We start from the raw sequence: 57671 nt of genomic DNA, 5'->3' as shown, positions 1-57671 counted from the left end.
TACGGCTCCGGGTGGCCGTAGGCGATGCGTTTGGCTCCCCACTCCGTGCTGGCATCGCCGTTGGCGAACTCGATCAGGTCCAGGGTGTCCTGGATGTAACTGTCCAGGGTTGCCTGGTCCGGTGCCCGCTTGGTGTCGCTGCAGCCGGTCACGCCGACCGGAACCACCGGTACGGGAACGGCGCCCAGGTCCTCGGCCCACTGGAAGTACTCCATGTAGCCAAGGCCATAGGTCTGGTTGTAGCCCCAGAAGTTCCGGTTGGCAGGACGCTGCTCCACCGGGCCGATAGTCTCCTTCCACTGATAGGTACGCGACCGCGTGTAGTTCGGCGCCGAGTAGGTGTCGTAACTTCCGGTGTTGACGATGCAGCCGCCGGGGAACCGCAGGAACCCGGGTTTAAGATCATGGATCTTCTCAGCCAGGTCCTTACGCAGGCCGTTCTCCCGGCCGTTCCAGGTGTCCTTCGGGAACAGCGAGACCATGTCCAGGCGGACTGTTCCGGTGCCCTGCACCAGGGTGGTGAGACGTCCGGCGTCGGTAGAGGTTTTGGGGGACAGCGTCACCTGGTACTTGGCCCACTGATCGCCCTTGATCTTGATGGTGGCGATGTCCAGCCTGGTTCCTTCGGGTGTTTCCAGCGTCACGGCAAGCCTTGATCCAGACGGGTTGGAGGTACGCGCCCACACGGAGTAGTTGTACTTTTTGTGCGCTTCGAGCTTCTGCCCGGTGTTCCAGCCGCTGTTGCGCACGCCGACTCCGGCACCGCTTCCTGCGCCGGCCGCGGTGGCATCAACCTGGAGGTAGTTCCGGTTGTTCTCGTTCAGCCGGTTGCTGTCATCGATTACCGTGACCGTTCCGTCGCTGCCTCGCTTCAGGGTTTCCCATGCGGTCATGGGGGTGAACGCTGCGTTGTCGCCGGAGTTGAATTCAAACGAACGGTTCTGAACCAGCTCGGCGTAGATGCCGCCGTCCGCGCCCTGGTTGATGTCTTCGTAGAAGGCGCCGTACATGGTGGAGTCGATCGCCGGCCCGGACGCGGCGGTGTCGATGGTGATGGTCCGGTCGGCACCAGGCTCGGCCTTGGCACCGGCAACCGGTGACAGGGACAACAGCGCTGCGGCGAGGGACCCTGCAAGCAGCATGCTGCATGTCCGTCTGACGGGGAGTGTTGGTTGTGAGGGCATAGAAGGAACGCCTTTCTCCATTGAACGGTTCGCGGGCCGGAGTCGAAGGTTTTGTGAACGCTAACAAAAGGTCGGCCGGACTTGAGTATTGGCCATCTTTCAAGTTCTGTAAAGGGCTGCGACAACAGAAGTGAATTGGAAAGCGATTCCTGAAAATATGTGAGCGAGGTTACTTGACGCGCCAATTGTTAGCGTTCACACTGAGCTGCAGAGAGCAACAGCTCACTAACAGCAATGGCGGTGTTTATAGTCTCCCGCCTGCCTGTAAATCAAGCTTCCGGGAGGATGTTGTGTTGAAAAAATCCCTGATCGCGGTGGCCGCCGCGTCACTGCTCGCCCTTACTGCCTGCGGCGGGAACGCCGGCGGCGACGCTACGGCCGGCGGCCCGGGCGGCGACAAGATCACCATGGGCTTCGCCCAGGTGGGCGCCGAAAGCGGCTGGCGTACCGCCAACACGAAGTCGATCCAGGACTCCGCCAAGGCTGCCGGCGTCGATCTTAAGTTCTCCGATGCCCAACAGAAACAGGAGAACCAGATCAAGGCAATCCGCTCGTACATCCAGCAGAAGGTGGACGTCATCGCCTTCTCCCCCGTTGTGGAGTCCGGCTGGGACACGGTGCTGAAGGAAGCCAAGAACGCCAATATCCCGGTCATCCTGACGGACCGTGCAGTCGACTCTCCCGACAAGACGCTGTACAAGACCTTCCTGGGATCTGACTTTGTTGAAGAAGGCAAGAAGGCCGGCCAGTGGCTGGTGGAGGACTCCAAGTCAGCCACTGACACCGTGAACATCGTTGAAATCCAGGGCACCACCGGCTCCGCCCCTGCCAACGACCGCAAGGAAGGGTTCGCCGACGCCATCGCAGCCGACCCGAAGCTGAAGATCATCGCCTCCCAGAGCGGTGACTTCACCCGCAGTGGCGGCAAGCAGGTTATGGAGGCTTTCCTCAAGAACAACGCCGACATCGACGTCGTCTTCGCCCACAACGACGACGAGGGCCTGGGTGCCATTGAGGCAATCGAAGCCGCCGGAAAGGTCCCGGGCAAGGACATCAAAATCATCACGATCGACGCCGTGAAGGACGGCATGACCGCACTGAGCAACGGCAAGATCAATTACATCGTCGAGTGCAGCCCCATGCTGGGTGACCAGCTGATGGATCTGGCCAAGAAGGTCCTGGCCGGCGAGAGCGTTCCCGAACGCGTCGTCACCGAGGAGACCACCTTCACGCAGGAGCAGGCCAAGCAGGTTCTTGCCAGCCGCCCGTACTAACGCTACGGCCCCTGAACGTCCGCGCGGCGGTGGATTACCACCGCCGCGCGGGAGCCAGCCGCAAGGCAGACCCAGCACAGAAAAGACACAAGGATGAACGAGATCGTTCCGGTGGTCGAAATGACCGGCATAGCTATTGGATTCCCCGGAGTTAAGGCCCTCGACGGCGTCGATTTCCGCCTCTTCCAGGGCGAAGTCCACGCCCTGATGGGCGAGAACGGTGCCGGCAAGTCAACCCTGATCAAAGCCCTGACCGGCGTCTACACCATCGATTCGGGCACCATCACGGTGCTCGGCGCAGCGAAACGATTCGCATCTCCCGCAGAGTCCCAGGCAGCCGGCATCAGCACCGTCTACCAGGAAGTCAATCTTTGCCCTAACCTCACCGTTGAAGAAAACGTCCTGCTCGGCCGTGAGCCGCGCCGCCGCGGGTCCATCGACTGGAAGCGCGTACGTACCCGGACCAGGGAAGTTCTGGCCGAGCTGCAGCTGGAGCACATTGACCCCGGCTCACTGCTGTCCACGCATTCCATCGCGGTCCAGCAGCTGATCGCCATCGCCCGCTCGGTGGAAATCAACGCCAAGGTCCTGATCCTGGACGAACCGACGTCGAGCCTGGACGCAGACGAGGTCAGCCAGCTCTTCCGGGTCATCAGGGATCTCCGCAACCGCGGCGTCGCCATCCTGTTCGTCTCGCACTTCCTGGAACAGGTCTACGAGATCTCCGACCGCATGACCGTGCTGCGCAACGGCAAACTCGTGGGCGAGTACCTGACCCGGGACCTTTCCCGGATGAACCTCATCTCCAAAATGATCGGCAAGGACCTCGAAGCCCTGGCGGAACTGGACCAGACGCCTACCCGGACGGTCGCGAACACCCGCGACGCCGGCACGCCGTTCCTCGAGGCCGTGGGCCTGGGGCGGAAAGGGTCCGTTTCCAATGTGGACCTGTCCATCCAGCCCGGCGAGGTGGTGGGCCTGGCCGGACTGCTCGGGGCCGGCCGCACCGAGATTGCCCGGCTCTTTTTCGGGGCTGACAAGGCCGACGCCGGTTCCATCAAAATCAAGGGGTCGGTCCAGAAAATCCGGTCGCCCCGCACTGCGATCGATAAGCGCATCGGGTTCTGTTCAGAGGACCGCAAAGAGGAAGGCCTGATCGGCGACCTCACCGTCCGCGACAACCTGGTGTTGGCAATGCAGGCTACCAAGGGCTGGGTCCGCCGGATTCCCCGCAGAGTCCAGGACGAGTTGGTGGACGAGTACATCAAGGCCCTGGACATCCGGCCCGCCAACCCCGACGCCCTCATCAGAAACCTCAGCGGCGGAAACCAGCAAAAAGTCCTCCTGGCCCGCTGGCTGGTAACCCGCCCCGAACTCCTGATCCTCGACGAGCCCACCCGAGGCATCGACATCGGAGCCAAAACCCAGATCCAGAAACTGGTCAGCCAACTGGCCGCTGACGGGATGTCCATCCTCTTCATCTCCTCGGAACTGGAGGAGGTCCTGCGCGTGAGCGACCGGATAGCCATCATCAAGGACAGGGCGATGCTCGCCGAAATCACTAACGACGGCGTCTCCGTAGAAGACGTCATGACGGTCATCGCCGGAGGTACCAAGTGAAAGACCTTTTGAAACACCGCATTGCGTGGCCGGTGATCGCCCTGGCCGCACTGCTGCTGCTTAACCAGGTGTTCCGCCCCGACTTCCTGAGCCTGCGCATGCAGGACGGCCACCTCTACGGCAGCCTGATCGACATCATGCGCAACGGCGCACCCACCATCCTCATTGCGCTTGGCATGACCCTGGTCATCGCGACCCGCGGCATCGACCTCTCAGTCGGAGCGGTCGTGGCGATCGCCGGCGCCGCATCATGCGCCTACATCGCAGCCTCCCCGGACCCCGGTTCCCCGGCGACGGCCGCCGTCGCCGTACTCATCGCCGTCTTCGCCGGGCTGGCCCTGGGCGCCTGGAACGGCTTCCTGGTATCAACCATCGGGGTGCAGCCGATCATCGCCACCCTGGTGCTCATGACTGCCGGCCGCGGCATCGCCCAGCTGATCACCGATGGCCAGATCGTCTCGGTCTCCAACGACCACTACAAAGCGATCGGTGCCGGCTACTTCCTCACCCTTCCCATCTCCATCCTGATCACTGCCGCCGTTTTTATCCTGGCCGCAGTCCTCACCCGGCGCACCGCTTTGGGAACGCTGATCGAAGCAGTGGGCATCAACCCGGTGGCGAGCCGCCTGGCCGGGTTGCGTTCACGGAACATCATCTGGATCGTCTACGTCTTCAGCGCCGTGTGCGCCGCCGTCGCCGGCCTGATGATCAGTTCCAACGTGACCGCTGCCGACGCCAACAACGCCGGGCTCTACATCGAAATGGACGCAATCCTCGCCGTGGTCATCGGCGGCACCTCGCTGGCCGGCGGGCGCTACACCCTGGTGGGAACCGTCGTCGGCGCCTTCATCATCCAGACTCTGACCACCACCGTCTACACCCTCGGTATTCCGCCCGAGGTGACCCTGGTGTTCAAGGCGCTGGTGGTCCTCACCGTGTGCCTGCTCCAGGCACCTAAAGCCCGGGACCTGCTCCGCAGCTTCAAGGCAGCGCCCAAGTCCGCCGCAAAGGAAAAGGTGGCCGTCTGATGTCCCTGTTATCTACGCTTACGCCCCCTTCCCTCAAGAAGCCGACGCCGGTCCGCACCCGGCTGCGCGGAGGTGCCCGCTACGCACCCACCCTGGCCACCGTGGGACTGTTCCTCGCGATGTTCGCCGTAGGTGCCGGGATGTACCCAAGCTTCCTCTCCGGCCAGGTCTTCCTCAACCTCTTCATCGACAACACGTTCCTGATTGTGCTCGCGGTAGGGATGACTTTTGTGATCCTGACCGGCGGAATCGATCTCTCAGTGGGTGCCGTCGTCGCGCTGTCCATGATGGTCAGCGCAACGCTCCTGCAGCAGGGCTGGAACGCCGGGGCCGTCATTGTCCTCGTCTTGGCCATTGGTGGCGGGCTGGGGCTCCTGATGGGCCTGATCATCCAGCACTTCGACATCCAGCCGTTTATCGTGACGCTGGCCGGCATGTTCCTGGCCCGCGGGCTCTGCTACGTCATCAGTCTTGACTCCATTCCGGTCACCGAGGGGTTCTTCACCGGCATGGCGCAGGCGCAGATACCGCTCCCAGGAGACCTCTTTGTCTCACCCGGAGTGCTCCTGGCCCTTGCAATCGTGGCCATCGCCTTCTACGTCTTGCACCACACGCGGTTCGGCCGGACGGTGTACGCAATCGGCGGCAACGAACACTCGGCCATGTTGATGGGCCTGGCGGTGACGCGTACCAAGGTCCTCGTCTACGCGATCAGCGGCCTCTGCTCCGCCATCGCGGGCATCCTGTTCTCGTTCTACAGCCTTTCCGGCTACAGCCTGGCGGCGCAGGGCATGGAACTGGACGCCATCGCTGCCGTAGTCATCGGCGGCACCCTGCTGACCGGCGGCACCGGCTACGTCCTGGGATCAGTCGTCGGCGTGCTGGTTCTCGGGATTGTCCAGACCTTCATTGCTTATGACGGCACCCTCAGCTCGTGGTGGACGAAGATCGTCATCGGCGGCCTGCTCCTGGTCTTCATCCTGTTGCAGCGGCTCTTCGCCAGGAAAGCCGGCTGACCGTACCGCCTTGTCCATACCGCTTTACCAGCTCCACTTCTCCCTTCGCATGCGCTCCTGCACGCCCGCCCTAACCCGCCCACGTCAAAGGACTATGCCAACATGAATGATCTCGTCTCCTGCCAGTTCACCCGCCGGTCTTTCCTGGGCTCCGGAGCCGCAGCGGCTGTTACCCTCGCTGTCATGGCTGCCGGAGGTGGAGCAGTTGCCGGGGCGCCCCCAGCCGCCGCTGCCACCACCGGGCCCCTTATTAATCCGGTGGTCCCGCAGCGGGCTGATCCCTGGCTGATGAAGCACACGGACGGCAAGTACTACTTCACCGGCTCCGTACCCGAGTACGACCGCCTGGTGGTGCGCTCCTCCCCCACGATTGCGGGACTGGGCAACGCACCGGAATCCGTCATCTGGACACGGCCTGCAACGGGAACCATGGGCGGGCACATCTGGGCTCCTGAACTGCATCACTTCGACGGCCAATGGCACATCTACTTCGCTGCCGGAGACAGTGGCGACGTATTCCGGGTGCGGATTTACGTTATCTCCACCGACGACGCCGATCCCACTACAGCGGTCTGGGGACCGCCGGTCCGGGTGTACACCCATGCAGACACCTTTGCCCTGGACGCCACCACGTTCGAGCACGAAGGCACGCGCTACCTGCTCTGGGCGCAGGGTGACACCGGCGTGAATTCCAGCCTGTTCATTGCATCCATGTCCTCCCCGTCGACGCTTTCCAGCACCCCGGTCCGCATTGCGGTTCCTGCCCTGGAGTGGGAGACGCGGGGTTACAAAGTCAACGAAGGCGCAGCGGTCATCAAACGGAACGGCCGGATTTTCGTGACCTTCTCCGCGAGCGCCACCGATGCCAACTACTGCATGGGTCTGCTGACAGCCGATGCCTCCGCTGATCTGTTGAGCGCGGCGTCCTGGACGAAGACCCCTACCCCTGTTTTCACCACCAACGAAGGGTCAAAACAGTACGGGCCCGGCCACAACTCCTTTACGGTGGACGAGGCCGGCAACGACGTGCTGGTCTACCACGCCAGGTCCTACCGGGCTATCACGGGCGATCCGCTGTACGATCCCAACCGCCACGCCCGGGTCCAGCGGCTGTACTGGAACGCTGACGGAACACCGGACTTCGGCGTCCCGGTAGGCGATGGTGAGCTCCCCGTACGCCTGGAGTCCGCCGCAGCTCCCGGGAGCTTCCTGGCCCACGACGGCATGACCATCACGGCAGCTTCCTCCCCCGCCGTAGGCGCATCCCAGTTCCGCATCGCACCGGGCTATGCAAAGAAGAACTCCGTGGTCATCGAGCCCGTTCTGACCAAAGGCCGCTATCTCAGGGAGCAGGGACCCACGGTGAATATCTCAGCCACGGAAGGATCTTCATCGGCCTTCCTCAAGCGGGGCGGCCTCTCTGATGCGGCCGGCGCATCCTTCGAGTCAGTCGACCAGCCAGGCTCCTACCTGGTGCTCCGCCACGGCATACTGGCGGTGGGGAAAGTAGCCAGGAACGAACGGCCGGCGGCCACGTTCTTCCTTCGTTCCTGACCGTCAGGGCACGATCCGGGCCAGTCGCCGATCACCGGGTCCTGACACTGTTCATTGCCCGTGCTCACCGTCGGTGCAGCGGCCTGCTTTTTCGTCCCGCCACAAGAAGGCAGCCGGGACATTCGGTGCTACTACCAGGCGGACCTCACCGCCACCCGTCCTGCCCCGGGCTCTGATGTCATCTTGCCGCCGTATGTCTGGTGGGTGACATGGACCAGGGAACTGAACCCTCAGACCCGTCCGCCTTTGTGGAGAGACCTGGGACCAGGGCGTGATGAATCCCGGCAGCGCCGGCCAGCAGGACACAAGAAAGCGGGCCGCCCAGTAAGATGGGCGGCCCGCTTCTTGGTTGCTGAAGGGAGGGATTAGCCCAGGCCGGGGATGGTGGGCAGCGCCGGCAGTCCGCCAATGATGGAACCAAGGAGTCCTACAAGGGTGCCAACGAGCGCGAGGAGTGATGACAGCATGGTGAGCCTTTCTTCGAACCGGACGTGCATTACAAAAAAGACTCTACAGAAGTTGCGGCAGAAATTGACAAGAATTTGACAAGCAAATTTACAGCAATGTCAAAGCTTCCCACCCCATTGCTCTTTCGGTACCCGGCCGTTATTCCCGCGTTTACCCTGCCAGCTACTGTGGACCTTCCTCCTCGTCGTCCCCGTCAACAGCTTCGCCCGCCTCTTCGGGTTCGAAGGTGTTGGGTTCGTCGCTGGCACCTATGCCGACGCCGTCCTGCTTTCCCGGGATGCTGCCGTCGTCATTCCTGGATCCGCTTCCGCCGTTGGCACTTTTCCGGGATTCGTCGTCCGGCAATGATTCCGGTGAATTGATACTCATGGCTCCTCCTTTATCCTTTAGACAATTTCACGCTAGCAGCGCGGGGCTTCGGCGCCAATGGTCCTCTCTGTCTGCGCCCTGAAAGGTGAACCCAGCGGGTGGTCCTAAGATGGCACCCATGGACCACCAGGCACTGGCAGAGATCGCCAACCGGCTCTATGCACTCCCCTTTGAGGAGTTCATAGCGGCCCGCACGGCGGCGGCGAAGGAGGCCGCAGGTGGGCCGTCAGGGAAAGAGCTGTCCGCAGACGTCCGGGGCCTGGCCAAACCTTCAGCCGCCGCATGGACCGTCAATATGCTGGTCCGCTCCCGTCAAGACGTTCTCGAAGAACTGGAAGAAGTCGGCGGCCGGATGCGGGAGGCGCAGGAAAAGTTCGACGCCGGGATGTTGCGCGAGCTGAGCCGGGAACGCAGGACGGCCCTCGCCTCCGCCGTCGATGCCGCCCGCGATGTTGCTGCAGAACTGGGCCGCCCCCTGAGCAACACCCTGGCCACCGAGGTGGAGGCCACACTCCGCGCACTGACTGCCGACCAAGGTGCCGCCGCGGCTGTCCGGACCGGGCGCCTGCTGCGGAGCCTGTCCGCCGACGGCGTGGAGCGGGTGTCGCTGGAGGATGCCGTTGCAGTGCCGGAAGCCCTGGCCGTTCCACCAGTGAAAGCACCAGCAGTCCGAACGAAAGCCAAAACACTTGAGCCTGCGTCCAAGGCACCGGACGCTGCCAAGGAGACCACCACTAAGTCCACGAAGCCCCGGCTTGTGGCCGTTCAGCCCAAGGCACGTCCGGCGTCGTCGTCGCTTCTGGAGAAGGCAAAGGCCAGGGCTGAAGAAGCCCGGCAGGAAGCGGACGACTCCGCCCGGGCAGCCGAAGAACGCGAGAATGATGCGGCCGCGCTCTCGGCTGAAACCGTCCGGCTGGCGGCGGAGGCAAAACGCCTGAGGGAGGAACTGACGGACGTGGAGGAACGTTTGGACCGCACGCGTAAGCAGGAAACGGCCGCCGCAGCAGAGTCCCGCCAGCTGCGCCGTGCGGCGGACAAGACCCTCCGCAGCGCGGACCTCGCCCACGAGCGGGTGCTGCGTTTAGGCAACACGCGGAGGTGATGACGCAAAATGTCAGACCCCGGTTGCACACTGGATTTATGAACAGCCAGAGCATTGCACCCCAAGGATTCCCCAATGAATCCCACGCTGAATTCCACGTCACGTACTTCGATGCCGACTGCGGCCGGGCCCGGATGGAAATCTTCGGGACAGCCGCCGAGGCTGAACGCTTCGCCAACCGCTGGTGCTCGGACGAAGACTCCTGGGCAGTGGTGGACGTCGTCGAGGTTGTTGAGGCCCGAATCGCCGCTTAGACAGCTGTTGAGGCGGGCGCCCAGACAGCCAGTCAAGAGGACCCTGCCATGCATGTGTTGATCATGTCCTTCGGGACCCGCGGCGATGTTCAGCCCTACGCGGCCCTCGCCGGTGCACTTGCCCGCGTGGGGCACGACGTCACCCTCGCCGTCCCTGCAGGGTTCGCAGACCTGGTGCCGCCCGGCGGCCCCGGAACCATCAGGCACCATCGCGCCGGTTCCACACTGCTGCGCATTGTCCAGGATGTGATGCCTGAGCTAAGTGGTCCCCGGGACGCGCTGCGAACCATGGGGGTCATGACCTCGGCGATGCGCGAGCTGAATGCTGAATGCTGGGCCGCCGCGCAGACGGCGCGCCCGGATGCTGTTGTCTATCACCCCAAGTGTCTTGCCGGGCCGCACATCGCGGAGGCACTGGATGTGCCCGGCGTGCTTTCCCTCCCGTTGCCGTACTTTACCCCCACACGTGCGCACCCTATGCCGTTATTTGGTGGTGCCTCCTTCGGGGCATTGGGAAACCGCGCGTCCTATGTCCTCCGCCGGATGGGTGGCGCTATGTATGGCGGCATGATCAACGACTTTCGACGCGAGGTGGGCCTGGGGCGCGTCAGCCGTCTCGCTGATCCGCTCAGGAATCCGGACGGTACTCCGGTCCATGTCCTTTACCCATACAGCAGGCACGTCCTGCCTGTCCCGGCCGACTACCCGCCGTCGGCCCACGTGACCGGCTACTGGTTCCTGGATCGCGGTGACAGCGACTGGGAGCCGCCCGCGCAGCTGGTTGACTTCCTCGCGGCGGGCGAGCCTCCCATCTATATCGGGTTCGGTTCCATGGGCTTCGGAAAGGGATCGGCCGAGCGCCGGGCAGCCGTCCTGGCTGCGTTGCGGGTGCACGGACTGCGCGGGATCGTTGCCACCGGGTGGGGTGGCATCGCGGCCGGCGAGGCCGGGACCGACGATGTCCTGGTCCTGAAGGACGCGTCCCACGAGTGGCTCTTCCCCCGTGTGGCGGCAGTGGTGCACCACGGCGGTGCGGGCTCGACTGCCGCCGGCTTACGGGCGGGTCGGCCCACGCTGGTCGTACCGTTCCTTGCGGACCAACCGTTTTGGGGCGCCCGGGTCCATGCACTCGGTGCCGGACCTGCTCCGCTTCCGGCCAGGCATCTTGGCACAGGCTTGGCCGATCGTCTCGGCGACCTCGTCCACACCGGCTCTTACGCCTCCCGCGCCGATGAGCTGGGCTGCGCCATCCGAACCGAAAACGGTCTCGCCGCCGGCGTGCAGGTTCTGGAGCAGATCACAGGTGCAGCCGCCGTCGCTGGATAGCCCAGAGGAAATGGCCGCAACCCTTTTCGGGTTGCGGCCATTTACGTGTGCCGATTTAGCCGAAGTCGGCAACTGCCGGATCCGCGCCGATGCGGCCCGAGCCGGCAGCGGTGCGGTCCAGGCCGTTGATAGCCTCAATGTCGGCGTCGTCCAGCTTCACGTCAAGCGCCTCGAAGTTCTCGCGGATACGCGATTCGGTGACGGACTTGGGGATGACCACGTTCCCGATCGCCAGGTGCCAGGCAATAACAGCCTGCGCCGGGGTGGCATTGTGCTTAGCGGCGATTCCAGTGATCACCTCGTCGTTGAGCAATTCACCGCCCTGGCCCAGCGGCGACCACGCCTCGGTCAGAATCCCCTTGGCGGACCCGAATGCGCGCAGCTCGGACTGGTTGAAGTACGGGTGCAGTTCGATCTGGTGGATGGCCGGCGTTACTCCGGTTTCATCGATGATGCGCTGCAGGCCCTCCACTGTGAAGTTGGAAACACCAATGGACTTCACCCGGACGCGCTTCTGGAGCTCAATCAGCGCCTTCCAGGTGTCCACGTACTTGTCCTGCTTGGGACGCATCCAGTGGATCAGGTACAGATCAAGGGTTTCCAGGCCCAGGAGGTCCATGGACTTCTCGAACGCAGCGAGCGTGGATTCGTAGCCCTGGTCCGCGTTCCACAGTTTGGTGGTGATGAACAGCTCCTCGGCCGGGAGGCCGGAGTTGGCAATCGCGCGCCCCACACCGCCCTCGTTGCCATAAATCCTGGCGGTGTCGATGTGCCGGTAGCCTGCTTCGAACGCCTGGCCTACCACCTTCTCCGCTACATCGTCCTCTACCTGCCAGACGCCGTAGCCCAGCTGGGGAATGGAGTTGCCGTCGTTGAATGTCAGGTTTGGTGGAATTGTCATATTTATATCGTGCCAAACAGTGTGCCGCCGCTGGAACCCCCACAGTCCTTATCCGCCATTTGCGTAACAGGGAATGAAATGGGACAGACGCGCCAACTTTCCAGGGTGCCCGGCAGCGTCACGGAGCCGGCGGCGCCTCGGCCAGCTGCCGTTCGGCGTCGGCAACTTGTTCGAAAACCGATTCCGCACGCCGCCATACCGATGCGGCTCCCACCGGCACAGGCCCTACGGCGAGGCGCAGCATGGCCGCAGCCTCGGCCGTGGTGGCCAGTGAGTTGCCCGCTCTGGAAAGGGCCCGGTGGACTCCGGCCAGCGCTCCGGGAACGTCCATACCGTCGCTGGGCGAGCGTCGCTGCGCCTCGACGCAAACAGCCCGCACCCGTTCGGAAAGGGCACCCAGTGCGTTGGCGATCTCCACCAGCTCGGCATACAGCTGGTCATCTTCCACGCCTTCAAGAACCTGGTGGTAGCGGTCCAGTCCGCGATGGAAGCGGTCGTGGGCGCGCCGCCACAGGCCCTTGCCCAGCTCCGAGTCGTCCTTGCGACCCTGCCGCGCGGCGGTGAAGAATCCCAAGCGGCGTCCTACAGGTACTGGCCGGGGCCGTGATCCGGATCAGCCGGCCGTCCCTGGTGGCGAGGCCCGGCAGCCGGTCCGGCAGCACGCTGCGGCTCACCGTTTTCACCGATCACGACGCCGGGAGCTATCACAGTGCCCGGCGGAAGCTGGCGCAGCTGCAACTGCGCCGCGGCCTGTTCGCGCGCTGCGTGCTGGGTGGCGATGGCTGCCTGGATTCCGTGGAAGAGTCCTTCCAGCCAGCCCACCAGCTGCGCCTGTGCAATGCGCAGCTCGGCATCCGATGGCGTGGCGTCCTCCGTGAACGGCAGGCTGATCCGGTCCAGCTCCTGAACGAGCTCTGGTGAAAGCCCGTCTTCAAGCTCCTTGATGGATCTCTCGTGGATCTCCGCCAGCCGGCCGCGCGCGGCATCGTCCAGCGGGGCGGCTTTCACTTCTTCAAGGAGTTGCCGAATCATGGTGCCGATCCGCATGACCTTCGCGGGCTCGTCCACCAGTTCGTGCAGCTTGTTGATGCGTTGCTCAGGCGGCTGGGCACCGGGACGCCCGTCAGCGCCGGGCACGGAAGCGCCCTGGTTCACCGGCACGCCGGCCCGCCCGGGCTCACCCGGGATCGCTCCAGACACCGCACCATGGGCACCCGGCATAGCATCGCCGTCGAGCGGGGTTCCCTCAACCGGACGTTCCTCACCGGGTCCATTGACATTCGAATCAGTGACATTCGGATCGCTCATGCGTTCATACTCTCATGAGCCACTCAGCAGCACCGATCCTGTGGATTGGCATCCTGGCGGTCCGTCTGGTCCCGCCAGAATTCGCGTTCATTCAGCGGTGCGTGCTGGTGGCCCAGCTCGCGGTGGTGTTGGAGGTATTTGTCGTAGGCGTCTGCGCCCAGCACGCCACGGAAGTACCTGGCTACCCCCTTGATGCCGGTAGCCAGCCCGGCGAGGCCGACCCTGCCGGCCGGCCCCGTCGAAGCGCTCATCAGTGGTGCCCTGCCTTCTCCACCCGCATCTCCAGCGGAAGCTTCTCCCATTCGACCAGCAGCTCCTTTTCCGCGGGAGTGGGGACGATTCCCGCCGGCGCGTAGACCCGTGAAGGAACTTCCGGATCCTCGTGGCTTTGCGGGGTCCTGCCGGCGGAGACGTCCCGGAACGCCTTGGCGGTGGCGAGGATTGCCGTGGCGATCACAACGATGCTCAGCACCACGAAGATGACAGACAACCAACCCTGGATGGCGGTGTTGCGGACTACAGCCTCCATAGCTGCCACGGACTTCGCCGAGCCGAATTCCGTCTTTCCCTCTGCCAGGGCCTTGCTGAAGGCTGCGTTGTTCGCGAAGTAGCCCACGGCGGGGGTGGACGAGAAGATCTTCTGGTAGCTCGCGGTGATGGTAACAACGGCTGCGAACGCCAGGGGCAGCGCCACGATCCACAGGTACTTGAACGTCCCGCGCTTGGCCACAATCGCCAGGCAGACGGACAAAGCGATGGCCGCCAGCAGCTGGTTGGCGATGCCGAACAGCGGGAACAGGGTGTTGATGCCGCCGAGTGGATCAGTGACGCCCATCAGGAGCACGGCGCCCCATGCCCCCACCATGATGGCCGTACACAGCCACGCTCCGGGCCGCCAGGAGTGCTCTTTGAACTTGGGGACGAAGTTGCCGATCGAGTCCTGCAGCATGAAGCGGGCAACACGGGTTCCTGCGTCGACGGCGGTGAGGATGAAGAGGGCCTCGAACATGATGGCGAAGTGGTACCAGAAAGCCATCATGGCGGTGCCGCCGATGAACTGCTGCATGATGTGGGCCAGGCCCACGGCCAGGGTGGGAGCTCCACCGGTGCGTGAAACGATGCTTTCCTCGCCCACATTCGCGGCTGTCTGGGACAGGAAGTCCGGCGTGATGTTGACGCCGGCCAGGCCCAGGCTGTTGACCCAAGTGGCGGCTGTTTCCACGGTCCCGCCGGTGAGGGCTGCCGGGGAGTTCATCGCAAAGTAGAGGCCTCGGTCGATCGAGATCGCCGCCACCAGTGCCATGATCGCCACGAACGACTCCATGAGCATGCCGCCGTATCCGATGTACCGGGTCTGCCGTTCCTTCTCCACGAGCTTTGGAGTGGTACCGGACGATATCAGGGCGTGGAACCCGGACAGGGCACCGCAGGCGATGGTGACGAACAGGAAGGGGAACAGGGCACCGGGGAACACCGGCCCGTTGTCCCTGCTGGCGAATTCGCTGAAGGCGGGGACGTTGATTTCCGGCCGGACCACAATGATGGCAAGCGCCAGCATCACAATGACGCCGATTTTCATGAAGGTGGAGAGGTAGTCGCGTGGAGCCAGCAGCAGCCAGACCGGCAGGATCGCGGCGATAAAGCCGTAGATAATCAGTCCCCAGGCGATGGTGACCTTGTCCAGGTGGAAGAACGCGGCACCCCATTCGGTCTCGGCCACCATGCCGCCGCCGATGATTGCGGCCATCAGGAGGACAAATCCGATGAGCGACACTTCCATGACCTTGCCGGGACGCAGGTAGCGCAGGTACACACCCATAAAGAGAGCAATGGGGATGGTCATGCCCACCGAGAATACGCCCCACGGGCTTTCGCCCAGGGCATTGACGACGACGAGCGCCAGGATCGCAACGATGATCACCATGATGAGCAGCGTGGCTATCAGGGCAGCGGTGCCGCCGATGACGCCGAGTTCCTCGCGGGCCATCTGGCCAAGAGAACGCCCGCCCCGGCGCATGGAGAAGAACATCACCAGGTAGTCCTGCACGGCACCGGCCAGGACGACGCCGATGATGATCCAGATTGTGCCGGGCAGGTAGCCCATCTGGGCCGCGATGACCGGGCCCACCAGCGGGCCGGCACCGGCGATGGCGGCGAAGTGGTGGCCGAACAGCACGTTGCGGTCCGTGCGGACGTAGTCCTTGCCGTCAGCCTTGTACTCGGCGGGAGTGGCCCGTCGGTCATTGGGCCGGAGCAGGTGCTTCTGGATGTACTTCGAGTAGAACCTGTAGGCAATCAGGTAGGTGCAGACCGAGGCGAAGACGAACCAGATGGCATTGACAGTTTCGCCACGGACGATTGCCAGCATTACCCAGGAGATGCCGCCAAGCAGCGCGATGCCCGCCCAGATCCCGATCTTGGCCGGCGTCCACTTGCGGTCCTCCGCCTCGAGGGCCTCCTCGTCCACCGCCGTAGCGGGCAGCACCGGCTCCTTGGTTCGTTGGGTCCCTGGGCCCGGGGTGTCCCCGTTGCCGCCAGATATTCCGGCCATGTCTCCTCCTTGAGAAATCACACTGAGAGATTCACATTATTTCTGAAGGCACCTTACCAACGCCGGAGCTCAACTGCCCACGGCGCGACGGGACATGGGCAACCGGGCACGGGTGAACAGCCAGGCCAGGGCGGCTGCGGCCAGCGGGACAACAACCACCAGCGCCGCCAGCTGCAACCAGGGCACTGCCGTATAGGGCTTCATTTCGGTTGAGTTCATGATGAGCAGCATCGGAACGACGCCGGCCACACAACCAAGGATGGTCCCCAAGGCGACGGTCAACAGAGCCTGGGACCCTGCGAGCGCCTTGCGGAGCCCCGGAGAGGCACCCACCCCGGCCATGGTCATATGGTCAGTCCGGGCGTCGGCCAAGGACAGTCCCGTGGTGATGCCTGCTGCGCTGAGGGTGATGAGGGCGGCGAGTCCCACGATGAACCAGACGAGCAGGCTCTGCTCCGCGCCCCCGCCCTGAATGTACAATCCGTTGGCATGGCCGTAAAGGGAGACCAGTTCGTTGGAGATCGCATCCTTCTCTTCATCGGTGGGGTAACTACTGAACTGCACCCGCAAACTGGAAGTCACCGGCTGGATGCCCAAACGCTCTGCCGTAGCGGGCGACACCACACCAAAGAGCTGAATATTCGCTACTGGTTCCACAACAATGGCGGGCAAGGGAGTGGAGGATTTGACCACCGTTTCCATGCCTTCAGCTGAACCCACCGGCCGCCGCATCTCCTCGGCCTGAATCACTGCTGAACCGTCGCGCACAAAGACAGGATTGGTGACAACGATCCCACCGGCGTCGAGTACTTTCATGGCTTCCTCAGGCGCATCGCGGCCGAATGTCGCCCGGATGTCATCCGCACCGCCCACCAGCAGCGCCATTGATCCATTCGTGGAATGGGGCCGCATGGGTCCCTGGCACCGCCAGTCGCCGGGATATCGGACCCGGTTACCCTCGGTAAAAGCGCACTCATTGCCCTCAGGAACGGCAAGGGAAAACATCAGGCAATTGCTGGACCCGGTGACCTCTTGCCCCGCATCCGCGGTGACCGGACCAGGGAAACAATCGCCAGGCGGGGCTGGATATGTCAGCGCCTGGGTCCAGGCAATGGAGTCCACCACCCGCGTCAGTGCGCTGGTGATCACCTCTGCGTTCCGGGCACCTTCGGTGGGCCCCGGGGCTGTGGTGGCATTATTAATGGCCAGGGACAGCTCCGTCTGGTTCTCCAGCACAAACGAACCGTAATTCTGCGCCGTTTGCGCCTGCCCGGTGGCAGCGGCGACCATGCCGGCGCTGGCGAGCGTAGCGGCCGCAAGAACCGCTGCGACCGCGGGCACAGTCCGGCCAAGGTTCCTCGCGGCATCCCGGCAGGCCATCCGGACAGCCAGCGGTAGGAGTCCGGACTTTCGGGCCATCAAAAATATTGCCGGACCTGTCAGCAGCAGCAGGCCCACAACGGCCAATACGGCGCCGCTGACCAATAGGACGGAAATAAGCGGCACCCGTCCGGCCAGCACATCGGGATGGTCCGTGCTGACGGCATGCAACGCGCCCGCCAGCAACAATCCGATACTGAGAACCAGGATTCCGGCACCAACCATGGCGCTCCGCCTTGGAAAGGACGACGGCGCCCTTCCGGACTTGAGCGCGCCCAGGGCCGCCTGTTGGGATATCTGCCGGGCAGGCGCATACGCCGAAAGCAAGCATGCGAGCAGTCCCATGCCCATGGCGCCAGCGGTGAGCAGGGAGTCGGGGTGGTAGCCGGGGAAACGCGCAGAGCCTATTGCGCGGGCAACGAAGACGACGCCGGCCGCCCCCGTCAGTCCGACGGCGGCCCCGCCTGCAACAGCCAGGCCGCCCAGCCATAGTCCGGCTGCCATCACCACAGCCCGTACCGTTGGTGCCTCGGCACCGGAAGCCCCCAGAAGCGCCAGCTCGCGGACCTGGCGCTTTGCCCCTACGGCGAACGCGGCTCCAGCCAGCAGCCCGACTTCCAGCAGTGCCAGCGCGCCGATGTAACCGGCCGTCAGATACGTGCTCCATGGCGCGGCAGGCACATAATCCGGCGTCGTTCCGTCGACGCTTCGTTGGTCCATGGGTGGCGGGTTGAGTGCCACGTGCCGGGAAAGGACCGCGACGCCGACGGTGTTGGCTGTCCGTATCTGGTCCCACGTAACCGGCCGCGGGCCCACAAGATAGTACTGCGTACCGCTGTGAGGGGGCACCACATCAGCAGAAACTTGTTCGGCGGGCTCTCGGTCCACCTGCCCGGGCAACAAGTACAGAACACTGTTCCGGTCTGAAAGCCCGGCGTCCCGTACGGTACCGACGGCGACGAAGGTTCCTGCCGACGTCGTCAGTTCATCATCCAACGTCAGGTCGAATCGTTGCAGCAGGCCAGGGGAAACCAGCGCCTCACCAGCGGCAACCGGCGCCCTGCCTTGCAACAGGGAGAACTTGCCGGCAAACGCCGGATTCAGCGCATCCACCTCATTGCCCATCACCGGAACGTCGATCTGCCCGTGTTCCACCCTGACGTCGAAGGCGCTCTCCGTCAGGATGCTGAATCCGGCGGGGAGGATGTCCCGGGGGTCAGCTCCTGCAAAATCGGAATCCCACTCGCCATTGTTCGAGGCGATCAGCGTTTCATTGACAGGGTCCTGAACGAATGTGGCGTTGCCGCTGGAGAACGCCTGGTACCGGGCCTGGGCCTGCCCCAGCTGATGTTCGACCCGTTCTGCGGGGGTCTCCATGGAACTCTGCACCAGCGTGACGGCGCCGGTCATTCCGGCCACCGGAAGCATGATGAGCAGCACGATCAGCAGTGAGCGGCCACGGTGCCGGCGAATGTCCCGCCGGGCAATCCGCATGGCCACGCTGAAGCTCCGACGCCGGCCGTGGGGAGTCGGTGTCAGGTCAAGGGGCACTAGAACCCGGCCTGCGCCAGGAGCATAGCCGGGTCATGCATCGCGGCTGCCTGGTCCACGATCCGGCCGTCCCGGATGAACACCACACGGTCGGCCCACGCCGCATGCCGGGCCTCGTGCGTGACCAGCATGACGGCGGCGCCGGCATCCGCCCGGGACCTCAGCACCTCCATCACGCCCTGGCCGGTGGTGGAATCGAGGGCACCGGTGGGTTCGTCGGCGAGGATCAAGCGGCGCTCGCCGATGATAGCCCTGGCGATGGCCACACGCTGCTGCTGGCCACCTGACATCTCGTCCATAAAACGGTTGGCCAGTTCCGGGATGCCCACCAGGTCCAGGGCCTCGCGGGCCTGCCGGTAAGCCTCGCGGCTGGGCGCTCCATCGAGTTCCAAGGGGAGCGCGACATTCTCAGCCGCGGTGAGTGTGGGAACCAGGTTGAAGTCCTGGAAGACGTAGCCAACGGCCCGGCGCCGGAGCCTGGCCAGCTCGTTCAACCCCAAGCCTGCCAGCGGGGTTGACTCCACAAAAATCCCGCCCGACGTCGGCCGGTCCAGTCCGCCGGATAGCGCCAGGAGGGAGGACTTACCGGAGCCGGAGGGCCCCATAACGGCGACGAACTCCCCGGCATCGATGGTGAGGTCAACGTCGCGAAGTGCTGCGACCGACGTCGCGCCTTCCCCGAAAGTCCTGCAGACCTTGGCCAGTTCCAGCACCTGCTGGCCGCGCTGGACGCTCACCGGCGCGCTTCCGCGTGACGAACCTCTTCCGATGTGACCCCGGTGGACTGGTTGCGTGGCGTCGGACTCTGGCTCCTGGCGGCCTGCGCCTGCTGGACCATGCGGGCTTCACAGAGATCCAGCCATCGGACCTCCGCTTCGGTCTGGAAAATCAGCGAATCCAGCACCAGCAGCCAGGCGGTGTCAGTCGACCGCTGGTTGGCGGCGGTATCCCGACGGGATTTGGTGTAGTCCTGCAGGGCCCGGATCGAGGCGACGCGCTGGGCCTGGATGATGGCCGCCACATCCACCCCCGGCAGCGTGACGGCGAGCGCCAGCTTGATGGCCAGTTCGTTGCGCGGCGGGTTGTTCCGTTCCACCGGGGCGTCGAACCAGCTCCGTACGGCCATGCTGCCCGCGGGAGTGATGCTGTAGATGACGTGGCCTTCGCCGTCGCCGCCGTCATTGCGCACCAACCCATCCCGCTCCAGTCGGTCCAACGTGGTGTAGACCTGCCCAATATTCAGCGGCCAGGTGGCGCCGGTACGAGACTCGAACTCGACCCGCAGCTGGTAGCCATAACGGGGCTGATCCTGCAGCAGGGCAAGCAGGCTGTGACGGATGGACATGAAACTCCTAGCGGGAGGCGGAACGCGGGTTGCAGGGACCCCCAATGATCCATACATACCGCGTATGGATCCATACGCTAGCGGGAAAGCGGGGGTTTGCGCAATACTCAGTATTTATTCGTGCGGGGCGGGTTACATCAACAGCAGGATCTTGCCCACGTGGTCTCCGCCGTCGAAATATTCATGGGCGGCCTGCACCTGATCCAGCGGAAAGGTCTTGTCCACCAGCGGACGGATGCGGCCATCGGCAACCAGGGGCCAGACCGATTCGCGAACCGCGTTCATGATGACGCCCTTTTCCTGCACCGGGCGGGGCCGCAAGGCTGTAGCAATCACGGCCGCCCGCTTCCGCAGCAACTGGCCCAGATCCAGTTCACCCTTGGCGCCGCCCTGCAGGCCGATCACCACCAGCCGCCCGTACTCCGCGAGCGCGTCCACGTTTTGGGCGAGGTACTTGGCACCCACGACGTCGAGGATCACGTCAGCGCCCTTGCCGCCGTTCTGTGCCCGCAGGCTCTCCGGGAAGTCCTCGTCCTTATAGTTGATGCCAATGTCCGCACCAAGGAACGCCTTCGCGGTGCTCACCTTTTCGTCACTCCCGGCAGTGGCAGCCACCTGTGCTCCCCACGCCTTGGCCAGCTGGATCGCCATGGTGCCGATGCCGCCGGTAGCGCCGTGGATCAACACGGTTTCGCCGGGCTGGAGCTGGGCCGTCATGATCAGGTTTGAGTAGACAGTAGCCGCAACCTCAGGCAACGATGCGGCAGTTACCAGGTCCACGCCGTCGGGAATTCGAAGCACCTGCTCCGCAGCAACGGCCACCTGCTGGGCGTAGCCGCCGCCCGCCAGTAGGGCCACCACCTTGTCCCCCATCGAGAACGGCTTGTTCACTTCCGGTCCAAAGCCGGCAATCCGCCCCGAAACCTCCAGGCCTGGAACTTCCGAAGCACCGGGCGGGGGCGGGTAGTGTCCGCGGCGCTGCTGTATGTCCGCACGGTTCAGTCCTGCAGCCACGACGTCGATCAGCACCTCGCCGGGGCCGGGCACCGGAGCCGGGACCTCGCGGACCTCAAGGACTTCCGGGCCTCCAGGACGTGAAATGTAAACAGCTTTCATGGACGACTCCCGTATTCCGAACTGGCGTACCAAACTAGTGTGCCCCGGCGTTTGGTCCGTCGCTTTTTTGTGACTGCCGAGTGCCTATGAAACACTACTAGGCGAGGAAGGTTGTCCGAGCGGCCGAAGGAGCTGGTCTTGAAAACCAGTGTGCGGTAACCCCGTACCAAGAGTTCGAATCTCTTACCTTCCGCGGAGCGCATACTTAGCGCAGCAGGGGCCGGTCCAGCTGATCGAAAGATTGGCGGGGCCGGCCCCTTTCGTATCCTGTGCCATTCGGGCTTTCAGTCCCGCCCCAAACAGCCCAAATCCTCCCTGACCTGCGGGACTATTGAAAGTGTCAGACCCCCCACATAGGTTTAGTCCTGTTCCACCGGACCATAGACAGCGGCACGCGCCGCCCCGAACAGGAGCTTCCTATGCCTACTCCCGACCTCAAGCCGGGCTCACCCTGCTGGATTGACCTCATGACCTCTGACACCGACAAGGCACGCGAGTTCTATGGCGGGCTGTTCGGCTGGGAGTTCCAGGAGGGAGACCAGGAAATGTACGGCGGCTACATTACGGCCACCAAGGGCGGCCAGAACGTAGCCGGCATCATGCAGAAGCAGGAAGACCAGTTCAGCCTGCCGGACATGTGGTCCACCTACCTTTTATCCGAGGACGCGGCTGCAACGTCCGCCACCGTTTCAGCCCACGGCGGCCAGGTCTATATGGAGCCGATGGAGGTTCCCGGGCAGGGCGTCATGGGATTCGTCGCTGACCCCAGCGGCGCGGCCATTGGCATCTGGGAGTCAACGGGCATGGCGGGCTACGGTGTTGCCGCCGAACCCGGAGCACCGGCCTGGCATGAACTCCACAGCAAGGACTACGACGCCGCCGTCAGGTTCTACCAGGATGTCTTCGCATGGGAAACGGACGTTTTGAGCGACTCCCCGGAGTTCCGGTACACAACCTTAGGCAAGGATGACACCGCCCAGGCCGGCGTCATTGACGCCTCCGGTTACCTTCCGGTGGAGATCCCGTCGCACTGGGCCGTCTACTTCGCGGTGGACAGCACCGACGCCAGCCTGGAGCGCGCCCTGATGATGGGCGCAACCCTGCTGGACGGACCGGAGAATACTCCGCACGGCCGCGTTGCCACGCTCAACGATCCCACCGGAGCCATGTTCAAAATCGTTGGGGAGAATACTCCCGAATAGCCCGCGGGCAGGGCCAACTCCCAAGGAAACCATCCTGTTTCCGCCGCGTAGTTAGTTCAATGACACACTTGCCGGCCTCTTTGGCAAAAGATACCGGCGGGTAGCTTTGTCGTGTTCGCGGTGGCAGACTCCTGCAGGGAAACGTTTTATCCAATGTATGTGCCGTCAACCCTGCGTTCATTCAAGGCTGCTGTGATGGCCCGGACATTACTTGACCAAAAGTAAACTCCGGGCTGCCTTTCGCCGCAATCCCCCGGACGCTTTTCCGTCACTTCCCCACCGGGACATCTCAATGAAAGTCGGAGCAAATGCGTTATTCACCTTTGAAACTGGCGCTGGGCACAGCACTGTCTGCGGGTCTCATCGCAGCGCCACTGGGCGCGGTGCCCGCGATGGCCTTGGAGCCTGCCGCAGGTTCCTCGCCGGTCGTCATCAACGAGGCCTACCTCAGCGGCGGCAGCGCCGGCGCGGCCTATAAGAACAAATTCGTGGAGCTGTACAACTCCTCGGACGCAGCCGTAGCGCTGGATGGCTGGTCCGTGCAGTACCGCTCCGCCACCGGTGTTGCGGCCCCCACCGGCGTCGTAGCCCTTAGCGGCAGCATCCCGGCCAAGGGCCACTACCTGGTTCAGGGTGGCAGCAACGGAGCCAACGGTGCAGCACTTCCGACGCCGGACCTCGTCGCCGGGGGTCTGAACCCCAGCGGTTCCGCGGGAACCCTGGTCCTGGCCAGGCAGGCCACGGCAGTCAGTTTGGCCACCGGGTCGGTCATTGAACCCGCGAACGTCGCCGACCTCCTGGGCTACGGCACGTCCAATACCTTCGAAACCCTGGCGGCCACCGCGCCCGCCGGGAATACCGATGTCAAAAGCCTGAACCGGGCCAACGGCGCGGACAGCAACAGCAACGCAGCTGATTTCACGCTGAACGCCATCATCTCCCCGACAGCCACCGGCGGGACTGTTACTCCAGATCCCGATCCAGATCCCGAACCGGACCCGGTACCAACCGCCAGGACGATTGCCGAGGTCCAGGGCACCGGGACGGCCAGTCCGCTGGTGGGTACCAACGTCACCACCCGTGGCAAGGTCACGGCAGCATTCCCCACCGGCGGATTCGCCGGTTACTACATCCAGACGCCCGGCAGCGGCGGGGACGAGGACCCGGCGTCCCGTACCGCCTCGGACGCCATCTTCGTCTACTCCCCCACCACTGCGGCTTCGGTCCAGATCGGTGACTACGTAGAGGTCACTGGTTCCGTCTCCGAGCACTTCGGCATGACCCAGGTGACCGTCACCAGCGCAGCAGGCCTGAGCAAGCTAAGCGTTGCTGCCCCCGAAGTGAAAGCCACCAACTTCACCCTGCCTGCCGCCGAGACCGTCCGCGAGACCCTCGAGGCGATGCTCCTCGCCCCCCAGGGCCCGGTGACTGTCACGGACAACTACTCCCTGAACCAGTACGGCGAAATCGGTCTGGCCGGCGGAACCACGCCGCTGGTCCAGCCCACCGCAGTAGCACCCTACGGTTCGGCGGAGTACACAGCCACCGTTGCGGAGAATGCCGCCCGCGGCATCAAGTTGGACGATGGCTCCAGCACCAACTTCCTTCGGGACGCCTCCACCAAGGCCGAGGTCCTGCCCTACCTGACCACCACGGATCCCGTCCGGGTGGGCTCGCCCGTCACCTTCACCACCAATGTGGTGCTGGGCTACGCAAACAACTCATGGAAGTTCCAGCCGCTGACGCACCTCAATGCGGTCAACAAAGCTACCGTCCAGCCCGCCAGCTTCGGCGCGACCCGCACCGAGGCCCCGGTAGAAGTGGGCGGCAACATCAAGCTCGCTTCCTTCAACGTGCTGAACTACTTCCCCACCACCGGCGACCAACTTACCGGCTGCCAGTTCTACACGGACCGAGCAGGCAATCCCATTACGGTCAGGTCCGGCTGCGACGCCCGCGGTGCCGCCAACGCGGAGAACTTCAAACGGCAGCAGGCCAAGATCGTCGAAGCCATCACCAAGTCCAATGCCGACGTCATCACCTTGATGGAAATCGAAAACTCGGCGCACTTCGGCAAAAACCGCGACTACGCACTGTCCAATTTGGTGGAAGCCCTCAACGTGGCAGCCCCCGGCGTCTGGAGCTTCGCCGCTTCCCCAGCAAACGCCCCGCCGCTGAGCGATGAAGACGTCATCCGCAACGCCTTCATCTACAAGTCCGTCAAGGTGGAGACGGTGGGCGAATCCATCATCCACAACGACACCGTGGCCTTCTCCAACGCCCGCAAGCCACTGGCCCAGGTGTTCAAGCCGGTGGGCGCAGCCGAAGACAAGAGCTTCATCGCGATCGCCAATCACTTCAAGTCCAAGGGTTCCGCCGCTACGCCGGAGGACACGGACAAGGGACAGGGCGCATCCAACCTGGCCCGCACAGCCCAGGCACAGTCCCTTCTGGGGTTCGCCAATGACCTCCAGGCAAGCAAGGGCACCGATAAGGTGTTTCTCATCGGCGATTTCAACGCCTACGCCAAGGAGGATCCGATGAATGTCTTCGCCTCCGCCGGCTACGTCAACCAGGACGAAAAAGCGCGCAACGCCGATGGTTCCGCCAAGCACTCCTACCTCTTCGGCGGCCTGGTGGGCTCGCTGGACCATATCCTGGCCTCCCCTGCTGCCGACGCACATGTGACCGGCGCCGACATCTGGAACATCAACTCCGTTGAATCAGTGGCGCTGGAATACAGCCGCTACAACAACAACATCACCAACTACTACTCGGCGGACCAGTTCCGTGCCAGCGACCACGATCCCGTGGTAGTTGGCCTGGACCTCGAAGCCGCCCCGGCCAGCGTTGAAGTGAACCTGCTGAACATCAACGATTTCCACGGCCGGATCGATGCGAACACCACGCTGTTCGCAGGCACCATCGAGAAGCTCCGCGCCGCAGCAGCCCCTGGAGCCACCGCGCTCCTGTCGGCCGGCGACAACATCGGAGCCTCGCTGTTCGCCTCCGCGGTGGCCCGGGACCAGCCCACCATCGATGTGCTGAACGCCCTGGAACTGCGGGCTTCCGCCGTGGGCAACCACGAATTCGACGGCGGCCTCGCGGACCTGCAGGACCGCGTTATTGCCGGCGGCACCAACGCCAAATTCCCGTATTTGGGAGCCAACGTCTACACCAGGGGCACCACCACGCCCGCGCTGCCGGAATTCACCGTCCTGGACCTCAATGGCATCCGGGTGGCAGTGATCGGCACCGTCACCCAGGAAGTGCCCTCGCTGGTCACCCCTGCGGGCATTGCGGACCTTGAGTTCGGCGATCCGGTGGAGGCCATCAACCGTGTGGCAGGCAAAATCACAGCGGAGAACCTTGCCGACGTCATAGTGGTGGAAAACCACGACGGCGCCGGCGCCGGTACCCCCGAAGGAGCCACGTTGGAGGAGGAAGTGGCCGCCGGCGGAGCGTTCGCGAAACTGGTCACGGAAACCTCCGCTGAGGTCGATGCGATCTTCACCGGCCACACGCATAAGGAATACAGCTGGGACGCACCGGTTCCTGGCGTTCAGGGCAAGACCCGGCCCATCGTCCAGACCGGTAACTACGGCGAGAACATCGGCCAGATCCGGCTCACGGTGGACACCGCCACAAAGGAAGTGACGGCCTACACCGCCGCCAACATCAAACGAACCACGGACCTGCAGGCCGATCTGATCGCCGCCTATCCCCGTGTTGCCGTGGTGGCGGACATCGTCAAAAAGGCCCTGGATGCAGCCGCAATAGTGGGCAACGAGAAGATCGGCTCGGTTACCAAGGACATCACCACTGCCTTTACGGTGGACCCGGCCACCGGACTTCCCAAGCGCGATGACCGTTCCAGCGAGTCCACGCTGGGCAACCTCGTGGCCGATTCGTTGCTGGCAACCCTTCAGCCGGCAGGGCTGGGCGGCGCGGAAATCGGCGTCGTCAATCCCGGCGGCCTGCGCAGCGAACTGCTGTACGCACCGGACGGTTCCATCACCTACGCGGAGGCCAATGCGGTGCTCCCGTTCGTGAACAACCTCTGGACCACTTCGCTGACCGGCGCACAGGTAAAGACCATGCTGGAGCAGCAGTGGCAGACCAACCCGGACGGCACGGTGCCCAGCCGCGCCTACCAGCAGCTGGGCCTGTCCAAGAACGTGAACTACACCTACGACGCCGCGCGCGCCGCAGGTGACCGGATCACGTCCATCCGGGTCAATGGTGAACTGATCGATCCCGCCAAGCTCTATCGGGTGGGCACGTTCAGCTTCCTGGCCACCGGCGGCGACAACTTCCGGATCTTCACGCAAGGCACGGACACCAGGGATTCCGGCCTGGTGGACCGTGACGCGTGGATCAGCTACCTGAAGGCGAACAGCCCGCTGTCGCCTGATTTCGCCCGACGCTCTATCTCCGTGGTCAACACCACCGCGGCAGAGGTCAAACCGGGCGACGCCATGACCCTGGCGCTTTCCAAACTGGATCTGACCTCGCTCGGCAGCCCGGTGAACACCTCCCTGACGGCATCCTTCACCGATGCCGCCGGGACCGTCACGCAGCTCGGATCCGTACCGGTTTCCGGCGGCGCAGCCACCGTGAACCTTGCGGTACCGGCCGCAGCGGCAACCGGCACGGGCACCCTGGTGCTCACCGCCGTCGAATCCGGCACGGTGGTGAAAACCGCGGTAACTGTTGCAGATTCCAAGGATCCGAAAAAGCCGAAGAAGCCCAAGGAGCCGAAGGAGCCAAAGCAACCCAAGGAACCCAAGGGCTAACCAGCACGGTGAGCACTGAACGAACTGCCCTTCCGGTCACGAACCGGGAGGGCAGTCCGTTTAAGCCGCGGTGCCGGCAGAACCGGACAACACGGCCCGGGCGATCTCGTCCGCATCCCGAAGGGTGCGCTGGCCGCTGGGATAAACCGGCCCGTGCGCTGGAATGGCTTCGGCGGCAATGGCCGTTCCCCACTGGTTCGCGGACAGCTGCAGGCCAAGGACGTACAGCCCATCCGTGACGGAACCGTCCGCGCGCACCGGACGGTACGGATGCGGGTCCACGTCCATGCCGCTCGACTGGGCTGGAATCCCTTCAGGGGTCATCAGCATCCGCGAGCGGACCAGCCCGTCGTCCAGCAGTTGCCGCAGCAGCGGTGATGCGTTGACCGCAACCCGGTTCGCCGGAGCAAGGGCCTCAACCAGCGTCCGGGCCCGCACAGGCGGCGCAGCCACCCAGGGCGAGGACGCCTGGAACATGCCGGAGCGCCGGTCCACGCTGAACTTGGGATCGGGGCCCGCAAAGCTCACGACGCCGGCCCGCGCCAGGGCAGCCAACTGTTCCACGCGAAGGGCCGGTGGGCCACTGGCCAGGCCCTCGACGAACGACTCGAACCAGCCACGCAATCCGGATACCCAGGAAGCTTCGGTGATGCCGCCGTCGGCTACTGCTGATTTCAGCACCGCCCGGCCGTGGTGAAGCGCGCCGATGGCCATCTTGACCGGATCGTCCTCGCCGCGGGCGGAGCGGAGGGCGTCGTCCAGCAGATATTCAGTGACCGCAGCGTCCACCTCGGCACGGGACGCGAATTGCCGGCCGGCCAGCGGCGCAGCCAGCCCGCGGAGGTCCAGGCGGTGCACCGGCGGGACATGGATAGCCAGCACAGCTTCCACAGCGTCCTCCCACTTCGCTACGGAATGCGCATGTGGCCGGAGCGCCTCGGCAAGTCCGTCCAGGAAGGCTGCCGGCTCGGTGACGGCGGCCTGTCGCGTACGCACCAGCGTGGAGTAGTAGGCCCAGATGGCGTCGCGGTGCAGCAACGGCCAGAGATCGTGGTCGAAGCCGGGGCGGATACCGGCCACTGCGAACCGCTCCAAAGCCTGGGAGGTGAGGTAGCGCAGCGTCACCGACTCGGGATAGTAGCCCTGCAGCGTTGCCTTGGCCCGGTACGGCGTGCCGCGGCGGGAGGCCGCAATCATGCGCGGTTCGTCCCCCGAGGGCCGGTACTCCATGGCGCTGCCGCTGCCCACAAATTTGCCGCCCCGGCCGATGGTCAGCTGGACCATCGCGTCGAAGAAGTTCAATCCCATACCGCGCACCAGCAGCGGCTCGCCGGCAGGAACCGCTGACCAGTCGACGTCGGCAGGTACAGCGGGCGGGAAATACTGCAGTCCCATGTCTGCTGCTGCCTGCTGCAGGCTACGCTGTTCCGGGTTCAGCTGGGACTCAACATGGCCCAGGGCGAGGACCACGGAACCGGCGGTCAGGGTTTCGCCGCCGTCGAGTTCGACGTCGAAGTCCCCGTCCTGCCGGGGACGGACGGCGACGGCGGACTGCCGGTGGAAAGTAACCGTAACGCCGTCGGGCACGTTCTTGAGCAGATCCTCGAGGGTGCGCTGCAGGTAGCGGCCGTACAGTGCCCGGCTGGGAAAATCGGTGGATTCGAGGGCCGCGAGTTCCTCGCGTTCGGCGGCGATGAGCGAAGGCTCCGCTTCAGGGTTGTCCTTCACGGCTGCCCGCCAGCGGTCAAAGGTGGTGCCCGCCACCGGTGCCGCAAGCTCCGGATCCTCCGGGATGAGCGTGGGGTAGAACGACTGCGTGTTCATGAGGAACAGCCGCGATTGCTCCGGTTGCCAGACGTGGCCGGGACCTGCGGGGTAGGGATCCACGACGTCGATGTGCAACTTTGGCAGGAACCCGCCGACGCCGGCAGCAGCAGGCAGCGCAGCGACTTGAGCCGCGCGGTTGGCCAGCAGCCGCTCCAGGACGCTGGTGCCACGGGGACCCGCCCCGATGACGGCCGTCCTGATGCTCTGCGAATTTTCCACGGCTACCAGCGTATCCGCCCGGCGGACCGGGCTTGACTTGCTCTTGGCTCGAAAGTGTTGTTCTGATGGAGCATGACCACCACTGCCGCGCATTCCACACCCGCTGGTCAGGGGACATCCCCCGTGACGGCCCCTGAGCCCCTCGACGAGAATATCTGGCTGGAGGAAATCTACGGCGAGGAACCGCTGGCCTGGGTCCGCGAGCAGAATGCCCGCACCGAGGAACTGCTGGAAGACGCCGATTACGCAGGGCTGGAAAGCGAGATCCTGGCGGTCCTGGACTCCACGGACCGGATCGCTATGGTAGGCAAGCGCGGTGATCACTACTACAACTTCTGGAAGGACCGCGAGCACCCCAAGGGCCTGTGGCGCCGTACCAGCTGGGACAGTTACGTCACCGATGAGCCCGAATGGGATGTACTGCTCGACGTTGATGCCCTGGCCGCCGCCGAGGGCGTTGAATGGGTTTTCCACGGGGCCACGTTCCTTCAGCCTGCCGGCGACGCACCCCACCGGAACGCGATGCTGGCCCTCTCGCCCGACGGCGGTGACGCCCACCGCTACCGCGAGTTCGACGTCGTCACCCGCAGCTTTGTAGATCCCGAGGCCGGCGGCTTCGACATCCCCACCGCCAAGGGCAACATCTCCTGGCTGGACGCGGACACGCTGCTGGTTTCCACCACGGCTGGGGGACTGCCCAGTACTACGTCCTCCTATGCCCGGACTACTGTGACGCTGGCCCGCGGCGAGGCCTTGGCTACCGCACCGCGGATCTTCGAGGTACCCGAGGACCACATGGTGGGGATGGTGGCCCACGACTCCACGCCCGGCTTTGAGCGGACCTTCGCGGTGGACTGCCTCGACTTCTTCAACCGCACCACTGCCGTGCTGCGTGGCGAGGAGTGGGTTGGCATCGACGTCCCCACAGATGTGGATGTCAGCGCCCACCGGGACTGGCTGCTCTTCCGCCCCCAGGGTGACTGGGCAGTGGGGCCTGTGACGTATCCAGCCGGTTCACTGCTGGGCGCCGACTTCGAGCAGTATCTGGCGGGCAGCCGCGAACTGACCGTGCTGTTCACCCCCGATGCGGCTACCTCGCTGCAGTCCTGGAGCTGGACCCGGAGCTACCTGCTGCTGAACCTGCTCCGCGATGTCTCCTCCGAAATCCGGGTCCTGGACCCAGCTGCCGGCTGGGCATCATCGCTGCTGGATGCCTGCCCTCCCCTGCACGACGTCAACGCTTATGCCGTGGACGATGAGGATGAGAGCGGCGCGGGAGACGACTTCTGGCTGGTGGCTACCGGTTTCACCACGCCCAGCACGCTGATGCGGGGCACGCTTTCTGGTTCAATCAGTTCCGGTTCAGGCGTGAGCAGCAGCCATGCGGTGGTGAAAACTTCGCCGTCGTTCTTCAATGAAGCCGATTATGAGGTCCAGCAACACTTCGCCGTCTCCGCGGACGGCACCCGGGTGCCGTACTTCCAGGTGGCATCACGGGACCTGGTGCTGGACGGCCAGAACCCCACCCAACTCTCCGGCTACGGCGGCTTCGAGATCTCGCGCACGCCCGCCTACAGCGGCGCCATCGGCCGGGCCTGGCTGGAGCGCCGCACCGAACCTGTTGAAGTCGGGAGCACTGCCGCAGAACAACCGGCCCACCACTCCCGGGGCGGGGTATATGTCGTTGCCAACATCCGCGGCGGCGGCGAATACGGGCCGTCCTGGCACCGCGCCGCGCTGCAGGAGAAGCGTCCCCGCGCTTACGAAGATTTCGCAGCGGTGGCCCGGGACCTGATCCGGCGCGGCGTCACTTCGCCTCAGCGGCTAGGTTGTGTGGGCGGCTCCAACGGCGGCCTGCTGGTGGGCAACATGCTCACGCAGTACCCGGAGCTTTTCGGCGCCGTCTCCTGCGGTGTGCCGCTGCTGGACATGCGCCGCTACACCAAGCTTTCCGCCGGGTTCTCCTGGATGGCCGAGTATGGCGATCCGGATGTGGCAGAGCAGTGGGAGTTCATCCGCACGTTCTCGCCGTACCACCTGCTCAAGGACGGCGTGGAGTACCCGGAAACGTTTATTTGGGCGGCTACTTCTGACGACCGCGTCGGCCCGGTGCAGGCCCGGAAGATGGCTGCCCGCATGCAGGCGATGGGCATTCCGAATGTCTGGTTCCACGAGGCCCTGGAAGGCGGACATGCCGGCGCTTCAGACAATCGGCAGGCCGCCGCACTCCAAGCCAGGAGCCAGCACTTCCTGTGGCGGACGCTGGCCGGCCGCCCGTAGGCCGCCCCGGGCTCACACGGTAACCAGCCGCCCGGCATCCAGTCTGATTACGGAGTCGGCCTGTCCCAGGGCCGCCTCATCGTGGGAGACGCAGACGATCGTGGCGCCCCTGTCCTTTTCGGCGAGGAGGATGGCCGCGATCCTCTCCTGTGACTCGGCGTCGAGCCCTGCCGTGGGTTCATCGAGCAGGAGGAGGTCCGCCTGCTGCGCCAGCCCCTGGCCAAGGAAAGTGCGCTGCCGCTGCCCGCCGGAGAGGGTATGCAGCGGCCGGTGCCCGTAGCCGGCAAGGCCAACGCGATCAATGCACTCGTCGATGATCTGCCGGTCTTCGGCACGCAGCAGCCGCCACAGTCCGACATGCGTCCAGCGGCCCATGGTGACGACGTCCCGGACGGTGAGCGGCATCCTGTCAGAGACTGCGCTGCGCTGCACTACCAGGGCGGTAGTGCCACCTTTTGGAAGGTCCACGAATCCGTGCCGCGGGCGCAGCAGTCCGGCCATCACATCCAGCAGGGTGGACTTTCCGGAGCCGTTGGGACCGGCCACGGCCGTAATGGTGTTGGCCTCCACGCGCAGTGACACGCCACAGAGCGCGTCCACGCCCTGGTGGTCCAGCCACACGTCGTCGAGCACCAGGTCACTGGGCACCCGATCATCCGGCACCCGGCCATTAGCCAGGGCATCGCCCTTCCCGCTGGCAGGGGCTGGTCCCGAACGTGAAAGAAGAAGCATGCCATGATCCTAGCATTTGAGAATGACTCTCATTAATGTCTAGGATGGTCCATTGTGACCTTCCTCCTCGAACCCTTCTCCTCGGGTTTCATGCTCAATGCCCTCGTCGGTGGCGTCCTGTGTGCCGGTATCTGTGCCGTCGTGGGGACCTGGGTCGTCATCCGCGGAATGGCCTTCCTGGGCGAAGCAATGGCTCATGGCATGTTGCCCGGCGTGGCCCTGGCAACCATGACAGGCCTTCCTGTCGTGTTGGGGGCGGCAGGAAGCGCCATCGTGATGAGCCTGGGCGTGAGCTTGCTGGCCCGCCGCGGCCGGCTGTCCCACGACACCGGCATCGGCCTGTTCTTCGTCGGCATGCTGGCCGTGGGCGTGATCATCATTTCGCACTCGCGCAGCTTCGCCACCGATGCCACAGCCATCCTTTTCGGCGACATCCTGGCAATCGGAAGTGGCGAACTCCTCCTGCTCGGCTGGGCACTGCCGGCCACCCTGCTCATAGCCGCCATGTTCCACAGGTCCTTTGTGGCCCTGGCCTTCGATGCGCGGGTTGCGCAGGTGATGGGGCTAAGGCCCCGGCTCGCCCAGGTGCTGCTGGTGGGGCTGGTGACACTCGCCGTCGTCAGTTCCTACCAGGCCGTGGGGGCACTCCTGGTGCTCGGCCTCCTGCTGGCCCCGGCGGTTGCCGCCGCTGCCTGGACCCGCCGAATCCCCGCCACCATGGGGCTGGCCGCGCTCTTCGGTGCTGCCTCCATCCTGACCGGCCTCCTCATTTCCTGGTACTTCGGCACGGCTGCAGGAGCGTCCATCGCCTTGACCGCCGTCACCTCGGCAGCGCTGTCCAGCCTGGTCCGGGCCGCGACCCAACCGCTTCGGCGGACAGAATCCACAACCCAGAAAGCAGTTCGTGCAAACGCGTAAAACCCTCAGTCTTTCCGTCGCCTTCCTGGCTCTGACCCTCGCCGCATGTTCCGCGCCGGCGGGGGCCGGCTCCCCCAACGCCGGACCGTCCAGCACTGAAACCTCCGACGCCGGCACCACCGGAGACGGGCACGGCACCATCGCGGGGGCCAGCGAAGTGGCCGAACCTCAGCTGCATCTGCTCACTCTTGATCCGGAGGGCGCGGCCAGCATGCTCGACCTTGCTGACGAATCCACCAGGGAAGTCGGTTCCCTGCCCGATGCGGATGCCGTCACCACCGACGGCCGGTACATCTTCGCCTCCTCCACGGAGCAGGGCACCGTCACCATCCTGGACAGCGGCACCTGGACCTGGGACCACGAGGACCATTTCCACTACTACCGTTCCTCCCCCAGGCTGGTGGGGACCGTGGAAGGCAAGGGCGCGGCGGTCATCACACCCGGATCCGCCAGGACCGGCGTCTTCTTTCCGAAAACCGGTGAAGGCCTGCTGCTGGACAACGACTCCCTTGCCAAGGGCGAAATAGGCCGGGCCACTGAACTGGCCGGCGAGCCCCATGAAGGCCTGGTCACGCCGCTGGGCACCTTCGCTTTGGCTACCGCGCCGGGTGCCGATGGCACCGCCGGCCGCGTTCAGGTCCACGATGCCAGCGGCGCCTTGGTGGATGGGGCCGGGGCGCCGTGTGCTGATGCGCGCGGAACCATCATCACGTCTGTTGGCGCGGTGATCGGCTGTGCTGACGGAGCACTCCTTGCAACCGTCAAGGACGGCGCCGTTGACCTTGAACACATCCCGTATCCGGACGGTGCAACCGCCGGGAGCGCTTCGGAGTCCAGGGCCATACAGTTCCGGGCACGCGAGAGCCGGCCCACCGTCGCCGCCGTTGCCGGGGCCGAGGGCGTCTGGCTTCTGGATACCCGTAAACGGTCGTGGCAGCTGCTGAAAACCGAGGTGCCGCTGCTGCAGGTTTCCGCCGTCGATGACAAGGATGGCCACGTGGTGGCGCTGTCCGCCGAGGGCAAGGTACTGGTGCTGTCGGCCGAAACCGGAGCCACCCTCGCGGTTACGGAACCGCTGCTTCCGGAGACCCTCGCCGATCCTGGCCGGCTGCCCGGCGTGGAACTCATAGCCGATCAGCAACGGGCCTACCTCAACGCCCCCGCCGAACGGAAGCTGTACGAGATTGACTTCGCCGACGGCGGCCGTCTCGCCCGCACGTTCGACACCCCTGCCGTCCCCGCGTTCCTCGCAGTGACGGGACGGTAGCCCGGTGAAGCTCCGAATGCGCCGATTCCTAAAAAGCCAGCCCCGCACGCGAGGCAAGCCTTTCGCCCTGGGGCGTGCCGCCGTCGTACTTGTTGCTACGGCGATGACCGCCATCGCGGCCGCCGGCTGCTCACAGCAGGAGTCCGACCGGCCCGTCATTGTGGTGACCACGAACATCCTGGGTGACGTGGTGCACAACCTAGTTGCCGGCCAGGCCGAGGTGGTGACCCTGATGCAGCCCAACGCGGACCCGCACTCGTTCGCGATCTCCGCTCAGGAGGCGGCGATGATGCGCTCGGCAGACCTGATCGTCACCAACGGCCTGGGCCTGGAGGAAGGGCTCCAGCAGCACGTCGACAGTGCCCAGGCCGATGACGTGCCGATCTTTGTTGCCGGTGACGTCATCGAGGCCCAGGACTACAGCGAAGACAACGGCGCCGGGAACGCAGGCGGCGCTGCTGATCCGCACTTCTGGACGGACCCGCAGAAGGTGGTGGAAGTGGTTGATGCACTGGAAACGCGCGTGGCTGGCCTCAGCGGCATCGACGCGGCCGCGCTCACCGCCAGCGCAGACACATACCGCGGTGAGTTGGCGGAGCTGGACGAATACATGACCTCGTCCTTCGCCGCCATCCCGGTGGAGCAACGGAACCTGGTCACCAATCACCACGTGTTCGGCTACCTCGCCAGCCGCTTCGACTTCCGGATCATTGGAGCGGTCATCCCCGGCGGAACGACGTTGGCCTCCCCCAGCGCCTCGGACCTAAGGGACCTGGTCAGTGCCATCGAGGAAGCCAAGGTGTCCACGATCTTCGCCGAAGCGTCCCAGCCTGACCGTCTGGTCCAGGCCCTGGCGGACGGGGCAAACCTGGACATCGCCGTCGTCGAACTTTTTACCGAATCACTCACAGCCCCCGGTGAGGGCGCTGAGTCGTACCTCACCATGATGCGCACCAACACGGATCGCATCGCCACAGGCCTCTCGCCATGAGCGGCCCCAACCAGAAGGAATCCATGAAGCACGCTCCATCACTTCCACTCAGCCCCAAGCGCCCCAGCTTCCGGCGCCTGGGCCTGGCTGCCGCTGTCTCCGCCTCCGTACTGTTGATCTCAGCCTGCGGATCCCCTGCAGTTCCGGCGGCAGATACTTCCGACGCCGCCACCACCCCGGCCGCCACGGGCCCCCGGGTGGCACTTACGTACGACGGCGGAATCGCCGTCCTGGACGGAGAATCGCTGAAGCTCGACGGGGACCTGCCCCTCGAAGGCTTCAACCGCCTCAATTCCGCCGGCGACGGCCGCCACGCCATGGTCACCACCACCGCGGGCTTCCAGGTCCTGGATATGGCCACACCGAAGCTGACCGACCTCATTTTCAAGGCAGAGAAAGCCGGCCACGTTGTGCGGCACGGCGGCAAGACCATCCTTTACGCGGACGGCACCAGTGACACCACGATCTTCGAGACCGACGACCTCCTGAACTCCAGCACCAGCCTGCCTAAGACCGAAGTCATCCCCGGTGACGAGGCCCATCACGGCGTCTCGATCGTGCTGGAGGACAACACGCTGCTGACCACAGTGGGCAACTCCCAAAGCCGTTCCGGAATCCGCGTGCTGGATGCGGACCGCAAGGAAATCGCCCGGAACGACGAATGCCCGTCCATCCACGGTGAAGGCACTGCGGCCAACGAGGTAGTGCTGTTTGGCTGCAGCAACGGCGTTCTGGTCTACGACGCCGGGACCATCACCAAGATCACCGCACCGGACGAGTACGGCCGGATGGGCAACGCCTATGTCACCGAGGACAGCACCCTGGCCGTGGGCGACTACAACTCCGATCCCGATTCGGAAGGCTCACTCCTCCACGAACTGGCCCTCATCGACACCAAAACCAAAACCATGAAGGTCATTGAACTGCCGAACGGGATCGAATACACGTGGCGGGATGTTGCCCGCGGACCCGCCGGTGAGATCCTGCTGCTGGGCACCGACGGCTCGCTGCACACCCTTGACGCGGCAACCGGTGACATTACCGGCTCCGTGCCCGTCATCGGCGCCTGGGAAGGACCGGCCAAGTGGCAGGACCCGCACCCGGCCCTGTCAGTCCTTGACGGTACCGCTTACATCACAGAGCCGACCAAGAAGTTGCTCCACGCCCTGAATCTCGCCACCGGCAAGGTCACCACATCCGAAGAACTGCCCGGCGTCCCCAACGAGATCACCGTCGTCAAAGGCTGATTGCTGACCGACTCCTGAAAGCGCCTAACGGTTCGTTTTGCGCTGCCTGCCACGTTCTGCGTATTCTTGGTGGGCTGGGAACAGCAATTGGAGACGTGCCAGAGCGGCCGAATGGGCTTCACTGCTAATGAAGTGTGGGGCAAAACTCCACCGGGGGTTCAAATCCCCCCGTCTCCGCCAACGAACACCCCCGGTCCCTGGACCGGGGGTGTTCTGGTTTGCAAGGCTGCTTCCCTGTATCGCGGGCAGAAGCGCCACGAATCCGCGAAAGCGGGGTAGGGAGCAACGCTTTTGCGGGTCACAGACGCCCGTGGGAGCCGCCGCCGGTGGCAGGATGGTTCAATGGCCAGCACCCAAAGCAACCCAGGCAGTCCGGGCAGTCCGCACATGGACGATCTGCACGTGTGGAGTCCGCGGCTGGCCCTCCTGGTGGCGGCCACCTTTTTCATGGAGTTCCTCGACGGCACCATACTGGTCACCGCCATTCCCAGTATCGCGTCCGACTTCAACATTCCAGCCGCCGACGTCAACATCACCATGACCGGCTACCTGATGACCGTCGCCATGGGTATCCCGTTCAGCGGCTGGCTGGCCGAGCGGCTGGGCGCCAGGAGGGTCTTCTGCCTGGCCATCGCGCTGTTCACGGTGGCCTCCCTGTTGTGCGCCGTCAGCGCCGACCTCACCATGCTGACGCTGAGCCGGATCCTGCAGGGCCTGGGTGGCGCCATGATGGTGCCTGTAGGGACGCTGGTGGTCCTGCGGGGAACACCCAAGGCAGACCTGTTGCGCGCCACCGCGTTCCTGGTCTGGCCCGGGCTGCTGGCTCCCGTTCTGGCCCCGCTGGTGGGCGGCGCCCTCACCACCTACCTGTCCTGGCACTGGATCTTCCTCATCAACCTCCCGCTGGGTGTGGCCGCGTTCTTCGCCGCGCTCCGCCTGGTTCCCGGGACACCGGGAGATTCGCGACGGCGACTGGACTGGTTGGGGCTGGTGCTTACCACTGCAGGGGTGGGGTCCCTCGTGGCCGGCATGGAACTGGCGGCCTCGCACCCGGACGGTCCCTGGCCCTCCCTCGCAGTGGCGTCCGGGGTCCTCTGCCTCACGCTTGCCGTCTTGTGGATGCGACGCTGCAGCCACCCCTTGTTCAATCTGGGCGTGTTCCGTGCCCGGGCATTCCGGGCGATGGCCACCGGCGGCTTCATCTACCGGCTGACCATCAGCTCCATCCCGTTCCTGCTGCCACTGCTGTTCCAGGCGGGCTTCGGTTGGACCCCTTTGCATGCGGGTTGGCTGGTGGCCGCGGTGTTCGTTGGCAACATCGGCATTAAACCGGCCACCACGCCCATCATCCGGAGGTTTGGATTCAAACCGGTGCTGGTATTCGCGTCATTGGCCTCGGCCGCAACATTTGTGATGTGCGGGTTCATCCGGGCGGACACTCCCGAACCACTGATCATCGCCCTGCTGGTGGCCAGCGGCGCCTTCCGTTCCATTGGCTTCTCCGCCTACATGTCCTTCCAGTACGCGGACATCTCGCCCGCGCAGCTGACCTCCGCCAACGTTGTGTCCGCCACGCTGGCCCAGCTCGCAGCCGGCGCGGGCATCGCCGTCGGCGCCCTGCTCATCCGGCTGTTCAGCCCGGACGGCCCGGCCGGCCCGCTGGCCGACGCCCTCAGTGGCAGCATTCCAGGCGGAGCTGACGGCAGTTATCCGGCCAGCGCCTTCCGCGGAGCCTTCTTCGTCATGGCGGCACTGATGCTGTTCAGCACCATAGACAGCCTGACCCTGCAGCGCCAGGCCGGCGCGGAGATCAGCCGAGGAGCAGGCAGCCGAAAGAAATCTCCCGCCAACAAGGTTTGAGGCAACAAGGCCTGAGGATAGTCCGCTACCCCGCCTGAGCCAGCACCAGCGGCAGCACCGCTCCGGCGCCGGCCTGTCTGAGGGCCCGGCCGGCGACCGTGATGGACCAGCGGCTGTCCACGAGGTCGTCGATAAGCAGGACCGTTGAGCCCTGTGCGGAGGCCAGGCCCGCTGCGAGTTCCTCCCCTACCACCAGCCTGTCCCAAACCCCGGCCAGGCGGTAAGCGCTGTTGCCTCCCCGGCTTCCGGTGGGTCCACCGTGGGCGGACTCCAGCTGGCCCGCGTAGGGAATCCGGCCGATTTCGGAGATACCCCGGGCCAGTGATTCCACCAGTTGCGGCTTACTCCGGGACGGCATGCTGACTATGGCTGCTGGCCTGCCGGCTCCGCTCCAGCCCGGGTTCCGTGAATCTCCCCCGCCCCATTCCCGCAATACCTGTACGCAGGCCTGCAGCATGGCAGGATCCAGAGGACGGTCCGGAGCTCCGGCAGCGAACAGCTCACGCAAGGCTCCGCCCCAGCCCAGATCCGTCAGCCTGGCCAGGTACCGGCCCTCGGCCAGCTGTTCTTCCAGCTTGATTTTGCCCTTGACCGGCACACCCAGCCGGTCCATGCCGCTGGGCCACTGCAGACGGGGCTCCAGCGCTCCACCGGCCTGACGCAATTTTTCGCCGGCGGCCTCACTGGCCTGCGCAGCGATGTCGGTAGAGAACCAGGTCCCGGCACAGTTGTCGCATTTGCCGCAAGGGTGCGCTGTTTCATCATCGAGGACCGAAGTGATGTACTCCATCCGGCAACCGGCGGTGTCCTGGTAAATCACCATGGAGTCCTGCTCGTCCACCCGGGCCTCCGCAATCCGGCGGTAGCGCTCGGCGTCGTAAACCCACGGCTGCCCGGTGGACCGCCAACCGCCACCCACCCGCTCCACCGCGCCGTCCACGGACAGCACTTTCAGCAGCAGCTCCAGCGGGGTGCGGCGCAGGTCCACCCTGGCCTCCAGCGCCACTGTTGAGACGGCGGTACCAGCCTCGGCGAGGGCGCCCAGGACGGCGTTGGCTTTGTCCTCGGAAGGCATAGATGCGGTGGCGAAGTACTGCCAGATATCGCGGTCCTCGGAACCCGGCAGCAGCAGGACATCAGCGTTAGCGGCCCCACGTCCGGCGCGGCCAACCTGCTGATAGTAGGCAACCGGCGACGAGGGCGCGCCAAGGTGCACTACAAAACCGAGGTCCGGCTTATCGAAGCCCATGCCCAATGCGGACGTGGCCACCAGCGCCTTAACCTGGTTGTCCTTCAGCAGCTGCTCGGCGCGTTCCCGGTCAGCGGGATCAGTGCGGCCCGTGTAGGACAGCACCTTGTGGCCCGCGTCCGCCAGGAGCCTGGCGGTATCTTCTGCCGCCGAAACGGTCAGGGTGTAGATGATGCCGCTGCCCGGAAGATCGCCCAGATGTGTCAGGAGCCAGCCAAGGCGCTGCCGCGAATCCGGCAGGGTCAGCACCCCCAGGCGCAGCGAATCCCTGCCCAGCGCGCCACGGATGGTCAGCACGTCCTTCCCGAGCTGCTCTTCGATGTCATGGACTACCCGCGAATTTGCCGTTGCTGTAGTGGCCAGCACCGGGACAGTCTCGGGGAGGCCGGCGATGAGGTCCGAGATGCGGCGGTAGTCCGGGCGGAAATCGTGGCCCCAGTCGGAAATGCAGTGAGCCTCATCAATCACCAGCAGACCGGTGCGCCGGATCAGCTCCGGCAGTTGGTTTTCGCGGAAGGATGGATTGGTAAGCCGCTCTGGCGAGACCAGCAACACGTCCACCTGGTCCTCGGCCAGCTGCTGGCGCACCGAGTCCCACTCAAGCTGGTTGGCGGAGTTGATGGCCACGGCACGCACACCGGCGCGGGCAGCAGCTGCAACCTGGTCCCGCATCAGCGCAAGCAAAGGCGACACAATCAGCGTGGGACCGGCTCCGCGACGCCGCAAAAGCAGCGAGGCGACGAAATAAACAGCCGACTTTCCCCAGCCGGTGCGCTGCACCACCAAAGCCCGCCGGCCGCCGTCGACCAGTGCCTCGATGGCCTCATACTGGCCGTCATGGAAGTCCGCGGACGGGTTCCCCACGAGCTCGTGGAGCACTGCCAGCGCCTGGCCCCTGGTTCCACTGCCATCATCCACGGCTACAGCAGAGGTTCCAGCGGACTGGTTGTTAGCGGGATCCTGCGGCAAAGTGTTCTGGTTAGTGGCCATTGATTCAGTATCCCAGCCACCGCTGACACCCACACCCCGGGGCGGCACTATGTGGATAAAGCCACATGGATAACGCCACATCAGTGCCACCGTAAGATAGGAGCCGTGACTAGCGACCAGACCAAGACCTTTGATCTTTCGGCCTCCTTCAAGGCCTATGACGTTCGTGGGATCGTGGGCGATTCCATTACCGCGGAAATCGTCGAAGCAGTTGGCGCTGCCTTTGTTGACGTCCTGCAGCTTGAAGGGCAGACCGTCCTGGTAGGCGGCGACATGCGCCCGTCCTCCCCGGAGTTCAGCAAGGCCTTCGCCAACGGTGCGGCCACCCGCGGGGCCAATGTCCAGCTGCTGGGCCTGATCTCCACGGATGAGCTCTACTTCGCCTGCGGCTCGCTCAACGCGGCCGGTGCCACGTTCACGGCCAGCCATAACCCTGCAGCCTATAACGGCATCAAAATGTCCAAGGCCGGCGCCCAGCCCATCTCCTCCGAGTCCGGCCTCAATGAAATCCAGGCCCTCGCCGAGGAATACCTTAACAGCGGTGCCATCCCGGAAGCTGAAACCCGCGGCCTGATCGGCGTCCAGGACGTCCTGAAAGACTACGCCGAATACCTCCGCACGCTGGTTGACCTCTCCGGGTCCCGCCCGCTGAAGATCGTTGTCGACGCCGGCAACGGCATGGCCGGCCTCACCACGCCCGCAGTCCTGGGCGACACCCTGCTGCCCAAGCTGCCGTTCCAGATAATCCCGCTCTACTTTGAGCTGGACGGATCCTTCCCCAACCACCCGGCCAACCCGCTGGAGCCGGAGAACCTCCGCGACCTGCAGGCTGCAGTCATCGAACACGGTGCGGACATCGGACTGGCTTTCGACGGCGACGCCGACCGCTGCTTTGTGATTGACGAGAACGGGAATCCTGTGTCGCCGTCGGCCATTACCGGCATGGTGGCCCGCCGGGAAATCGCCCGCGCCAAGGCACTGGGCGAGGAAACCCCCACCATCATCCACAATCTGCTGACCTCCCGTGCGGTGTCAGAACTGGTGGAGCACGACGGCGGCAGGGCAGTCCGCACGCGGGTGGGCCACTCCTTCATCAAGGCAGTCATGGCCGAGGAAGGTGCCGTGTTCGGCGGCGAGCATTCGGCACACTTCTACTTCCGCGACTTCTGGAATGCGGACACCGGCATGCTTGCGGCGATGCACGTGCTGGCAGCGCTGGGCGAGCAGGACGGCCCGCTGTCCGACCTTGGCCGCGAATACGAGCCCTATGTCTCCTCCGGCGAACTGAACTCGGAAGTTGAGGACAAGGCCGCGGCCATCGAGCGTGTCCGCCAGGATTTCGCCTCCGAAGACCTCACCATCGACACCATGGATGGCAGCACCTTCACGGCTAACGACGGCAGCTACTGGTTCAACCTGCGCCCGTCCAACACCGAGCCGTTCCTTCGGTTGAACGCCGAGGCTGTAGACCTCGACACAATGGAACGCATCCGCGACCGCGTCCTGTCGCTGGTGCGCGGGCAGTAGCCGTGAGCGAGGAACCCCGACCCTGGCGCGAAACGGTGTCCGAAAGTACCGCCCGGGATCTGGAAACCCTGCTGGGCACCGGAATCGGCGCCGCCCAGGAACAACTGGAAGGGCAGGGAGGGTTCCTGCCCTTCGCCCTGGTGATGGATCACGACGGCGAGGTGCGACTGCTTGCCGTGACGCCGGCAGATGCCGCGGCCGCCACAGCGGACGCCGAATTCGACGCCGATGGCATGATCGGGGACCTCACAGCCCTGCTGCAGCAGAAACGGACGGAGTTCCGCGCCGCCGCGATCGTCAGCGATATCACGCTGGTTGAGGAAGATTCCGATGCCATCCATGTGGCTGCCGAGCACCAGGACGGCTCCCTGTTTGCCGCGGTCCTGCCGTACGCTGCCGATCCTGCCACCAGCGCGTGGACCTTTGACGACCTCGCTGCAGACTCCAGCGGCGCCACCATCTGGGTGGACTAGACCGCAGCCCGCTGGGGCTTGGTTAGACCGGAACTAGCCCGGGATGCACAGTCCCGGCAGCCCATTGACGGACCATGGCGGTGAACAGGGGTTCATTCTCCACATTCCAGACGTGGTGCATCCCTGGCGCCAGCCGGAACTCTCCCAGCGGAAGCTTGGCCGCCAAAAGCGCAAGCGAGTTGGCCGCCAGCGCAGGCTCCTTTTCACCGGCAACGGCCAGAACCCGGCTTCCGAACCGCTCCAGCCCCACGGGCATGTGCCCGGCGTATACCTGCTGCAGCATCCGCTCCACGTTCTCCCGCCGCAACGTCAGACCGTGCTGCACGTAGGGTTCGACGGAATCGGCCGGCAGCCCGAAGGCCTTGGCCTGTGCCCGCCAGAACCAGGCTTTGTCCCAGAACGCGAACTGCAGCGCAGCAAGCGCGCGTGAAAGCCTGCCCACCCGGGTAACCACCGCGCCGCTGACCAGCACAGAAGAAGCAACCTCAGGGTGCCGGGCCGCGAGGTGGAGACCAACCACCGCCCCCAACGAGAGCCCCACCACGTGGATGGGCCCTGGGCCGGCGTACCTGACAATGAACGCCGCCAAGGCGTCGGCAGTCTCCTCGAGCGAAACCCATTCCTCGCCGGCCTTGCTGCCGAAGCCGGGGAGATGGGGAGTCAGGACCTGAAAATCGGCAAGCGCCCGGACTTGGGGATCCCACATCCAGTTGGCCACATTGCCGCCATGCAGGAACACAATCGTGGCAGTGCCAGTGGTCCGGCCGTCGGTGCCGCCGCCTTCCGTACGGGGATGGACTTCCGGGTATGAACCTGGATCCTGCCTCATGCCAGCTCCCCTTCCAGCTCCTGCAACCACTCGAGTTCGGCCTGTACATGGCGGACGCCGTTGCGCAGGGTGGCCAGCTGGAAGTAGCGGGGCTCGCCTGCTGCAGCAGGGGCTTGAGCCGCCAACTGCTGCTGCAGTTCTGCCAATAAGCGCACCGCCGCGGCCTTCCGCGCTTCGAGCAACCGCAGCGAGTCCTCCGCCCCGAGCTGGGCGGCAAAAAATACCCGGCCCAGAAAAGCGTTGCGCTCCGTGTCCGGCGGCGGCTCTGATGCCAGCCACTCCTGGAGCGCCGCCCGGCCCGCATCCGTGATGTGGTGCACCTGGCGGGAAGGGTAGCCCTGCTGCGCCACCGTCTCCACTTGGGACAGCCCTTCGCTGACCAGCGCGGTCAGCGTCCGGTAAATCTGCGCCTTGTCCGCATTCCAGAAGTGGCTGATCGTGGCATCAAAATGCTTCTTGAGTTCATAGCCCGTCATAGGCGCCAGACTCAGCAGCCCGAGGATCAGTCGCGAAAGTGTCATAGGTTATAGTGACACCTCACCTAGTAGACTTGTCAACTAGGTGATCGAGGTAGAGCCGACGACGGCGACCCCGCACCTTTCGGGAAAAGGGTGCGGGGCCGCCGTCGTACTTTCTTTTGTCCTTGGTGGATCAGGACAGGCGGGACGTCAGCCCGGCCAGCTCGGCCCGCAGAGCGCCGGGGAGGGACTCGCCGAAATTGGCGAACCATTCCTCGATCGAGGCCAGTTCCGTGGCCCACTCCTCCGGGTCGACCCTGACAGCATCTTCGACCTGCGCCGGGGTCATGTCCAGCCCGGTCAGATCGATCGCATCCCCGGTGGGCACGTACCCGATGGGGGTTTCGACGGCGTCAGCCTTGCCCTCAAGGCGCTCGATGGCCCACTTCAGGACGCGGGAGTTGTCACCGAATCCGGGCCAGGCGAAGCCGCCGTCGGAGTTGCGGCGGAACCAGTTAACCAGGAAGATCTTCGGCAGCCGGTCCGGATTGCCCTTCGCGGACAGGTTCACCCAGTGGTTCAGGTAATCACCGGCGTCGTAGCCGATGAACGGCAGCATGGCCATGGGATCGCGGCGCACCACCCCTACCGCGCCTGCGGCGGCAGCGGTGGTCTCGGAGGACAGTGTCGAGCCCATGAAAATGCCATTGGACCAGCTGCGGGCCTCCGTTACCAAGGGAATGGTGGTCTTGCGGCGGCCGCCGAACAGGATTGCGGACAGCTCCACACCATCAGGGCTGTTGTATTCCTCAGCGAGCATGTCAATCTGGTCGATCGGCGTGCAGAAGCGGGAGTTCGGGTGCGCGGCGGGCTGGTCCGAGTCCGGCGTCCACGAGTTACCCTTCCAGTCAGTAAGGTGAGCGGGAACTTCCTCGGTCATACCCTCCCACCACACACCGCCGTCGTCGGTTAGTGCAACGTTGGTGAAGATGCTGTTGCCCTTGGCGATAGCGCGCATGGCGTTGGGGTTGGTGCCCCAGCCGGTACCCGGAGCTACGCCGAAAAGGCCGGCCTCGGGGTTGATGGCGCGGAGCTCACCCTCCTTGCCGAAGCGCATCCAGGTGATGTCGTCACCCAGGGTCTCCACTTTCCAGCCGTCAATGGTGGGATCGAGCAGCGCGAGGTTGGTCTTGCCGCAGGCGGACGGGAAAGCAGCCGAGATGTAGTAGGTCTTCTGCTCGGGCGAGGTGAGCTTCAGGATGAGCATGTGCTCGGCCAGCCAGCCTTCGTCGCGGGCCATCACGGAAGCGATCCGGAGGGCATAGCACTTCTTGCCGAGCAGGGCGTTTCCGCCGTAGCCGGATCCGAAGGACCAGATGGAACGCTCTTCCGGGAAGTGCACAATCCACTTGTCCGGGTTGCAGGGCCAGGCCACATCGGCCTGACCGGGCTCCAGCGGTGCACCGACGGAGTGGAGTGCGGGGACAAAGAAAGCGTTCGTCTCGGTGATCTTGTTCAGCACATCGGTGCCGATGCGGGCCATGATGCGCATCGAAGCAACAACGTAGGCGGAGTCAGTGATCTCGACGCCGAACTTGGGATCCTCCGCGTCGAGGTGGCCCATCACGAACGGGATGACATACATGGTGCGGCCGCGCATGGAACCGGAGAAGAGGCCCGTGAGCTTCTCCTTCATAACGGCGGGAGCCATCCAGTTATTGGTGAACCCGGCATCCCGCTCGTTTTCGGAGCAGATAAAGGTTTGCTCCTCGACCCGGGCAACGTCGGCAGGATCGGAGAAGGCGGCGAAGGAATTGGGGAAGAGTTCCGGGTTCAGAGGCTTCAGGGTGCCGCCAGCCACGAGCTCCTCGTTGAGCTGTGCAATTTCCTTTTGGGAACCATCTACCCAGTGAATACGGTCCGGCCGCGTGAGAGCGGCAACCTCCTCAACCCAGGCAAGCAGCCCAGGGTGGGTGGTTGGTGCTTCTTCAAGCAGCGGCATTCGCGCCAGATCGCCCATTGCGGTTCCCTTCCTCGGGGTCATCGGTGTGCCTAAATGCTATGGGCCTGCTGGATTCCGGATTTGAGGCCCAGGCTTGGGCCCACCGCGCCCTGGGAGCCAAATCCGCGTAAAATCAGGAAAATTACGACAAAAAGCCGCCAATTTAGTGACCAAGGTCACATAGACCGGTCTAGTCGGGCAGATTACAGGGCTGCGGATTTGGAACATAGCCCCACCTCGCGTAAAGTTATTCGAGGTTCGGCGGGGAGTACACGCTCCACAACGAATCGAAGATGCGCCCATAGCTCAGCTGGATAGAGCGTCTGTCTACGGAACAGAAGGTCAGGGGTTCGAATCCCTTTGGGCGCACAGATCAAAAAGGCCCACACCGGTTGGTGTGGGCTTTTTTATTGCCCAGGCGGAGAATTCGCTGCGGATACCATTCCACCCGACCGGGCGGCTCGCCCTGAGGTCGATCGTAGGTACAACCCCGGGATACCCGGGCTAGGCTGTTGCCCATGACGCCTGAGGCCATTGAACGCGAAGTTGATGTCATTGTTATCGGTGCCGGCGCCGTGGGTGAAAACGCCGCGGAGCGGGTAGTTAAGGGTGGCCTGACCGCCATCCTTGTAGAGGCCGAACTGGTGGGCGGGGAGTGTTCCTACTGGGCCTGCATGCCATCCAAGGCCTTGCTTCGCCCGGGTTCGGCCCTGCACGGTGCACAGACCGTGCCGGGTGCAGAGCAGGCCGTTACCGGAGCCCTGGACGCCGCCGCCGTTTTGAAACGTCGGGATGAGTTCACGTCCAACTGGCAGGACGAAAGCCAGGTCCAATGGGTGGAGGACACCGGTATAGACCTCTTGCGGGGCCATGCCTCGATTAGATCGCCACGGCAGGTTGAAGTGGCTGGACTGGACGGTACGACCCGTCACCTGCGGGCACGCCATGCCGTCGTACTGGCCACAGGATCCCACCCCACCCTGCCGCCTATCGAAGGCCTCGAGGGTCTGGAAGTCTGGGGTACGCGGGAAGCCACGTCAGCGAAGGCGATCCCGCAAAGCCTGGCCGTGCTGGGTGGTGGAGTGTCGGGGACGGAGCTTGCGCAGGCGTACGCGAGGCTTGGCGCCGATGTGACCCTGGTAGCCCGGGGGGCTTTGCTCGGTTCCTACCCGGAAGAGGCATCCAAACTGGTGGCGGCCGGCCTGCAGGCGGACGGCGTGGAACTGCGGCTCCACACCAACACCGAACACGTGGAGCAGAACCACGACGGCAGCTTCACCCTCACACTGGCAGGCGGCGCCAAGGTCACGGCCGAGAAACTGCTGGTCTCTACCGGCCGCCATCCCGCGCTCGAGGGGTTGGGGCTGGAGAACCTCAGATTTTCCTCCGACGGCGGCAGGCACCTGACGCTGGAGACTGACACTTCCGGAGCAGTCCAGGCAGTCGCGGTTGAGGATGGCGAAGGCTCCGGGCAGCCGTGGCTCTACGCCATCGGTGACGCCGCGGGCAAGGTGCTGTTGACCCATCAGGGCAAATATGAAGCCCGCGCAACCGGCGATGCAATTGTGGCCAGGGCCCAGGGAAAACTCACTGGCGAACCGGCCGCTTGGAGCAATCACGCCCAGACAGCCAACCAGCACGCCGTTCCGCAAATCGTGTTCACGGACCCGGAACTTGCGAGTGTGGGGAGGAGCAAGGAACAGGCCAGGGCGGACGATTACAACGTTTCCTCGGTGGAGCTGCCTATCGCCGTCGCGGGTTCCTCCCTCCATGCGGACAACTATGAAGGCTGGGCACAGCTGGTGATTGATGAGGACCGGAAGGTTCTTCTCGGCGCCACCTTCGCCGGCCCGGACGTGGCGGAGCTACTGCATGCGGCCACGATCGCGGTGGTAGGTGAGGTTCCGCTGGATCGGTTGTGGCATGCGGTGCCGTCCTATCCCACTATCAGCGAGGTGTGGCTGCGGCTGTTGGAGAAGTACGGCCTCTGACTGCCGGATCTGACTGTTCGCGGCATGCGTTGCACGGCCGGACTGCTAAAACCTCATCACGGCTATTTGAACTGACCAGTCAGTTCAGTTAGGCTTGGCGCAGACATCCTCTGCGAAAGGCCCTCCTTGCTCTCCGTACACCAGCTCCAGGTGAAAGGCCGGCGGGATCCTTTGCTCCCGCCAACCTCGCTCCAGGCTAAACGCGGTGAACTCCTCCTGGTATCCGGCAAGAGGCAGGACCAACGGACCGCCCTGGCCCTCACCCTGAGCGGACGCATGAAGGCCAGCGGTGGCACGGCCAGCTGGGACGGCAGCGGACGGATCAAGCAGCTGCGGCTTGCCAGCGCCCTGGTGGACTCTCCCGGCGTGAATGAGCCGGAGCAGCACCTGAGCGTCCGTGACCTCGTCACTGAGGACCTTTCCCTGATCCCACGACGATTCCGCGGAGCGCTGCTCAGCAAGCCCTGGCTGAAAGTGAACAGCTTCGAGGACATCGCGGACCTCTGGACCGAGCAGTTGCCGCCGGCCCGGCGGCTGGAACTCCTCACCGCACTGGCATTAGCCAACCCGCACACCGATCTCCTGGTGGTGGACTCCCCGGACCGGCACACTGCCGATGCATCGGACTGGCTGCCGCGGCTCCGGCAGTTGGCTGACGACGGCGGCCGGCCACTCGCCGTCGTTGTTACTGTCACTGCCCTCCCGGAATCGTGGGACGGGGCGTCGGCGGTGATCGGCAACGCGGCCGTGGAACCTGAATCCGAAGTGGAACCGGACCGACCTGAACCCGAGACCGAAACCGAAACCGAGGACGCAGAATGACTGTGCTGCGGCTGGCCCGCTCCGAACTGAAACGGATGACCGGCGGACTGCTGCCCAAGCTGACCATCCTGGCGCTGACCATGGTGCCGCTGCTGTATGGTGCCGTGTACTTGTATGCCAACTGGGATCCATACGGCAATCTGGACCAGATCGACGCCGCCCTGGTGGTTGAGGACTCCGGCGCCACCTCCAGCGACGGCACTGAACTGCGCGCCGGCGACAAGGTTGCCGAGAGCCTCCTGGAAGCCCACCTCTTCAATTGGAAGTCGGTTCCCACCACAGAGGAGGCCGATCAGGGCGTCAGCAGCGGCAAGTATGCCTTCGCTCTGAAGATCCCTGCCGACTTTTCTGCCAACCTGGCCTCCCCGGCCAGTTTCGATTCGGCCAGCCAGGCAATGCTGAACGTCACCACCAATGACGCCAATAATTACCTGCTCAGCACCATCGTGGACAAACTGACCACCGCCGTGCACAATACAGTGGCCAAGGATGTGGGTGAGGAGACGGCCAACCAGCTGCTCACCGGATTCGGCACTATCCACGCCCAGATGGTCAAGGCCGGGGACGGCGCCGGGCAACTTGCCGACGGTGTGGCTACCCTCCGCGACGGAACCGTCACCCTGCACCAGGGCACCACGGAACTCAGCGGCGGCGCGGATGCGCTTTACGCGGGCGAGCAGAAATTGCTCGACGGCGCCACCCAACTCAGTGACGGTGCACACCAGTTAAGCAGTGGATTGGCCTTATTGAAGGACAAGACTGCCTCACTTCCGGAGAGTTCGCGGGCACTGGCAGAGGGCGCGGCCCAGGTCGCTGCCGGAAACGCGCAGCTGAACACCAAGGTGCAGGACGTGGTGGCCCAACTTGAGGCAGCGGACCAAGGACTCCGGGCCCGTCTGGTCGAATCGAACAGCCGGCTGGTGGAATCAAAGGTCATTACCCAGGAGCAGGCGGATGCCATCCTGGCCGACTTTGATGCAGCAGCCGCTGCCAGTCCTGTCACCGGGGCGAAAGCCACAATCCAGGCCGATGCCGCCCAAATCCAGCAGCTCGCAGACGGTTCGGCCGCGGTCAGCGCCGGGGCAGCCCAACTCGCCGCTTCCACTCCCGCCCTGGGAGACGCCATCGTCCAGGCTTCCGGCGGCGCGAATCAGTTAGATACCGGTGCCGCCACCCTTGCCGCCGGGCAGCGGTCGGCGCTGGACGGCGCGGCCCGGCTCAGCGAGGGTACCGTGAAGCTCGACGCCGGTGCAGGCCAACTCGAGGCGGGCGCCGGAACCGCTGCTGAAGGCTCGAGGACGCTCGCGGACGAGATAGCCAAGGGCGCCGGCCAGGTGCCCAACCCTGATGGCGCCCAAAAAGCCAGTGTGTCCAGGGTGATCGCTGACCCGGTTTCGGTCAGCAACGTTTCCCAGGCCAAAGCCAACTCCTACGGCGCCGGGCTGGCCCCGTTTTTCCTGACTCTGGCGCTGTGGATCGGCATCTTTATGCTGGTACAGGCCATGCGTCCCATCACCCAGCGGGCCCTGGCGTCAAACGCCCCAGCCTGGAAAATCGCCGTCGGAGGTTGGCTTCCGTTCCTTACAGTCTCCGTGGTGCAGGCCACCCTCCTCACCCTCGTGGTGGACCTGGCCCTGGGACTCAACCCGGCGCACCCCGTGCTGATGTGGTTGTTCATGCTCGCCGCGGCCATGGCCTTCAGCGCGATCATCCAGGGCGTGGTTGCCTTGCTGGGCTCTCCCGGAAAGCTTGTGGTCCTCATCCTGCTGGTGCTGCAGCTGGTCTCCTCCGGCGGTACCTTCCCCTGGCAGACCACGCCCACGCCCCTTCACCTGGTGCACGACGTCCTGCCCATGGGCTACGTGGTCACCGGTATGCGGCACCTGATCTACGGCGCGGACTTGTCCATGATTGTGCCCACCCTCCTTGGCCTGCTGGGCTACACTCTGCTCGGCGCCATAATGTCCACGGTGGCCGTCAGAAAGCACAGATTCTGGACGCTGAAGGCCCTAAAACCGGAGATCGCCGTATGAGCAACGAACCATCACTGCCCGGGGAGCAACTCCCCGGCCGGAAACTCCGTCCCGAACGAACCAACGCCACGAAGCAGCGACTCTTCGAGGCGTCGATGGAACTGATCGGGCGGCGGGGCGCATCCGGAGTCACGGTGGACGAGATTGCTGCCGCGGCCGGGGTTTCCAAAGGGACGGTGTACTACAACTTCGGCAGCAAATCGGACCTGATAGCCCAGCTGCTCCGACATGGCGTGGACATCCTGAAAGCCCGCTTGCTCGATGGCGACGACGGCGGTACCGGCGCCGAGTCCGAGGCCGGCGAACCGGCCGATCCGCTGCTGGCCATGGAGGCCATGATCGGCCAGGCCATGGACTTTATGGACGAGTATCCCTCCTTCGCCCGGCTCTGGGTCAGTGAGAACTGGCGGACGCCCAGCGAATGGCAGGACACCTTTGCCGTTCTCCGGGGTGAGCTGCTGGAAGTGATCGGGACGGCGGTAGGAAGGGTCGCCGTCGTCTATCCCGTGGACACCACAATTTCCCGCGGCAGCCTGGAAACTGCGATCTTCGGCGCGTGCTTTGTGGTGGGCCTGGACCGGCAGACCTACAATCCGGAGCGCAGCCGTAACCAAAGTGTTGCCGCAATTATGACGATTATGCGCGGCTACGTGCAGAAGCAGCCGTCCACTCAGGAATGATGAGGGCCATGGGCAGCAGTGGAAAAATCGCCACCGCGGCGGCGCTGGCCGCCGTGGGGTTGATGGTCATGACTTTCTTTACCCTGGATGAGCCCGTGTTGTTTGCCTTAGCGGGTGCGGTGGCTGTGGCTTACATCGCGTCGGTCTGGGCCGTTCTCAGGCGGGGCCGGCACCTTGCCATGGTGTTAGGCGCTGTAGGGAGCGGACTGGCCATCGCTTTTTCGATATCGTTCCTGCGCATGTGGGGGCTCGCCTTCAACAAAGACGCCGCTGCGCTGGGCCCGGCCGTGGCCAGCCGGGATTCGGACATCTACTTCTACCTGGCCGTCGTCACTGGGCTCCTGACCCTGGCATTGCTCTTTGTGTCCGCCGTCTGGCCTTCGCGGGCGGCCGTGCCGCCGCGAAGGCCCCAGCGGAGACCGGCACGGAAGCCGGCTGCCCGCAGACCCGCACCCAAAAAGCCCGCCCCCAGGAAGCCCACCCCGAAAAAGCCGGTCCCCAGGAGCGCGGCAGCGAAGAAGCCGGCCACCAGAAAGCCCGCCTCTTCCCTGACTAGGTAGGTTGGCGCGCAGCAACCTCCGCAGCAGTCTGCGGTGGTGACGAAGTTGCGGCCCGATCTATGACGGTGGGAGTCATCTGCCCCGAATGCAGCGCGTGTGGTGCTACTCCGCGGTGTAAGCGGCTGCGACGTCGAGAATCCAGGTCACGCCGAACCTGTCCGTGAGCATGCCAAAGCCCGGGCTCCACGCGGATGCCGCGAGCGGCTCGACGATGGACGCCCCCTCCGAGAGCGCGGCCCAGTAACCTTCGACTTCGTTGAGGGTCTCGCCGCGTACCGAGAGGAAGAACGGCTGGTCGGTGACGGTGGTACCGTTCTCCCGACGGGTGGAGCCAGCCGTGGCCGCGGAGCCGCCTGCCTGGTCGGGGATGTCATAGGACATGACCCGGAATCCCTCAACGGCCTCGACCTGGCCGAAGACGACGTTCTTGGCACCAGGCAACTCCTTGGGCATGCCGAAATCGCCATAGGTCGCGATTGTGACCTCGCCGCCGAAGACGGACTGGTAGAACTCCAACGCCGCACAGGCGTCGCCACGGAAGTTGAGGTGGGTAGTAGTCTTGATGCTCATGTCTGCTCCTTGTAAGAAAAGCGTCCGGATTTCCCTGACAGCACCAACCTCCCAGCCGTATAGGTCAGCCACGGTCCTAGACTGAAACTATTATCGGGAGATGACGACCACCACTTCGCGATTGCTCAGCCTGCTGTCGCTGCTGCAGACCCGCCGCGACTGGCCTGGTTCGTTGCTTGCCGAGCGTCTCCAGATCAGCCATCGCACGGTGCGCCGCGACGTGGACCGTCTCCGCGAGATGGGCTACAGCATCCAGGCGACCATGGGCCCGGACGGCGGCTATCGCCTCGACGCGGGCAGTGAACTTCCTCCCCTCCTCTTCGACGACGACCAGGTCATTGCACTCGCAATCGCACTGCAGGCCGCAGCCGTTACCGGAGCCGGCATAGAAGAAGCCGCATTGCGGGCCATGGCAACCGTGCGGCAAGTGATGCCGTCACGGCTGCGTCACCGACTCCAGGCATTGGAGTTCACCACCGTCCCAAGCCGTCCGGGAGATGTGCTGCCCGGCGCGGTACCGCCCGATGTACTTTTAGCCATCTCGACCGCAGCGCGTGCCCAGGAGGTGCTGCGGTTCGACTACGCCAGCCGCCGCCCTGACACCACCTCCGAACAGCTTTCCCCTCGAAGAGTCGAGCCGCACCATCTCGTGAGCTCGCAGGGCCGCTGGTATCTCGTAGCCTGGACCTCGACCAGGATGATTGGCGCCTCTTCCGCGCTGACCGTATTACCCCCCGCACACCGACCGGGCCCCGTTTCGCGTGGCGGGGCATACCCGGTGGCGACCTCGCCGGGTATATGTCGGCCCGCTTCAAAGGCTCCGAGCACATCAACCAGTGGCCATGCACCGGAAAAGTTATTCTCCACCGACCTGCCAGCTACGTGCTCCCTTTCGCCGGCGACGGCATCGTCGAGGACCTCGGCGCCGACAGGTGCAGCCTCGAAGTCGGCTCCTGGTCATGGGTCGCCCTCGCCGCAGCCCTCAACCGCTTCGATACGGACATCGAAGTCCTCCGCCCGCCACAACTCAAAGACGCGTTCGCACAGCTCGCGGCCCGCAACTCAGCAACCGCAACTAGGTAGAACGAACAACCTCCGCCACCGGCAGGCCGCCCGCGGAGTCCCTGCCGGGCCCGTGACGTGAGCCGAACACGGCGGTGGCTACCCCGCCCAGCAGCAGGGCCCCGCCCACCAGGTCCGCCGCCGTCGGGATTTCCCCCAGCACCATCCATGCCGCCGTTATGCCCACCACCGGTACCAGCAAGGTAAACGGCACCACGGCCGACGACGGGTAACGGCTCAGCAGCCCGTTCCAGATGCCGTATCCCACCAGTGACGCGAAAACTGCCGTGTACAGCGCACTGGCGATGGTTGCCGGCTGCAGGTCCATCAGGTTTCCGGCCACAACGGAGGGTCCATCCACCAACAGCGACAAGCCCAGTAGCGGAATAGGAACTACGGCACCGGACCACACCACCAGGCCCAGACCGGACGCGGCTTTGGCCTTCCGCGCCACAATGTTTCCCGCCGCCCAAGACAGCGCCGCCGCGAGGGTGACCAGCAGCGGCAGGACCGGCGCCACCAGGCTGCGCCCAACGGCAACCGCCAGCAGGCCTGCGATGCCCAGAACGATTCCGGCCAGCTGGAGCTTGGCAGGCCGCTCCCCCAGGAGTCCTGCGGCCAGCAGGACGGTAAACAGGACCTGTGCCTGCAGCACCAGCGACGCCAGTCCGGCAGGCATTCCCCACGCCATCGCCAGGTACAGCAGTCCAAACTGTCCGGCACTCATCAACAGTCCGACGCCGGCAATCGCCTTCCACCCCACGTCCGGTTTGGGAATGAAAAAGATGCAGGGAAAGACCACCAGGACAAACCTTAGGGCCACGAAAAGCAGCGGTGGGACCTCCCTGCCGTTGGTGTGCAGGCCGAGGTCGATCACCACAAAGTTAATGCCCCAAAGGACGGAGACCAAGACGGCGAGGGCTGCGTGGCGAAGGCTCATAGGGCTCACTCTGGCAGAAATGCGAATGAAGAACCAGCACCGAATCCAACCGAAAACAATGTAGATTTGCTTCATGATCGACATCGCCTCACTCAAAGCTCTGACAGCAGTTGAGAGCCAGGGATCAGTTGTGGCTGCGTCGGACATCATGGGACTCAGCCCCTCAGCGGTGTCGCAGCAGATCAAGAAACTGGAACGCGAGACCGGCATTACCGTCTTGGAACGCAACGGGCGCGGCGTCCTGCTGACCGATCGTGGGCTGGCGCTGGCGGCCTATGGCCGGCGGATTTTGGCCGAACTGGAGGAACTCCAGTCAACCCTCTTAGCCGATCCGGCCCGGCCGGCGGGCATTCTGAAACTAGTGGCTTTCTCCACGGCCTGCCGGGGACTGGTGGGGCCGGTGCTGCGCAGGCTGGCTGGAAAAGCGTCAGGGCTGGATGTCAGTGTCCTTGCCGAGGACCCGAGGGAAGCCGTGGCCAGGGTGGCGAACGGAGAGGCGGACCTGGGCATTGTGCACAATTGGAATTCGGTGCCTCTGGTGATTCCTGAACACATGACCCTCGAATGGCTATGCGAGGACGTGGCCGATCTCCTGGTGCACCGAAATCATCGGCTGGCCGGCAGGGCCTCGGTGGAACCGGCGGACCTGGTGGATGAGCAGTGGGTCAGCACACCTGCGGGCGCTATCTGCAACGAGGCACTCCTGCGGATCTTCGCCGACGTGGGGCGCGTCCCCGCGATCAAGGTCTACGATCCGGATTTCGCCACCCACGTTGCCCTGGTGGAGCAAGCTGTAGTGGTGGCCCTGGTTCCCCGGCTTGGCCGTCCGGCGTTGCCCGCCGACGTTCTGGCAGTACCTGTGGTGAATCCGGCGCAGGTCCGCCAGGTTGGGCTGGTCCATCGACGCACCATGACTGCCAGCCCGGCTATCCGCCATGTGGCGGCTCTCCTGCGCGAGGTCGCTGTAGGCAGCCAGCCGCCCCTCATCCTTGAGGGTTAATTGGTTCCGGCCTGCTGCCCGGCAAATGCGAGCCGCGAGGAACTGGCCGTCCGGTCGATGATGTGGCCTGTGCCGGCCACCTCCCGGACGGAGGCAATCCCGGCAACTGCCGCGGCGATGTCCGGAAACGGACCTGTTGTGGCGAGGACTTCGCCGTCTCCTCCAACCAGCACCACCCGCAGGGCGCCCCGGTTGTCTGCAAGGAGTTCGAAGTTCCCGCTCATGCGGCCAACTCCCTGAGCCGGCTGGCCGCGAAGGCCTTCTCGACCGGGCACATCGGCCAAACAGGAGGCAGGATAACCTTCACGGGACCAAGTTGCTCCAGAACGGTGTCCAGCTCATAGCCTGCGCCGGATGCCTTGGACGAGAGGGTCTGCGCCGGGAGGTGCAAAGTTTCCAGGCAATCTTCTTCGATATGCCGTGCGTGCCGAAGATCCAAACCCAGGATCATCTGTTGGTTCAGCGAGCGTCCTTTGGAAAGGACTTTCACCAGGGCGCTCATGGCTGGAACCGTGAGGCAGCCATGCAATTCGATGGTTGCGGAACGCATGTTGATACCTACGCGTACGAGGGGGCGCAGCTTATGGTCCATAGGTACATCCCTGAGGGCGAAAATTTCCACGGGCCGCTGCATGACCCTTCCTCAGGATATCCCGGTGTGTCCGGAGTCACAAAGCCCTGATCACCGCGTTAAGCCTTCGGCTTAGTCGCCTTCGCATTCGAGGCAGAACGCCATTCCGTCTTTCTCACGGGCAAGCTGGGATTGGTGATGGACCAGGAAGCAGGATGAGCAGACAAATTCGTCCTTCTTCGGTGGCACTACTTCCACCGTCAACTCCAGGGTGGACAGGTCCGCCCCGGGAAGCTCGATGCCTTCGGCGGTATCGGGTTCGTCCACGTCAACACCGGCCGTGCGGACTGCGCTTTGGGCCGTGCGCAGCTCCTCCAGCGATTCCGGAGCCGGATCCGATTCAGACTTGCGCGGTTCGTCGTAATCCGTCGCCATTGCCAGTCACTCTCCTCCCTTGGATGCCTCCCCCAAGGTCTATAGTAAGCATGCTTATCTTACAGGTGGTCAAGGGAAAAAGTAGATGCCCGTGGACACTCTTTGTACCCCAGGGGCGACCAGCCGGTCCGGCCGCCGGAAAAGGACTACCTGGCCCTCGGCACCGCGAAGCTGACCAGCCGGGCATCCTGGCCATCCAGCTCGGCCCAAGGCTTCTCAGTTTCCATCACCGTCAGTGCGCTGGTGGGATATTTGGTGGCCGCGTCCATGTAGGCCTCCTGATCCGAATCGCGCGACGCCAGATGCACGGCAAGATCCTGCACGCCGGGCAGGTGCGCAATGACCATCAGCGTGGTCACGGTATCCGGAACATGGTTGATCACCGTCAGCATGCGCGTCGCTGGCGCGGCATAGAGACCGCTCTCCAGCTTGGGCGTTGGTGCTTTGTCGCCCAGTTCCGAGCACACCCAGGTACAGGTCTGCCGGGTGCGCAGCGCGCTGGAGCAAAGAATGAAGTCGGGAACTACGCCCTGCTCCACCAGCCAACGGCCCGCCAGCGGTGCCTCCAAGTGGCCGCGTTCCTCCAAGGGACGGTCGTGGTCACCCACACCGCCAGGCCAGTCAGCCTTGGAATGGCGCATGATAATCAGCCGCCGAATGTGATGCTCACTCATCCCCCCACCCTATCCGTCGCTGTCCGCACGGTAACCGGGGGTTTAAAGCGAAAGCGCCCATCCCACTCCGGGACAGGCGCTTTCGGTGCAGCTAAAGCTAGATGGAGTATTCCGGTGCT

49 protein-coding genes, 3 tRNA genes and 1 pseudogene (2 of these 53 cut by a window edge) are annotated in these 57671 nt (G+C 64.5%); 29 read left to right on the top strand and 24 right to left on the bottom strand.

What is annotated here, in order from left to right:
* Positions 1-1142 carry the start of an alpha-L-arabinofuranosidase C-terminal domain-containing protein gene (locus tag ACWA13_RS04055; RefSeq protein ID WP_463936892.1) on the bottom strand. The gene continues 1354 nt to the left of window position 1, outside the view, so the window shows 1142 of its 2496 coding nt (coding positions 1-1142); its start codon is at positions 1140-1142; the stop codon falls past the left edge of the window.
* A gap of 332 nt (positions 1143-1474) precedes the next feature.
* Between ACWA13_RS04055 and ACWA13_RS04050 the strand changes: the two genes are divergently transcribed.
* The 5 genes from ACWA13_RS04050 (at position 1475) to ACWA13_RS04030 (ending at position 7676) form a co-directional block, all read left to right on the top strand.
* Positions 1475-2458 (top strand): ABC transporter substrate-binding protein, encoded by a 984-nt coding sequence (locus ACWA13_RS04050; protein WP_463936891.1) that lies wholly within the window; start codon positions 1475-1477, stop codon positions 2456-2458.
* 93 nt (positions 2459-2551) lie between these two features.
* On the top strand, positions 2552-4078 hold the full coding sequence (locus ACWA13_RS04045; protein ID WP_463936890.1) for a sugar ABC transporter ATP-binding protein: 1527 nt from the start codon (positions 2552-2554) through the stop codon (positions 4076-4078).
* Positions 4075-5106, top strand: coding sequence for an ABC transporter permease (locus ACWA13_RS04040; protein ID WP_463936889.1), 1032 nt, complete (start codon positions 4075-4077; stop codon positions 5104-5106). Before ACWA13_RS04045 ends, ACWA13_RS04040 begins: the two co-directional genes overlap by 4 nt.
* Complete coding sequence (gene yjfF / locus ACWA13_RS04035; protein WP_463936888.1) at positions 5106-6122, top strand: galactofuranose ABC transporter, permease protein YjfF; 1017 nt, start codon at positions 5106-5108, stop codon at positions 6120-6122. Before ACWA13_RS04040 ends, yjfF begins: the two co-directional genes overlap by 1 nt.
* Before the next feature lie 102 nt (positions 6123-6224).
* Positions 6225-7676 carry a family 43 glycosylhydrolase gene (locus tag ACWA13_RS04030; RefSeq protein WP_463936887.1) on the top strand — a complete coding sequence of 484 codons (1452 nt, stop codon included), beginning with the start codon at positions 6225-6227 and terminating at the stop codon, positions 7674-7676.
* Positions 7677-8306: 630 nt separating this feature from the next.
* Here the strand turns inward: ACWA13_RS04030 and ACWA13_RS04025 are convergent.
* Positions 8307-8513, bottom strand: a complete 207-nt coding sequence (locus ACWA13_RS04025) for a hypothetical protein (protein ID WP_463936886.1) — start codon at positions 8511-8513, stop codon at positions 8307-8309.
* Between the two features lie 118 nt (positions 8514-8631).
* On the opposite strand from ACWA13_RS04025, the gene ACWA13_RS04020 reads away from it, so the two are divergent.
* Genes ACWA13_RS04020 through ACWA13_RS04010 form a run of 3 tightly spaced genes read left to right on the top strand, consistent with a single transcriptional unit; the run spans position 8632 to position 11195 of the window.
* Positions 8632-9615: a hypothetical protein gene (locus tag ACWA13_RS04020; protein ID WP_463936885.1), complete on the top strand. Its 984-nt coding sequence runs from the start codon at positions 8632-8634 to the stop codon at positions 9613-9615.
* 38 nt (positions 9616-9653) lie between these two features.
* Positions 9654-9869, top strand: coding sequence for a hypothetical protein (locus tag ACWA13_RS04015; protein ID WP_463936884.1), 216 nt, complete (start codon positions 9654-9656; stop codon positions 9867-9869).
* A 48-nt stretch (positions 9870-9917) separates the two neighbouring features.
* Entirely contained in the window at positions 9918-11195 is a 1278-nt protein-coding gene (locus ACWA13_RS04010; protein ID WP_463936883.1) for a glycosyltransferase, read from the top strand.
* A 55-nt stretch (positions 11196-11250) separates the two neighbouring features.
* On the opposite strand, the gene ACWA13_RS04005 is transcribed toward ACWA13_RS04010, so the two are convergent.
* From ACWA13_RS04005 to ACWA13_RS03965, 9 genes are all read right to left on the bottom strand, one after another.
* Entirely contained in the window at positions 11251-12096 is an 846-nt protein-coding gene (locus tag ACWA13_RS04005) for an aldo/keto reductase (RefSeq protein WP_463936882.1), read from the bottom strand.
* Between the two features lie 118 nt (positions 12097-12214).
* Positions 12215-12670 carry a hypothetical protein gene (locus ACWA13_RS04000; protein WP_463936881.1) on the bottom strand — a complete coding sequence of 152 codons (456 nt, stop codon included), beginning with the start codon at positions 12668-12670 and terminating at the stop codon, positions 12215-12217.
* 8 nt (positions 12671-12678) lie between these two features.
* Positions 12679-13404: a bacterial proteasome activator family protein gene (locus tag ACWA13_RS03995; protein WP_463936880.1), complete on the bottom strand. Its 726-nt coding sequence runs from the start codon at positions 13402-13404 to the stop codon at positions 12679-12681.
* A gap of 23 nt (positions 13405-13427) precedes the next feature.
* Positions 13428-13655, bottom strand: a complete 228-nt coding sequence (locus tag ACWA13_RS03990; RefSeq protein WP_463936879.1) for a YbdD/YjiX family protein — start codon at positions 13653-13655, stop codon at positions 13428-13430.
* Positions 13655-15955, bottom strand: a complete 2301-nt coding sequence (locus ACWA13_RS03985) for a carbon starvation CstA family protein (protein ID WP_463936878.1) — start codon at positions 15953-15955, stop codon at positions 13655-13657. The genes ACWA13_RS03990 and ACWA13_RS03985 overlap by 1 nt, the downstream gene beginning before the upstream one ends.
* 69 nt (positions 15956-16024) lie before the next feature.
* A complete protein-coding gene (locus ACWA13_RS03980; protein ID WP_463937818.1) occupies positions 16025-18829 on the bottom strand; it encodes an ABC transporter permease family protein in 2805 nt (934 codons plus the stop codon).
* A gap of 56 nt (positions 18830-18885) precedes the next feature.
* Positions 18886-19623, bottom strand: a complete 738-nt coding sequence (locus tag ACWA13_RS03975; protein ID WP_463936877.1) for an ABC transporter ATP-binding protein — start codon at positions 19621-19623, stop codon at positions 18886-18888.
* Positions 19620-20231 (bottom strand): PadR family transcriptional regulator, encoded by a 612-nt coding sequence (locus tag ACWA13_RS03970; protein ID WP_463936876.1) that lies wholly within the window; start codon positions 20229-20231, stop codon positions 19620-19622. Before ACWA13_RS03970 ends, ACWA13_RS03975 begins: the two co-directional genes overlap by 4 nt.
* A 132-nt stretch (positions 20232-20363) precedes the next feature.
* Positions 20364-21347 carry an NAD(P)H-quinone oxidoreductase gene (locus tag ACWA13_RS03965; protein WP_463936875.1) on the bottom strand — a complete coding sequence of 328 codons (984 nt, stop codon included), beginning with the start codon at positions 21345-21347 and terminating at the stop codon, positions 20364-20366.
* 105 nt (positions 21348-21452) lie between these two features.
* Between ACWA13_RS03965 and ACWA13_RS03960 the strand changes: the two genes are divergently transcribed.
* The 3 genes from ACWA13_RS03960 (at position 21453) to ACWA13_RS03950 (ending at position 27345) form a co-directional block, all read left to right on the top strand.
* Positions 21453-21540: transfer RNA gene (locus tag ACWA13_RS03960), tRNA-Ser, on the top strand.
* A 226-nt stretch (positions 21541-21766) separates the two neighbouring features.
* Positions 21767-22549 carry a VOC family protein gene (locus ACWA13_RS03955; RefSeq protein WP_463936874.1) on the top strand — a complete coding sequence of 261 codons (783 nt, stop codon included), beginning with the start codon at positions 21767-21769 and terminating at the stop codon, positions 22547-22549.
* Positions 22550-22857: 308 nt separating this feature from the next.
* Positions 22858-27345, top strand: a complete 4488-nt coding sequence (locus tag ACWA13_RS03950; RefSeq protein WP_463936873.1) for an ExeM/NucH family extracellular endonuclease — start codon at positions 22858-22860, stop codon at positions 27343-27345.
* 60 nt (positions 27346-27405) lie between these two features.
* On the opposite strand, the gene ACWA13_RS03945 is transcribed toward ACWA13_RS03950, so the two are convergent.
* On the bottom strand, positions 27406-29391 hold the full coding sequence (locus ACWA13_RS03945; RefSeq protein WP_463936872.1) for an FAD/NAD(P)-binding protein: 1986 nt from the start codon (positions 29389-29391) through the stop codon (positions 27406-27408).
* 72 nt (positions 29392-29463) lie between these two features.
* Between ACWA13_RS03945 and ACWA13_RS03940 the strand changes: the two genes are divergently transcribed.
* Positions 29464-31671: a prolyl oligopeptidase family serine peptidase gene (locus ACWA13_RS03940; protein WP_463936871.1), complete on the top strand. Its 2208-nt coding sequence runs from the start codon at positions 29464-29466 to the stop codon at positions 31669-31671.
* A gap of 12 nt (positions 31672-31683) precedes the next feature.
* Here ACWA13_RS03940 and aztA read toward each other — a convergent pair whose 3' ends face one another.
* Positions 31684-32403: a zinc ABC transporter ATP-binding protein AztA gene (gene aztA / locus ACWA13_RS03935; protein ID WP_463936870.1), complete on the bottom strand. Its 720-nt coding sequence runs from the start codon at positions 32401-32403 to the stop codon at positions 31684-31686.
* 54 nt (positions 32404-32457) lie between these two features.
* On the opposite strand from aztA, the gene aztB reads away from it, so the two are divergent.
* From aztB to ACWA13_RS03905, 6 genes are all read left to right on the top strand, one after another.
* Positions 32458-33321 (top strand): zinc ABC transporter permease AztB, encoded by an 864-nt coding sequence (gene aztB, locus ACWA13_RS03930; protein WP_463936869.1) that lies wholly within the window; start codon positions 32458-32460, stop codon positions 33319-33321.
* Positions 33308-34588: a cytochrome D1 domain-containing protein gene (locus ACWA13_RS03925; protein WP_463936868.1), complete on the top strand. Its 1281-nt coding sequence runs from the start codon at positions 33308-33310 to the stop codon at positions 34586-34588. The genes aztB and ACWA13_RS03925 overlap by 14 nt, the downstream gene beginning before the upstream one ends.
* 16 nt (positions 34589-34604) lie before the next feature.
* Complete coding sequence (gene aztC, locus ACWA13_RS03920; protein ID WP_463936867.1) at positions 34605-35579, top strand: zinc ABC transporter substrate-binding protein AztC; 975 nt, start codon at positions 34605-34607, stop codon at positions 35577-35579.
* Positions 35576-36826, top strand: a complete 1251-nt coding sequence (gene aztD / locus ACWA13_RS03915; protein WP_463936866.1) for a zinc metallochaperone AztD — start codon at positions 35576-35578, stop codon at positions 36824-36826. The genes aztC and aztD overlap by 4 nt, the downstream gene beginning before the upstream one ends.
* Before the next feature lie 89 nt (positions 36827-36915).
* Positions 36916-37006 (top strand) — tRNA-Ser (locus tag ACWA13_RS03910).
* A gap of 207 nt (positions 37007-37213) precedes the next feature.
* Positions 37214-38686: an MFS transporter gene (locus ACWA13_RS03905; RefSeq protein ID WP_463937817.1), complete on the top strand. Its 1473-nt coding sequence runs from the start codon at positions 37214-37216 to the stop codon at positions 38684-38686.
* 25 nt (positions 38687-38711) lie between these two features.
* On the opposite strand, the gene ACWA13_RS03900 is transcribed toward ACWA13_RS03905, so the two are convergent.
* Complete coding sequence (locus ACWA13_RS03900; protein WP_463936865.1) at positions 38712-40925, bottom strand: RecQ family ATP-dependent DNA helicase; 2214 nt, start codon at positions 40923-40925, stop codon at positions 38712-38714.
* Between the two features lie 105 nt (positions 40926-41030).
* Between ACWA13_RS03900 and ACWA13_RS03895 the strand changes: the two genes are divergently transcribed.
* Positions 41031-42452: a phosphomannomutase/phosphoglucomutase gene (locus ACWA13_RS03895; RefSeq protein WP_463936864.1), complete on the top strand. Its 1422-nt coding sequence runs from the start codon at positions 41031-41033 to the stop codon at positions 42450-42452.
* A 35-nt stretch (positions 42453-42487) separates the two neighbouring features.
* Positions 42488-42925: a hypothetical protein gene (locus ACWA13_RS03890; RefSeq protein WP_463936863.1), complete on the top strand. Its 438-nt coding sequence runs from the start codon at positions 42488-42490 to the stop codon at positions 42923-42925.
* Between the two features lie 22 nt (positions 42926-42947).
* Here the strand turns inward: ACWA13_RS03890 and ACWA13_RS03885 are convergent, their stop codons facing one another.
* From ACWA13_RS03885 to ACWA13_RS03875, 3 genes are all read right to left on the bottom strand, one after another.
* Entirely contained in the window at positions 42948-43754 is an 807-nt protein-coding gene (locus ACWA13_RS03885) for an alpha/beta fold hydrolase (RefSeq protein WP_463936862.1), read from the bottom strand.
* Positions 43751-44275: a PadR family transcriptional regulator gene (locus ACWA13_RS03880; RefSeq protein ID WP_463936861.1), complete on the bottom strand. Its 525-nt coding sequence runs from the start codon at positions 44273-44275 to the stop codon at positions 43751-43753. The genes ACWA13_RS03885 and ACWA13_RS03880 overlap by 4 nt, the downstream gene beginning before the upstream one ends.
* 130 nt (positions 44276-44405) lie before the next feature.
* A complete protein-coding gene (locus ACWA13_RS03875; protein ID WP_463936860.1) occupies positions 44406-46232 on the bottom strand; it encodes a phosphoenolpyruvate carboxykinase (GTP) in 1827 nt (608 codons plus the stop codon).
* A gap of 277 nt (positions 46233-46509) precedes the next feature.
* Between ACWA13_RS03875 and ACWA13_RS03870 the strand changes: the two genes are divergently transcribed.
* From ACWA13_RS03870 to ACWA13_RS03845, 6 genes are all read left to right on the top strand, one after another.
* Positions 46510-46583, top strand: a tRNA-Arg gene (locus tag ACWA13_RS03870).
* A gap of 149 nt (positions 46584-46732) precedes the next feature.
* Complete coding sequence (locus tag ACWA13_RS03865; RefSeq protein WP_463936859.1) at positions 46733-48205, top strand: dihydrolipoyl dehydrogenase family protein; 1473 nt, start codon at positions 46733-46735, stop codon at positions 48203-48205.
* A 126-nt stretch (positions 48206-48331) separates the two neighbouring features.
* Entirely contained in the window at positions 48332-49027 is a 696-nt protein-coding gene (locus ACWA13_RS03860; RefSeq protein WP_463936858.1) for an ABC transporter ATP-binding protein, read from the top strand.
* A complete protein-coding gene (locus ACWA13_RS03855) occupies positions 49024-51060 on the top strand; it encodes a YhgE/Pip family protein (RefSeq protein WP_463936857.1) in 2037 nt (678 codons plus the stop codon). Before ACWA13_RS03860 ends, ACWA13_RS03855 begins: the two co-directional genes overlap by 4 nt.
* Positions 51057-51740 carry a TetR/AcrR family transcriptional regulator gene (locus tag ACWA13_RS03850; RefSeq protein WP_463936856.1) on the top strand — a complete coding sequence of 228 codons (684 nt, stop codon included), beginning with the start codon at positions 51057-51059 and terminating at the stop codon, positions 51738-51740. The genes ACWA13_RS03855 and ACWA13_RS03850 overlap by 4 nt, the downstream gene beginning before the upstream one ends.
* 8 nt (positions 51741-51748) lie before the next feature.
* A complete protein-coding gene (locus ACWA13_RS03845) occupies positions 51749-52300 on the top strand; it encodes a hypothetical protein (RefSeq protein ID WP_463936855.1) in 552 nt (183 codons plus the stop codon).
* Between the two features lie 102 nt (positions 52301-52402).
* On the opposite strand, the gene ACWA13_RS03840 is transcribed toward ACWA13_RS03845, so the two are convergent.
* Entirely contained in the window at positions 52403-52870 is a 468-nt protein-coding gene (locus ACWA13_RS03840) for a VOC family protein (protein ID WP_463936854.1), read from the bottom strand.
* A gap of 100 nt (positions 52871-52970) precedes the next feature.
* Here ACWA13_RS03840 and ACWA13_RS03835 point away from each other — a divergent pair.
* A pseudogene (locus ACWA13_RS03835) lies at positions 52971-53504 on the top strand (helix-turn-helix transcriptional regulator); the annotation flags it as partial.
* A 248-nt stretch (positions 53505-53752) separates the two neighbouring features.
* Positions 53753-53953, top strand: coding sequence for a hypothetical protein (locus ACWA13_RS03830; protein ID WP_463938012.1), 201 nt, complete (start codon positions 53753-53755; stop codon positions 53951-53953).
* Here the strand turns inward: ACWA13_RS03830 and ACWA13_RS03825 are convergent.
* The gene (locus ACWA13_RS03825) at positions 53946-54872 is read right to left on the bottom strand and encodes an EamA family transporter (RefSeq protein WP_463936853.1); all 927 of its coding nucleotides are present in this window, start codon (positions 54870-54872) and stop codon (positions 53946-53948) included. The genes ACWA13_RS03830 and ACWA13_RS03825 overlap by 8 nt on opposite strands.
* A gap of 73 nt (positions 54873-54945) precedes the next feature.
* Here ACWA13_RS03825 and ACWA13_RS03820 point away from each other — a divergent pair, with 73 nt between their 5' ends.
* Entirely contained in the window at positions 54946-55872 is a 927-nt protein-coding gene (locus ACWA13_RS03820; RefSeq protein WP_463936852.1) for a LysR family transcriptional regulator, read from the top strand.
* Here ACWA13_RS03820 and ACWA13_RS03815 read toward each other — a convergent pair.
* From ACWA13_RS03815 to ACWA13_RS03795, 5 genes are all read right to left on the bottom strand, one after another.
* Complete coding sequence (locus ACWA13_RS03815; RefSeq protein ID WP_463936851.1) at positions 55869-56096, bottom strand: YegP family protein; 228 nt, start codon at positions 56094-56096, stop codon at positions 55869-55871. The two genes, ACWA13_RS03820 and ACWA13_RS03815, sit on opposite strands and share 4 nt — an antisense overlap.
* On the bottom strand, positions 56093-56422 hold the full coding sequence (locus tag ACWA13_RS03810; RefSeq protein ID WP_463936850.1) for a hypothetical protein: 330 nt from the start codon (positions 56420-56422) through the stop codon (positions 56093-56095). The genes ACWA13_RS03815 and ACWA13_RS03810 overlap by 4 nt, the downstream gene beginning before the upstream one ends.
* A gap of 153 nt (positions 56423-56575) precedes the next feature.
* Positions 56576-56878, bottom strand: a complete 303-nt coding sequence (locus tag ACWA13_RS03805; protein ID WP_463936849.1) for a DUF4193 domain-containing protein — start codon at positions 56876-56878, stop codon at positions 56576-56578.
* 146 nt (positions 56879-57024) lie between these two features.
* Positions 57025-57552, bottom strand: coding sequence for a SixA phosphatase family protein (locus ACWA13_RS03800; RefSeq protein ID WP_463936848.1), 528 nt, complete (start codon positions 57550-57552; stop codon positions 57025-57027).
* A 97-nt stretch (positions 57553-57649) separates the two neighbouring features.
* Positions 57650-57671, bottom strand: partial view of a winged helix-turn-helix domain-containing protein gene (locus ACWA13_RS03795; RefSeq protein WP_463936847.1) — the 3' portion only. The gene runs 830 nt beyond the window's last position; 22 of the gene's 852 nt are visible here — the last part of the coding sequence; its start codon lies beyond the right edge, outside the window; the stop codon is at positions 57650-57652.

The organism is Pseudarthrobacter sp. TRD_SC_9, assembly GCF_055361265.1.
This window is presented reverse-complemented; position numbering and strand designations above follow the sequence as displayed.

Bases quoted from the DNA above. Each gene is read 5' to 3' on its own strand.
- ACWA13_RS04045 (WP_463936890.1), top strand. From the start codon at position 2,552: ATGAACGAGATCGTTCCGGTGGTCGAAATGACCGGCATAGCTATTGGA.
- yjfF (WP_463936888.1), top strand. From the start codon at position 5,106: ATGTCCCTGTTATCTACGCTTACGCCCCCTTCCCTCAAGAAGCCGACG.
- ACWA13_RS04030 (WP_463936887.1), top strand. From the start codon at position 6,225: ATGAATGATCTCGTCTCCTGCCAGTTCACCCGCCGGTCTTTCCTGGGC.
- ACWA13_RS04025 (WP_463936886.1), bottom strand. From the start codon at position 8,513: ATGAGTATCAATTCACCGGAATCATTGCCGGACGACGAATCCCGGAAA.
- ACWA13_RS04020 (WP_463936885.1), top strand. From the start codon at position 8,632: ATGGACCACCAGGCACTGGCAGAGATCGCCAACCGGCTCTATGCACTC.
- ACWA13_RS04015 (WP_463936884.1), top strand. From the start codon at position 9,654: ATGAACAGCCAGAGCATTGCACCCCAAGGATTCCCCAATGAATCCCAC.
- ACWA13_RS04010 (WP_463936883.1), top strand. From the start codon at position 9,918: ATGCATGTGTTGATCATGTCCTTCGGGACCCGCGGCGATGTTCAGCCC.
- ACWA13_RS04005 (WP_463936882.1), bottom strand. From the start codon at position 12,096: ATGACAATTCCACCAAACCTGACATTCAACGACGGCAACTCCATTCCC.
- ACWA13_RS03995 (WP_463936880.1), bottom strand. From the start codon at position 13,404: ATGAGCGATCCGAATGTCACTGATTCGAATGTCAATGGACCCGGTGAG.
- ACWA13_RS03990 (WP_463936879.1), bottom strand. From the start codon at position 13,655: ATGAGCGCTTCGACGGGGCCGGCCGGCAGGGTCGGCCTCGCCGGGCTG.
- ACWA13_RS03985 (WP_463936878.1), bottom strand. From the start codon at position 15,955: ATGGCCGGAATATCTGGCGGCAACGGGGACACCCCGGGCCCAGGGACC.
- ACWA13_RS03980 (WP_463937818.1), bottom strand. From the start codon at position 18,829: ATGCGGATTGCCCGGCGGGACATTCGCCGGCACCGTGGCCGCTCACTG.
- ACWA13_RS03970 (WP_463936876.1), bottom strand. From the start codon at position 20,231: ATGTCCATCCGTCACAGCCTGCTTGCCCTGCTGCAGGATCAGCCCCGT.
- ACWA13_RS03965 (WP_463936875.1), bottom strand. From the start codon at position 21,347: ATGAAAGCTGTTTACATTTCACGTCCTGGAGGCCCGGAAGTCCTTGAG.
- ACWA13_RS03955 (WP_463936874.1), top strand. From the start codon at position 21,767: ATGCCTACTCCCGACCTCAAGCCGGGCTCACCCTGCTGGATTGACCTC.
- ACWA13_RS03950 (WP_463936873.1), top strand. From the start codon at position 22,858: ATGCGTTATTCACCTTTGAAACTGGCGCTGGGCACAGCACTGTCTGCG.
- ACWA13_RS03940 (WP_463936871.1), top strand. From the start codon at position 29,464: ATGACCACCACTGCCGCGCATTCCACACCCGCTGGTCAGGGGACATCC.
- aztA (WP_463936870.1), bottom strand. From the start codon at position 32,403: ATGCTTCTTCTTTCACGTTCGGGACCAGCCCCTGCCAGCGGGAAGGGC.
- aztC (WP_463936867.1), top strand. From the start codon at position 34,605: ATGCGCCGATTCCTAAAAAGCCAGCCCCGCACGCGAGGCAAGCCTTTC.
- aztD (WP_463936866.1), top strand. From the start codon at position 35,576: ATGAGCGGCCCCAACCAGAAGGAATCCATGAAGCACGCTCCATCACTT.
- ACWA13_RS03905 (WP_463937817.1), top strand. From the start codon at position 37,214: ATGGACGATCTGCACGTGTGGAGTCCGCGGCTGGCCCTCCTGGTGGCG.
- ACWA13_RS03900 (WP_463936865.1), bottom strand. From the start codon at position 40,925: ATGGCCACTAACCAGAACACTTTGCCGCAGGATCCCGCTAACAACCAG.
- ACWA13_RS03885 (WP_463936862.1), bottom strand. From the start codon at position 43,754: ATGAGGCAGGATCCAGGTTCATACCCGGAAGTCCATCCCCGTACGGAA.
- ACWA13_RS03880 (WP_463936861.1), bottom strand. From the start codon at position 44,275: ATGACACTTTCGCGACTGATCCTCGGGCTGCTGAGTCTGGCGCCTATG.
- ACWA13_RS03875 (WP_463936860.1), bottom strand. From the start codon at position 46,232: ATGGGCGATCTGGCGCGAATGCCGCTGCTTGAAGAAGCACCAACCACC.
- ACWA13_RS03865 (WP_463936859.1), top strand. From the start codon at position 46,733: ATGACGCCTGAGGCCATTGAACGCGAAGTTGATGTCATTGTTATCGGT.
- ACWA13_RS03855 (WP_463936857.1), top strand. From the start codon at position 49,024: ATGACTGTGCTGCGGCTGGCCCGCTCCGAACTGAAACGGATGACCGGC.
- ACWA13_RS03850 (WP_463936856.1), top strand. From the start codon at position 51,057: ATGAGCAACGAACCATCACTGCCCGGGGAGCAACTCCCCGGCCGGAAA.
- ACWA13_RS03845 (WP_463936855.1), top strand. From the start codon at position 51,749: ATGGGCAGCAGTGGAAAAATCGCCACCGCGGCGGCGCTGGCCGCCGTG.
- ACWA13_RS03840 (WP_463936854.1), bottom strand. From the start codon at position 52,870: ATGAGCATCAAGACTACTACCCACCTCAACTTCCGTGGCGACGCCTGT.
- ACWA13_RS03825 (WP_463936853.1), bottom strand. From the start codon at position 54,872: ATGAGCCTTCGCCACGCAGCCCTCGCCGTCTTGGTCTCCGTCCTTTGG.
- ACWA13_RS03820 (WP_463936852.1), top strand. From the start codon at position 54,946: ATGATCGACATCGCCTCACTCAAAGCTCTGACAGCAGTTGAGAGCCAG.
- ACWA13_RS03815 (WP_463936851.1), bottom strand. From the start codon at position 56,096: ATGAGCGGGAACTTCGAACTCCTTGCAGACAACCGGGGCGCCCTGCGG.
- ACWA13_RS03810 (WP_463936850.1), bottom strand. From the start codon at position 56,422: ATGCGTTCCGCAACCATCGAATTGCATGGCTGCCTCACGGTTCCAGCC.
- ACWA13_RS03805 (WP_463936849.1), bottom strand. From the start codon at position 56,878: ATGGCGACGGATTACGACGAACCGCGCAAGTCTGAATCGGATCCGGCT.
- ACWA13_RS03800 (WP_463936848.1), bottom strand. From the start codon at position 57,552: ATGAGTGAGCATCACATTCGGCGGCTGATTATCATGCGCCATTCCAAG.